General features: G+C 65.8%; 30 protein-coding genes and 1 pseudogene. 12 read left to right on the forward strand and 19 right to left on the reverse strand.

Annotation, left to right across the window (positions count from 1 at the left end):
- The 3 genes and pseudogenes from BM125_RS21025 to BM125_RS17500 all read right to left on the reverse strand — a co-directional run.
- A pseudogene (locus tag BM125_RS21025) lies at positions 1–109 on the reverse strand (IS110 family transposase); the annotation flags it as partial.
- An 855-nt stretch (positions 110–964) separates the two neighbouring features.
- The gene (locus BM125_RS17495; protein WP_139225097.1) at positions 965–2,698 is read right to left on the reverse strand and encodes a right-handed parallel beta-helix repeat-containing protein; all 1,734 of its coding nucleotides are present in this window, start codon (positions 2,696–2,698) and stop codon (positions 965–967) included.
- A gap of 406 nt (positions 2,699–3,104) precedes the next feature.
- Positions 3,105–4,226, reverse strand: a complete 1,122-nt coding sequence (locus BM125_RS17500) for an alpha/beta fold hydrolase (RefSeq protein WP_092410384.1) — start codon at positions 4,224–4,226, stop codon at positions 3,105–3,107.
- 518 nt (positions 4,227–4,744) lie between these two features.
- Here BM125_RS17500 and BM125_RS17505 point away from each other — a divergent pair.
- Together BM125_RS17505 and BM125_RS17510 are read left to right on the forward strand one after the other, a co-directional pair.
- Positions 4,745–5,485: a cytochrome b/b6 domain-containing protein gene (locus BM125_RS17505; protein ID WP_175498174.1), complete on the forward strand. Its 741-nt coding sequence runs from the start codon at positions 4,745–4,747 to the stop codon at positions 5,483–5,485.
- A 22-nt stretch (positions 5,486–5,507) separates the two neighbouring features.
- The gene (locus BM125_RS17510; protein ID WP_217647910.1) at positions 5,508–6,113 is read left to right on the forward strand and encodes a helix-turn-helix transcriptional regulator; all 606 of its coding nucleotides are present in this window, start codon (positions 5,508–5,510) and stop codon (positions 6,111–6,113) included.
- Between the two features lie 147 nt (positions 6,114–6,260).
- Here the strand turns inward: BM125_RS17510 and BM125_RS19990 are convergent, their stop codons facing one another.
- Complete coding sequence (locus tag BM125_RS19990; protein WP_139225098.1) at positions 6,261–6,506, reverse strand: hypothetical protein; 246 nt, start codon at positions 6,504–6,506, stop codon at positions 6,261–6,263.
- Positions 6,507–6,622: 116 nt separating this feature from the next.
- Here BM125_RS19990 and BM125_RS17520 point away from each other — a divergent pair, with 116 nt between their 5' ends.
- Together BM125_RS17520 and BM125_RS17525 are read left to right on the forward strand one after the other, a co-directional pair.
- Complete coding sequence (locus BM125_RS17520; protein WP_092410393.1) at positions 6,623–7,207, forward strand: TetR/AcrR family transcriptional regulator; 585 nt, start codon at positions 6,623–6,625, stop codon at positions 7,205–7,207.
- Between the two features lie 104 nt (positions 7,208–7,311).
- Positions 7,312–7,698 (forward strand): cupin domain-containing protein, encoded by a 387-nt coding sequence (locus BM125_RS17525; protein ID WP_092410395.1) that lies wholly within the window; start codon positions 7,312–7,314, stop codon positions 7,696–7,698.
- Between the two features lie 187 nt (positions 7,699–7,885).
- On the opposite strand, the gene BM125_RS17530 is transcribed toward BM125_RS17525, so the two are convergent.
- Positions 7,886–8,719 carry a CPBP family intramembrane glutamic endopeptidase gene (locus BM125_RS17530; protein WP_175498175.1) on the reverse strand — a complete coding sequence of 278 codons (834 nt, stop codon included), beginning with the start codon at positions 8,717–8,719 and terminating at the stop codon, positions 7,886–7,888.
- A gap of 829 nt (positions 8,720–9,548) precedes the next feature.
- Between BM125_RS17530 and BM125_RS17535 the strand changes: the two genes are divergently transcribed.
- The 4 genes from BM125_RS17535 (at position 9,549) to BM125_RS17550 (ending at position 15,159) form a co-directional block, all read left to right on the forward strand.
- Positions 9,549–10,499, forward strand: a complete 951-nt coding sequence (locus tag BM125_RS17535) for a diacylglycerol/lipid kinase family protein (RefSeq protein WP_092410399.1) — start codon at positions 9,549–9,551, stop codon at positions 10,497–10,499.
- Positions 10,500–10,513: 14 nt separating this feature from the next.
- Positions 10,514–11,341 carry a metallophosphoesterase family protein gene (locus BM125_RS17540; protein ID WP_217647912.1) on the forward strand — a complete coding sequence of 276 codons (828 nt, stop codon included), beginning with the start codon at positions 10,514–10,516 and terminating at the stop codon, positions 11,339–11,341.
- Positions 11,342–11,675: 334 nt separating this feature from the next.
- Positions 11,676–12,803, forward strand: coding sequence for a sulfite exporter TauE/SafE family protein (locus tag BM125_RS17545; RefSeq protein ID WP_092410403.1), 1,128 nt, complete (start codon positions 11,676–11,678; stop codon positions 12,801–12,803).
- Positions 12,804–13,089: 286 nt separating this feature from the next.
- The gene (locus BM125_RS17550) at positions 13,090–15,159 is read left to right on the forward strand and encodes an alkaline phosphatase D family protein (protein WP_175498176.1); all 2,070 of its coding nucleotides are present in this window, start codon (positions 13,090–13,092) and stop codon (positions 15,157–15,159) included.
- Between the two features lie 51 nt (positions 15,160–15,210).
- Here the strand turns inward: BM125_RS17550 and BM125_RS17555 are convergent, their stop codons facing one another.
- From BM125_RS17555 to BM125_RS17570, 5 genes are all read right to left on the reverse strand, one after another.
- Positions 15,211–15,381: a DUF1328 domain-containing protein gene (locus BM125_RS17555; protein ID WP_092410405.1), complete on the reverse strand. Its 171-nt coding sequence runs from the start codon at positions 15,379–15,381 to the stop codon at positions 15,211–15,213.
- Positions 15,382–15,634: 253 nt separating this feature from the next.
- Positions 15,635–16,486: a sulfotransferase family protein gene (locus BM125_RS17560; RefSeq protein WP_139225099.1), complete on the reverse strand. Its 852-nt coding sequence runs from the start codon at positions 16,484–16,486 to the stop codon at positions 15,635–15,637.
- Between the two features lie 211 nt (positions 16,487–16,697).
- Positions 16,698–17,129, reverse strand: a complete 432-nt coding sequence (locus BM125_RS17565; protein WP_092410409.1) for a hypothetical protein — start codon at positions 17,127–17,129, stop codon at positions 16,698–16,700.
- Positions 17,119–17,256 (reverse strand): hypothetical protein, encoded by a 138-nt coding sequence (locus BM125_RS20355; RefSeq protein WP_175498177.1) that lies wholly within the window; start codon positions 17,254–17,256, stop codon positions 17,119–17,121. The genes BM125_RS17565 and BM125_RS20355 overlap by 11 nt, the downstream gene beginning before the upstream one ends.
- Positions 17,257–17,505: 249 nt before the next feature.
- Positions 17,506–18,177, reverse strand: coding sequence for a pyridoxamine 5'-phosphate oxidase family protein (locus BM125_RS17570; RefSeq protein WP_092410411.1), 672 nt, complete (start codon positions 18,175–18,177; stop codon positions 17,506–17,508).
- A gap of 97 nt (positions 18,178–18,274) precedes the next feature.
- Between BM125_RS17570 and pdxR the strand changes: the two genes are divergently transcribed.
- On the forward strand, positions 18,275–19,720 hold the full coding sequence (gene pdxR / locus BM125_RS17575) for a MocR-like pyridoxine biosynthesis transcription factor PdxR (RefSeq protein WP_092410413.1): 1,446 nt from the start codon (positions 18,275–18,277) through the stop codon (positions 19,718–19,720).
- A 95-nt stretch (positions 19,721–19,815) separates the two neighbouring features.
- Positions 19,816–20,373, forward strand: a complete 558-nt coding sequence (sufT, locus tag BM125_RS17580) for a putative Fe-S cluster assembly protein SufT (protein WP_092410415.1) — start codon at positions 19,816–19,818, stop codon at positions 20,371–20,373.
- Between the two features lie 250 nt (positions 20,374–20,623).
- Here the strand turns inward: sufT and gyrA are convergent, their stop codons facing one another.
- The 7 genes from gyrA to recC form a co-directional block, all read right to left on the reverse strand.
- Complete coding sequence (gene gyrA / locus BM125_RS17585) at positions 20,624–23,257, reverse strand: DNA gyrase subunit A (RefSeq protein ID WP_092410416.1); 2,634 nt, start codon at positions 23,255–23,257, stop codon at positions 20,624–20,626.
- 241 nt (positions 23,258–23,498) lie between these two features.
- Entirely contained in the window at positions 23,499–23,891 is a 393-nt protein-coding gene (locus BM125_RS17590) for a GtrA family protein (protein ID WP_092410418.1), read from the reverse strand.
- A 61-nt stretch (positions 23,892–23,952) separates the two neighbouring features.
- Positions 23,953–24,969, reverse strand: coding sequence for an S-methyl-5-thioribose-1-phosphate isomerase (mtnA, locus tag BM125_RS17595; protein ID WP_092410420.1), 1,017 nt, complete (start codon positions 24,967–24,969; stop codon positions 23,953–23,955).
- A gap of 129 nt (positions 24,970–25,098) precedes the next feature.
- Positions 25,099–27,177, reverse strand: coding sequence for a carboxypeptidase-like regulatory domain-containing protein (locus BM125_RS17600; RefSeq protein WP_139225100.1), 2,079 nt, complete (start codon positions 27,175–27,177; stop codon positions 25,099–25,101).
- 441 nt (positions 27,178–27,618) lie between these two features.
- Positions 27,619–29,415 carry an exodeoxyribonuclease V subunit alpha gene (recD, locus tag BM125_RS17605; RefSeq protein WP_092410424.1) on the reverse strand — a complete coding sequence of 599 codons (1,797 nt, stop codon included), beginning with the start codon at positions 29,413–29,415 and terminating at the stop codon, positions 27,619–27,621.
- Complete coding sequence (gene recB, locus BM125_RS17610; RefSeq protein ID WP_175498178.1) at positions 29,412–33,023, reverse strand: exodeoxyribonuclease V subunit beta; 3,612 nt, start codon at positions 33,021–33,023, stop codon at positions 29,412–29,414. The genes recD and recB overlap by 4 nt, the downstream gene beginning before the upstream one ends.
- The gene (recC, locus tag BM125_RS17615) at positions 33,020–36,364 is read right to left on the reverse strand and encodes an exodeoxyribonuclease V subunit gamma (RefSeq protein ID WP_092410428.1); all 3,345 of its coding nucleotides are present in this window, start codon (positions 36,362–36,364) and stop codon (positions 33,020–33,022) included. The genes recB and recC overlap by 4 nt, the downstream gene beginning before the upstream one ends.
- 114 nt (positions 36,365–36,478) lie before the next feature.
- On the opposite strand from recC, the gene BM125_RS17620 reads away from it, so the two are divergent.
- Complete coding sequence (locus tag BM125_RS17620) at positions 36,479–37,909, forward strand: hypothetical protein (protein ID WP_092410430.1); 1,431 nt, start codon at positions 36,479–36,481, stop codon at positions 37,907–37,909.
- Positions 37,910–37,963: 54 nt separating this feature from the next.
- Here BM125_RS17620 and BM125_RS17625 read toward each other — a convergent pair whose 3' ends face one another.
- Positions 37,964–38,698: a spermidine synthase gene (locus BM125_RS17625; protein WP_092410432.1), complete on the reverse strand. Its 735-nt coding sequence runs from the start codon at positions 38,696–38,698 to the stop codon at positions 37,964–37,966.
- A gap of 57 nt (positions 38,699–38,755) precedes the next feature.
- Complete coding sequence (locus BM125_RS17630; RefSeq protein WP_092410434.1) at positions 38,756–39,928, reverse strand: agmatine deiminase family protein; 1,173 nt, start codon at positions 39,926–39,928, stop codon at positions 38,756–38,758.
- A gap of 130 nt (positions 39,929–40,058) precedes the next feature.
- Here BM125_RS17630 and kbl point away from each other — a divergent pair, with 130 nt between their 5' ends.
- Positions 40,059–41,246: a glycine C-acetyltransferase gene (kbl, locus tag BM125_RS17635; RefSeq protein WP_092410436.1), complete on the forward strand. Its 1,188-nt coding sequence runs from the start codon at positions 40,059–40,061 to the stop codon at positions 41,244–41,246.
- The last annotated feature ends 615 nt before the right edge of the window (positions 41,247–41,861 follow it).

The following is a 41,861-nucleotide window of genomic DNA, read 5'->3' on the forward strand; positions in this document are numbered from 1 at the left end:
AGAACACCTTGACGTGCTGGGCCGGAATCAGCAGTACGCGGTGCCCCAACGCCTGCAAACGGCGGCCCCAATAATTCGAACTGCCACAAGCCTCCATGGCAATCGAGGTGATCGGGAGCTGGTGGATGAACTGGGTGAATTTGCCTGCCGAAAACCGGCGGTTCGATTTCACTTGGCCTTCGGCATCCAAGACGCAGACCTGATAGCAATTCTTTGCAAGATCGATGGCAACGAGACTAGGATTCATGACGGACGCCTCCTCATCTGTGACTGGTCGGTAGTACTTCCAGTCTGGCGCAACGTGACGCCGTAGGTGAAGGAGGCGTCCATCTCAACACCCACAAAGTTGCCCGACAAAAATTTGCCCGACAAGCGTGCCCGACATGCCCGACAACCGGGACACCCATAATTCCGTCCGGCTGCACTCCCCGGCCATGAAGCCTCGCTGACGGGGATATACGACAGCTCAGCCAGTGATCGACCGGCCAAGAATGTCGCTATTGCGAACCTTTCAAATGAGCATGATGGGGGCTGGGGGGGCTGGCTGACCTTCTTCGGAAATTGGTCTGCCCCGGGCGACCCGATCCTGCGTGAGAAATGCGCGCAAGTGGTCAGGTCGTTTAGAGGTCGCATCAGCCGCTGCGCGCTTCCGATGCCCTTGAGCCAGCCCTGCCCCATCGCCACGACTTTCACGATCAAGGCCAGGGCGGAGCCGCCCGCTCGCCGATAGCTTGTCTCGTTGACCTTTCAGCTCAGCTCTCTCACCGCTGAGCTGCTCTTCTGGACGTCCCGCTTCGCCTCTCGGTGGAATCCGTCCTGGAAAAGGCGATCGGCAGATTACCCACGATGGGCGCGAAGCCTGACAAATGGCACACCCGGAATTCGGCACCGCGACAACAACAGCGGATTGGGGTCCTGGATCTCGAATCTATGGCCAATCCACGACTTGAGCCGGCTTCTTCTGCTACTCGAAACTGTCGGCGAAAATCACGTCAACCAGTGTGGGAGCGGGTTGATAGAGGTGACCCAGCGCCGGACGGCGCGGATCGGTGGCCGGCAATCCAATCGTCGGTCCGGATCCGGTCAGTGCCGTTGTTGCGGTGACGACGCTGCCGGACTGTGCCGTATCCATGCCGTGCGTATCGCGCCATGCGGACCAGCCCATGTTCATCGGGCCTCCACCGCATTCGGTATCGCGCATGGCGCGCGAACTCGTCGTCTCGATCAGGTTGGTGCCGATGTCCAGTTGCGTGTCGAACGCGGCCGGCACGCTGCCGAGACAGGAATGCCACGCATACGGAGCCTCGCTTCCGCTGCTGACGATGTTGTGGCTGAAGCGGCTTCCAAAGCTGGTCGGGTTGAACACCCCCCAGCTGAAGGTGAGCCCGGCGCCGACGAGCGTGTTGTGGTGGACATCATGGTTGCGCATATAGCAGGTTTCCTGGAAGCACTGCACTCCGAGGCGCACGCCCGCATTGATCAGGAGGTTGTGATGGATATGGACATCGACCGAATTGTATTGCGCCGATACTGCGATACCGCTCGAGGTCGCGTTCGCCGTCGAAAAGGCAATGTAGTTTTCGCGATAGGTGTTCCCCTGCGAATTGTCCTTGTCATGGATGCCGCCCGAGGTCGCGCCCAAGCGGATCTGGTTGTTCTCGATCAGCGAATCGCCGGCATCGAACAAGGTAAATGCATAGGCGCCCGAGCTCAGCATCTGGAACGGGCCAAAATCGGAATCCTGCACGATCAGGGCATGGCGCGAGTTGTTTCCCGTATCACCTCGACCATGTACGAAGGCGGGATTCTCGCTCGGTGCCGATCCTTCACGGCCCTCGACGAAACGCAGATGGCGCAGAACCAGGCCCGGTGTGCTCGGATCGCTGAAGATGCCGTATTGCTGGACATGACGGATATCGAGACCTTCGAGGCGCGCCCCAGGCAACTGGTCGATGCGGACCGTGATCGAACCCGCGTAGTCCAGATCGATCTCCGGCACTTCGTCCGGATAGGCGAGGATCGTCTTCGCATGCGTATCGCCGATGATGAAGCCGCCGGTCAGGTAGCTTCCGCGGCGCAACATGATCGCCTGGACGGGGCTGGTCCGCGGCAAGGCGTAGCCGAGGGTGCGGTACGGCTGGGCGAGACTGCCCCGGCCTGCGCTATCGATCCCATCCTCTGCGACAAAGACAAATGGGGCGGTCGCCACGTCGATGGCGATGCTGTGCGTCAGCACCTGCTGGGGTGACGCGCTGTCGCGGATCTCGACCTCGATTGCGACCGAGGTCTCTGTTGCAGGAGTGAACCGCAGTGTGCCATGGCGGAAATCGATCGACACGCTCGAGGGAGGCATCGGTGTCCCCCCCATGGTCACCGCGATGATCCGGAACTCATACGGGAAGGTGCCACCGACGACGCCGAGCCTCGATTCATACGGCAGGCCGGGATAGGCCATGCCACGCACGGCGGACTCGCCACGCAGCACGCGCAGCGGACCACCCGGGAGCGTTTCCGGAACGACAACCGACGCACCGGGAATGCTGAGACAACGGATGAACACCGGGGAAGAATCGACCGGTACCGTGGCCGGTGCGAGTTCCGAAACCGCGCAGACCTGACCCGGTGGTTGGGCGACAACGTCGATGCCAAGAGCCGCCCCCGGCAGCGCCGGCGTGGCAAAGTCAAATTCGTCATTCAAGTTTGCGGTGAGCAGCTCACCGGCCCGATCCAGTTGCACTTCGGAACCCAGCGCAAGTCCCTCGACGCGCACTACGACCGGTATGGATCCCTGGCGGCCGGTGGCTCTAACGGTTTCGGCATGAATGGAGTTTGAAACAAGGAACAAGACAAGAAGCAGGACCCGCGATGCGAGCTCGCGTTGGCGTTGCAGCGACATGGAGGGCAACCTTGGCTGTGGCGTCACATTGTGCAGAATACCCGATCACCTCGGTCTCTGCCCTTCGTTCCCTGCGCTCTTCGTTACTGTGATCCTTGTCTTGCAGAAGGGGATGTCCCAATCCCACCGCCCCAACTCCATCACGGTTCGCGTCGCGCCCGGTTGCGTGATTGCGCAGGCGGAAAGATCACCGGGACCGACAGGGCAATCAGGGCGCAACGTCACCCGCGCGCTCGGCAATGGGGCGGACATCCTGGACCAGCGTGATCAAGGTCTTGCCTGGCTCTTCGATCATGACTTCGTGAGCGGACTGCTCGAACCAGACCAACTTCTTCTTCGGGGCCTTCACCGTCTTGAACCATTCTGCCGCCAGCTCGGCGGACACGTTGTGGTCGTGACGCCCGAGAAACAGGAACAAGGGAGTCTTGAGCCTGCGAACGGAGGTCATGTCCAGGGTCAAAACTCCGGCCAGCAGGTGCTCCATCGAGAATTCATTGGCCTTCCAGATTCCGGCTACGTCATGGTCGGAATACTCCGGCGACAGGGCCATCGCCGCCGCTTCGGCATCACCACCCTGGCGATTGTGAACCATGCCGCCGTAGTGGTTCAGCCATTTTCGCTGTTGGAAGAGACTGTCGAGCGCAACAGCCTCATCGCCCTGCGCATAGGGGGCGAGCGCTTCGAGTTCAGCCACCGCCTGCGCGTTTCCGTCCTGTTGCGCCTGCTTCAGGGTCCAGGCCCAACCGCGTCGCTCGCTCTCCGGTGCATTCGAGATCTGCCCGATGCCGATGTATGCATGCAGCCACTCCGGCCGGCGCCGTGCCAACTCCAATCCGAGATAGCTGCCCCAGGAATGACCGAGTACGTACACCTTCTTCTTGCCGAACGTCGTGCGCAACCAGGCCACCATCTCCTCGGCGTCGGCGATCATGCGCTCGCGCGTCATCGTCGGTGCGACCGTCGCCGGATCATTGGCAAGATAGGTCTTGCCAGCGCCGCGCTGGTCCCATTGGACAACGGTGAAATACTCCTCCCAGCCTCGCTGGAAATACCAGCTGGTCGGCATCGACACCCACCCTGGCCCGCCGTGCAGCATGAGCAGGATCGGATTGCGGCGGTCGCTGCCTCGAATCGATACCCACTGGTCGATACCGCCGATGCGGACCTTCTCGAGTCGCTCGACACCGTTGTCGGCGACCACCCGGCGCAATTCCGCGATGATGTGGGTCGCCTCCGCGCGATCGTGTGGGCCCGGCGGCTCCGCGGCCTGCATGGTTGTACTTGCGCCTGCAATGACGACAGAGAGAAACCCGAAAATCAGCATTTTCATCAGCGTCCCAATGTTGTATCAGCGGGGTGGTCGATTTTGTCACGCTGGGCCGCAATTCAAAAACCGCGAGCCGCAAGGGATTGGCATGACCCACAATCCGCCGCCCATCGCCACCGGGAATTTCAGGCGCTGCGCATCACGGCAGGACCTGCAGCCGAAATTTCGGGACACCCGCTCTCTCTGCTGTGTCGCGCCGCGTGAATCATCAACTCCCTGCAACTGGATGGGCGCGCTCGGCTCTCGTCGCTGAAGAAGGCCGGAGCACGCCGGCTACGGGCACCACGGTCCAACGAGGTAGCCTGAAGCAATCGGCCTGCCCGTGACGCAGGATCCGCTTGGCATTCCGGATGTCCCGATCAGTGCCGCCTTCACCTCGCCACTCTCGTAGCGACCGGCGTTGCGCCACGTGGACGGGCCATCCATGTCATTGATTCTCCTATGTGTAGGTCATTCGCCTTATGGCCCGGGCGCGGCGGCGCGAGGACAGTTCGAGCACCATCACTGCCGAGGATTCGCTCATGCGTCCATTGCTCGTCTACGATCTTCCGACCCGCCTCTTTCACTGGATGTTTGCAGGCTTTTTCATCACGGCGTTTGCCATCGCCAATCTGGTCGACGATGACTCGGCACGCTTTTCGCTGCATATGCTGGCTGGCCTGGGCATGGTGTGCGTGATCGCGCTGCGCCTCATCTGGTCCCTGGTCGGGACCCGTCACGCACGGCTCGGCGACCTCGCCTTGAACCCGATGCAGCTGGTGGCCTACTTCAAGGGCATGTTCTCCTCCGGCAGCCGGCGCTGGATCGGCCACAATCCAGCATCGAGTTGGGCGGCGGTGGCGATGGTGAGCCTGGGGCTCGGACTCGGCATCACGGGCTATCTGATGGCCACCGGCGCCGGGAGTGACTGGATCGAGGAGACCCATGAGGTCATGGCCAATGCCTTCCTGGTGATCGTCCTGCTGCACGTCGCCGGCGTGGTGGCGCACGTGCTGCGACATCGTGACCGCATGGAATCGAGCATGATCACCGGAAGAAAACAGGTGTCTATCGACAATCAGGAATCGGTACCTGCGCGTCCTGTCGCCGGTTTGGCGTTCGTCCTGGTCACCGCGATCTTCATGGGCTACCTGTCGCAGCACTATGATGCACAAGCGCGCACCCTGGATCTGTTCGGAACCACGCTGCAGTTGGGCGAAGGCGAGCATGACGCTCCCTCCGGCAACATTGACGATGACGAGGACCACGACGATCGTGACTGAAGGATCCGGCCCAGAGTCCGCCGTGAAGACGGACGCGGATGATCGAACGCGACGCGGTGGCGATCCGCTCCAGATCGGCGAGCGCGCCGTCATCGCAGGCGTGCTCGCCCTGATTGCGCTGCTGGCTGGCGTGGATCTGCTGATTGAAGAGCGCCAGGGCGTTGCGTTCTGGCACGTCCTGGTCGAGACCATGGTGGCGGTAGCCGCGTGCTTCGGTGCATTCCAGCTGCTGCACGGCGCCTGGCGGCTGCGCAAACGCCTCGATGCCCAGGACCGCGATTTCTCGGCCTTCAGGCAGGAAGCCGAGGCGTGGCGCATGGGGTCAAGGAAATATCTGGACGGCCTGTCCCGCTCGATCGGCCGACAAATGGAGCAGTGGCATCTGTCGGCAGCTGAAATGGAAGTCGCATTCCTTCTGCTCAAGGGCCTGAGCCTCAAGGAGATCGCTGCCGCGCGTCAAACATCCGAAAAAACCGCGCGCGTCCAGTCCAGTGCGATCTACACAAAGTCGGGACTGTCCGGCCGATCGGAGCTGTCGGCCTTCTTCCTCGAGGACCTGCTTCCGCCCGGCAACGCCTCGCCGACCGACTCCACGACCGGCTCGAACATCGGCCCACCTGGAAACTGACGCGATCTTACCGGCTCGTCGAGACGTGTGGATGAGGGCGGTGTCCAATGGGCGATTCGGAAAGACTCGGGGCATCCACGCTGCGACAACCGTTGCGACAACCGATGCAACAACCGGAACGCCCATGATTTCGCCCCGGTGCACCCGTTACAACCTATCGCGTCCCTGGCATGTGCCGGACGAGGATGGAATCACTACCGCGCGTGATTCGTTCTTGCTGCAATGCCCGCCGGTGCGTTTGGCCTGATCCCGCGCGGCGAGACCGCGGACGTTGAATTCGGCCTCCATGCGGCGGTGATTCACCTCATCGCGGAAGGATTGCTGCATCCGGGTGGACAGGCTCCTGCGTTCGCGCAGTTCGACCTCGCGGGAAGCGGCGAAATGGACCTTCAAGACTGCCCTTTCCTGGCTGCCCGTGACTGACCATGAATGTCCTGACCGCTGCCTGTTGGACAGCGGCGCCGATGGGCCGCTTGACAAAATAGACCGACCGGTCTATTAGCTTGTCAATGACGCACGTGACCAAACATCAACTGTTGGCGCAGGGCATCGAACTGTTGCTGCGTTGCGGCTACAACGACCTGGGTATCTCCGCGCTGCTCGAAGCGACCAACACCCCGAAAGGATCGTTCTACCACCACTTTCGCTCCAAGCAGGACTACGCCCTGCAGGTCATCGACCTCTATATGCAGGACGTCCATGCCGGTCTGGAGGAGTGCCTCGGCGAGAGTACCCGACCGCCACTCGAGCGGATCCGTGACTTCTTCGAGGCCAGCGAAGAAAAGTATCGGACCCAGGGCTATATGGGTTGCCTGCTCGGTGGCCTGGGGCAGGAACTGTCCGGCATAAACGAAGCTTTCCGTCACAAGGTGGAAGAGTGCCTGGAGCAGATCGCTGGCCGACTGGCCGTATGCCTCGACGAAGCGAAACAGAGCGGCGATCTGCCAAAAGACGCAAACCCCCGAAAGCTCGCCGAGCTGCTCGTCAACTGCTGGGAAGGCGCGGCTCTGCGTACCCGCCTGCGACGCGATCCAAGGCCTCTGCGGGAAATGCTCGATTTCTATTTCCTCGCAGCTGCGGGGTCACACGCATGAAATGCCCTGCTTACACCCGGCTCTGTCCTGGTCGGCACCACCATGGGCGAATTTCGTCCCGGTAGCCGGCTCTTTCCGAAGCACACACACGAGGAGAAGCCACGATGCGAATCCAGAAGAACGATGTCCCCGTTCGAATCAATGTCCCGGGCGCAATTGCTCGCCAGCAGACGAACTTCGGTGATGCCTCAGGCTACGGAAAAATCAGCGGCGAATACTTTTCGCTGGGCGCAGGCACCGATATCGCGCCCTTGCTCCAGGGCCTCGATGGCGACCTCTGCCAGGCACCGCATTGGGGCTACATGCTGCAAGGAAAGCTGATCGTGACCTACGCCGACGGCGAGGAGGAGCCTGTCAGCGGGGGAGATCTTTTCTACTGGCGCCCGGGTCATACAGTGAAAGTCGACGAAGATGCCGAAGTGGTCCTGTTCAGCCCGCAGCACGAACATAGCCGCGTAATCAATCATATGCTCGGAAAGATGGGCGGCTGAACGCTGCAAAGGGGCCGGCGTTGCCGGCTTTTTTGCACGACAACCCCGCTGACAACCGCCTACCGGCAATAGCGGGGATTCGCACAACGCAAGGCCGATGCCTTGCCGGGAGCGATGATGCATGGAATCGAGCGGACGTCGACTGCCTGCTGATCCTTGCGCACGCCCGTCCGCTTCACGCTGCCGGTCACGCGGCCGGCGCGATGAGCATGCCCCGACGTCGTGCCGTGCGCAGCAACAGGAAGACCGCAATCGTCGCCGACAGGATCACCAGCACCGAACTCTCGGGCCCGAATATCCCGCCCGTCAGCCAGTCGGCCCCGGCATAGCGGCTTTCGAGGGGCGCCATGGCTCGCCAATCTTCGATACCGGAAAGCGGCACGCCGCTGAGCAGGATCGTGAAATTCCATGCGGCGTGATTGGCGGCCACTACCCACAGGTTGCGTGTGAGGATGAACACGCCGGCCCAGAGCAGGCCGAGCACGATCACCGACACGAGCATGGTCGTTGCATCGAGCCTTCCGCCTCCGGTGACGTTTTCCAGATGCGGAACAGCGAATACCACCGCCTGCACCGGCAGCGCGAAAGCCGTTCCCCAGGCACGCTCCAGCACCCGGAACAGCAGGCACCGATAGACCAGTTCTTCGAGCATGGCTGCAATTCCGATCAGGGCCGCTGCGCCGAACAGCGCCGCCGAAGGACCGCGATAGTGGACCAGTTCGTAGGCGCCAATCGCGAACAGCAGCAGCATAGGAAGTGCGATGAGGGCAGCGCCACCAACGCCCCATGCGAGCAGGCTGAGCGGCTGCAACCGCAACTCGGTAGCGTCGCGCTTTTCGTGCCAGTGCACGTAGGCCCAATAGCCTGCGATCGCGGCCGTGAAGATGCCCGCGCGCCGGATCATGCTGAGCGTCTCGAGGCTCGGATGAGCCGTCGCATCGATCAGCGGAAGCAGGCCCTGCCGGAAGACCACGATCGCTCCGAGAACCATTGCTCCGCCGAGCAGCAGCGAACCGAGCATTCGTACGGTTGCGCGAACATGCCTCCATGCGCGGGTTGTCTGCTTTGGCGTGACGGCGTGGATTGGATCCGCACGTTCGGGCGGCGTGGTGTCGTTTCTCATGTGGACCCTGCTCAAGAGCGGACCTGCGAAGGCTCGCGAAGAATCGTACGCACCACCGACCCGGATGCGCGCTTTCGAGCACTCTGACGAAGACGAGCACGGATTCTCCGATACTCGCGCCTGCAAGCGACGCGCTCCCGCGAAGCCGACCATGCTCCGCATGCTGAGATACATCCCATGCGCCGCGGGTTGCGTGCCCGATGGTTTGATCGGCCCTGCTGGCCGATCATGCAGGGATTCCGGTCGTGCGCAACGACCCGGACACACATCCTGTCATTCGGGACGGTCCGGTTGTGTTGGGTCAGGCTGCGTGCGGTCGCCGCTGCCGCCGAGCCGACACGATGCACTTGAACCCGCCCTGCCCCATGCGCGGCTATCACCGGGAGAACGGCGCTGGAGCGGGACAACGATCCGGGCTTCTCCGCAACATCCACCCGGAAAGGCGAGGCGTTCGGGCAGTTCCGACGAACCCGTCCAGATCCGACCGCGCCGGAGTTCGCAGGAAGTGCCCATCGAGGCACCCGGCGGTCAACTGCTCCCGCTCGGACAGCGGGAGTTCGGGATCTACCGCCTCCCGATGCGCTTCCCGATGGGGCGGGGCCAAGAGGCTTGCTACCCAATGCGTGCCGCCTGCACTCAAGGAGCGTCTGAACCTCCTTGAGACCGATTTCAGCGAGGTTCATCGCGATGCGATGAAATAGCCGCATGCGAACCAGCGAAGCAGACCATGGGTGAGCCGCAAGAGGGGCTCGAATTCGTCATCGTGCTCAACGATGCGTCGGGCCGCGATTCCGATCAGGACCTGCCCGCACGCATCCGGGCCTGGCTCGGGGAGCGCGGACATCGTGTGCGCGTGCATGGGCTTGATCGGGATGGTGATGTCGTCTCGGCCTGCAAGGCTGCCGCCAAAGATGCCAGGCAGCGCAGTGCGATCCTGGTCGCCTGCGGCGGCGACGGCACGATCAATGCCGTTGCGCGGGAGGCCCTCGATGCTGGGGTGCCGCTGGGCCTGCTGCCGCGCGGGACATTCAACTACTTCGGCCGGGCCCATGGCATTCCATCGGACCTCGAGCCGGCGCTCGAGATCCTCGTGCGTGAGCCGGCGCGACCGGCCCAGGTCGGGCTCGTCAATGGCCGCCCGTTTCTCGTCAACGCCAGCATCGGCCTTTATCCGGAGCTGCTCGAAGACCGCGAAGGATGGAAGCGCCGCATCGGGCGGCACCGCGCGGTCGCGATTATTTCCGGGCTCCATACGCTCCTGCGCGATCATCGACTGTGGTCGATCGAGATCGACGACGGTTCCGGCCGGCGCCGCTTGCGCACGCCGACTCTCGTGGTCGGCAACAATCCTCTGCAGTTCGCGCGCCTCGGGATCGACGGCGCGGAGCGGATCGGGCGCGACGCGCTGGCTGCCGTGACCCTGCGCGCGATCGGCAAACTCGGCCTGCTTGGACTGACCCTGCGCGGCGCGCTCGGTCGTCTCGGCGAGGCCGATGATGTCTCGATCCGTCTGGTCCGATCGCTTTCGGTTTCGCTGGGCCGCCCTGGTCGACGCGTCAAGGTGGCACTCGACGGCGAAATCACGCGAATGCGCACGCCGCTCGAATTCTCGATCGCGAAGCGACCGTTGCTGGTGCGGGCGCCCCATCCGGCGACCAGCGGGGACGATCCCGGATGAGGTCGTTCATTCACATGTCCGACACGCACTTCGGCACCGAGGATCCGTCTGTCGTCGAGGCTCTGGTCTCTCTTGTCGCCGCACAACGGCCCGGTCTCGTCGTGCTCAGTGGCGACGTGACGCAGCGCGCGCGTCGCGGCCAGTTCGAAGCAGCGCAACGCTTCCTGGACCGGCTCGGGCTGCCGACACTCGTGGTCGCCGGCAACCATGACATACCGCTGTTCAACCTCGTCGCACGCTGGCGCAGCCCGTACGCAGGATTCCGTCGCGCTTTCGGCGACGGTCTCGAACCGGTCCATCGGGCGCCGGGCCTGCACGTGGTCGGCGTCGATTCGACGACGCCGTGGCGTCACAAGGACGGTGAACTCGATGCGGCGACGATCCGGCGCGCCTGCGAGCGGCTCGAGGCCTCCGAACCCGGTGTCGTGCGCGTGGTCGTCATGCACCACCCGCTGCTCGCCATCACCGACTCCGACCTTGCGAACCTCGCCCATGGCCATCGCGAGGCTCTCGGCGCATTCCGTGATTGCGGGGTCGATCTGCTCCTCGGCGGACATATCCACCTGCCCTACGTGCGCCAGGCCCCGGGCCCCGCGCTCGATCCCGAGCGACCGTTGTGGATCGTCCAAGCCGGCACGGCCGTCTCGAGGCGAACCCGCGACGGGCATCCAAACTCCGTCCACATCGTCCGCTATGATGCCGAGCGCTGCCGCGTGGTCGTCGTCGAGCAATGGGACCACGATGCCAGCGAGGGCCGGTTCACTCTGGTGCGCTGCGTGCCGATGACACGGGACAGGAATGCACGCGGTTCGCTTGGCGGAGCGACGGCGGCCGACGTTTAGACGCCCCGATCCCGCGGCTCCTGCGAAGCGCCACTCCTGCCAAGCGTCCCTTGTCCTCGATTCCTGGGCAGAGTCGAGGTCCACGGATTGGCATTGGGACCTCCCCGCTGGTGTCCGTTCATCCGTCGACAGGCCGTGGACGAACGCGCCTGTGACGAGCGGTGGAATCGGCGCCCGGATGGCCAGCACGTTGGGGGATCCTGGAACCCGTACCCACCTCGGATCGGTGGGGTGACCATGGTCAGGAAATGGGCAGTGCCCTGGTTGCGCCTGTCCCTTTCCGGGATGCAATAATCGAAATTCATCCATTCGCCCTTCGCTGCGGAATGCGCTCTTGAATCGACCTCGCTCGCGTCTCTGGATCTGGTTTGGCTGGCTGATTCTGTTCTATTCCGTTTGGGCCTGGCTCGTTTTCGTCGAGGGCGGTTGGCCGGTCGCCAAGGCCCATTGGCCGATGGCCATGGCGATGGCATTCGGCAGCTATGTCGCCGGTTCGACGCCCATGGGTGGCGGTACCGTGGGTTTCCCCGTCCTCGTGCTGTTTTTCGAACAGCCTGCCACGCTCGGGCGCGATTTCAGCTTTGCCGTGCAGGCCATCGGCATGACCAGTGCCAGTATCTTCATCATGGCGCGACGCCAGCCGCTGGCCTGGGTCATGTTGAAGGGAGCGGCCCTGGGTTCCCTGGTCGGAACGATTTTCGGCATCCTCTTCATCGCGCCGCTGGTGCCATCGCTGTGGATCAAGGTGCTCTTTGCCGTGGTGTGGGCCAGTTTTGGCGTGCTGCACCTGTACAGAATTGGCGAAATAGCTTCGCATTCCGGAATGACGAGCCCCGGTGAGCAATGGGACTTCCGGGTCGGTCTCGTCGTCGGCCTGCTGTCCGGGGCTACCGTAGCGGCCGTCACCGGGGTCGGCATCGACATGGTGCTCTATGCGGCGCTCGTCCTGTTGTGCCGCGCCGACCTGAAGATTGCGATCCCGACCTCGGTGGTCATCATGGCCTTCACCTCGTTGATCGGGATCGCCTTCAAGAACATGTTCACCGGCGTCGAGGCTGGCGTCTACGAGAACTGGCTGGCTGCGGCGCCGGTCGTGGCCCTCGGCGCCCCGCTCGGCGCCTTCGCGGTTGGGCTGATCGGGCGCAAACCGACACTCCTGTTCGTCGCCGTCCTCTGCGTGGGTCAATTCGTCTGGACCTGCTACGCGGAACGCATGGCCCTCGGCGGCATGGGCATGGCACTGGCCGTGGCCGCCGTGGTGCTGGCCTTGTTCGGGCTCGAGCGTCTTCGGGCCTGGGGGAAGGTTCTCGGCAGGGAATCGCCCGGACGCGCGCCACATTTCATTTCGGACCTCGATGCGCCCCACGCCATGCTGGCGGATACCGAAAAAGGCAGTGCCGTGAAAGCTCCGGCAGACGCAACCGCAACCGGAACGCCCACGAAGTGCGCCGCTGAGCCTTGATCGGGACACCGGAGCGAGCGCGAGCGCAACCGGCGCAGCCACGCAATATCCACACCGTGACCCGGGGTCGGTCGACGGCGGAGACGGGCTCCAGGAAGTCTGCGACTCGGAGCGCGGGGAATCGACGGAATCATGGATGTCCCACTTCCCGCAATTCCCGGGATGGCTCCCGCCATCAGACCAGGCACCCGGCTTCGCGGATGACGCGCCACTGACCAATGGGACATGGCGCCGCTCGCTCCGGGTGCTATGAAAGCTGCCGGGTCGCAAATGAGGTCCTGCCGCCGTGCCGAACATCACCCGCCGACAATTCCTGGCCGTTGCCGCCGCGATCGGAGCAGAGCTGGCCTGGAGCCGCCAGGCCCCGGCCGCTTCGAAAGTGACGTGGCATGAGCGGCGCGATCTGTATGCCGAAGGCGTGGCCTCCGCCGAGCCGGATTCCGACAGCGTGATCCTGTGGACGCGGCGGCCATTCGCGAATGCCGAGCGCGGGCGTCTCACCGTGGAAGTGGCCGAGGACGCCGCGTTCACGCGCGTGTTGAGCCAACGAGCGGTCACGGTGCTGGCGGAATCGGACTGGACCTGCCGCGTGCTCGCGGCGGGCCTCGCGCCGGCGACGGAATACTGGTATCGCTTCACCGACGATGAAGGCAACGGCAGTCGTATTGGCCGAACCCTCACGGCACCGCGTGAGCGCGACGGGCGCCCGGTCCGCTTCGCCTTCGTCTCGTGCCAGTCGGTCAACGAGGGTGCGCAGAACGCCTACCGCCGCATGATCCACGAAGACGAAAAGGCGCCACGTTCCGCGCAGCTTGGTTTCGTCCTGCATCTGGGCGACTTCATCTACGAGGTCGTGGAGTACCCCGACGAGATCAAGACCCGCTACGACCGCACCATCTACGACATTGGCCGCATTCCGGATTCGCGCAAGGTCCTGGATTTCCATGTACCGACCACGCTCGAGGGGTATCGCCACGTCTACCGCGCCTACCTGCGCGATCCGGACATCCAGGATGCGCGCGCACGTTTCCCGTTCGTCTGCATGTGGGACAACCACGAGTTCTCCTGGCTGGGCTGGCAAGGCCACATCCGCTATCCGGGAGAAGCCGAACCGGCGCAGGCGCTGAAGGTGGCGGCCAACCAGGCCTGGTTCGAGTACATTCCGGCGCGCATCAAGAAGGCCTCGGGACCGGGGCTCGATCGCTTCGACGCGCCGAAGGTCGTCAACGCGCCGATCGAGACCTACGACGAGAACGGCCTCGGCGTCGAGCCGAACAACCTCAAGGCCATCGAAAGCCTGATCGCCTATCGCGCCTATCGCTATGGCCGGCACGTCGAACTCGTCATCACCGATCGCTTCAGCTTCCGTATGCGCGATCCGACCGACCGACCGGAAGCCTCGACCCTGGGCAGTGCGGATTTCCTCGGCATGTTTCCCGAGGAAGCCATGCGCATCATCGACGGCGGCAGGGCCTACGCGGATGGCAAACCGCCGCAAAACCTGTCGGACGGAATCGTCAGCATCCCCAACTTCCGCAAGGATGAAGCGCCGGTCACGATTCTCGGCAAGACGCAGAAAGCCTGGTTCAAGAAGACGCTCGCCCACTCACGGGCGACCTGGAAGATCTGGGCGGCGACCGGCGGCACGCTGGACTGGCGCGCCGATCCGCAGAACCTTCCGGAGGGCCTCGGCAAACCCTGGCCGGTCAGCGGCTATGCCGGATTCGGCGGCGACGACTTCGGCACGGCCTACCACGAACGCGCCGAACTGTACGACTTCGTCCGCGATCAGCGCATCACCGGTTTCGCCGTCGTGTCGGGGGATCGTCACAGCTTCTGGGCCGGCTATGCCGCCAAGGCCCTGCCGCCAAGGGACTTCGAGCCGGTCGGCATCGCCTTTGTCACCGGGTCGATATCGGCGCCCGGCATGGTCGAAGCGCAGGAGCACAAACTGAGGAAGGATCATCCGCTGCGGCCGTTGTTCCTGGCCGAGGCACCCGGCCAGCAGCGCACGCAGGCGACGGTCAACCTGACCTTGCACCGCGGTGTGCGCAGTGCGCTCGAGTACGCAAAGTCCGGCGACCTCGCCGCCGCCAAGGCGCTGACCAATCCGGACCTGTCGCCGCATCTCGAATTCATCGACATGGGCGGCCATGGCTATTCCGTGGTCAGCGCATCCGCCGAAGCCATGCAGACCGAGTTCGTCTGCATACCACGCCCCATTCGCCGCTCGACATCGCCCGACGGGGGCGAACTGCGCTATCGGGTCGTACACACGGCAAACCTCTGGAAAAGCGGAGAAAAACCCCGGCTCGAACAGAAGGTGCTCGAAGGCGATGCGGAGTTGTCGACCTGAGGCATCGATGAGAGCCGGCAGGCCGGCATCGTCACGGCGGGACGACTGGTTCTAGAGCACAGCCACGCCGAACACGATGGCAAGCACGGCCAGCGCGAGCAGGGCGAGGAAGATCATGAAGATGATCTTGGCGATGCCGGCGGTGGCACCGGAGATTCCGGAGAATCCGAGCGCACCGGAGATCAGCGAGATGATTCCGAAAATGATGGCCAACTTGAGCATGTAGAGAACTCCCTTTGAATGGCGGCATGCGTGCGACGACGGCTGCCGGGGCGCGAATCTGGAACTTCTTCCAGCGTCGCGACGAGATGTGCAGGGATTCTTACATGGCAAAACGGTGTGGGAAGCCGTTTTGCTGGCAGTCATTCAGGTCTCGGCATGCAAACGACCACGGCATCCGCTCCGCGCAACGGACACACGGACATGCCGATGCCCAGCTCCGCGCTGCGCGGAATGAGTCGCGACTCCGTGCGAACTATGCCAGCAAGGAATCGAAATCGGCGCTGGGGTAGTACGCGAGCCTGCGCCTCACGGCGGCGACCTGTGCCTGGCTGAGGCGTTGCAAGCCTAGACCCGGTTCGCCGCTTCCACGGCTGATCGAACTCGATTCGCCAATGTGGTTCGCCCCCAGCAGGGCAGGATCGAGCCGCGGTTCGATGCCGCCGATCTGCCGGACGATTCGCGAGATCTCGCCGTGCTTGTCCCGGAGGAGATCCTCGTAGCGAACGAAGACGGGATCGATGACGTTCGCGCGGGCGTAGTTCTGCCACGACACGTGGAAGTTGAGGTACCAGGGCAGCGCAAAATCGATCACGAAGTCGATCAGGCGTTCGTCATCGAGACCGGCAACGTCCTCGGTCAGCCATGCAAAGGAATAGCCGCTCATGCCCATCCCGAGTTCGGGCAGTTCGCATTTCCTGCGCAGGTCCCTGGCCAGGCTTTCGATCGAGTCGAACAGGTTCCTGGTCAGCAGGATCGGTCGAATGCCGAACAGGTTCAGCAATTGCACGTTGTGCGGCGTGCCCTTGGTATGCAACTGGCTGACCGCCCCGCAGGCCGTGGCCGTCACCAGCGCCGGCAGGTAAAGATCGTGCTCGTTACTCGAGTAGGCATAGCACAGCGGCATCAACGGCAGGTCCAGCGTTCGGGCGAGCACGCTGGCGAGAAACGTCGAGCCGGATTTGGGTGTCGCGATGACCGCGTAGACCGGATAGCGATCCGGCACGATGCTCTCGACCTGCGCTGCCGTGACCGCCTTTCGTTCGGCGGCATTGCCCAGCGTGGTGGCCACATAGGGCTCGAGATGGATCGGTTTTACGGGTTGCACAGGTCACATGCTCCTTCGAGGTGTCGGGTCACGGGCGTCGTCTCGCGAGCAGGACGACCGCAGTCCCGCGCGCATTCGGGAACTCCGGGGACACCGACTCGTGCCCGATTCAAGTGTTCTCTCGTAGCCTGCGTGTCCCGACGCCCGCCGCGGATCCGTCATAGCCCCATTCCCGAGCCCGTAGCGGATGGCACCCGAGGAGGCGCACGCTTCAGGCCTTGCGCCATACCAGCCAGGCCGACAGGATCACGGCAAGGATCAGGGTGGCGATGTGGAACCCGGTGAGATTGGCCCAGGCTACCGCCGTGGCCATGTCGCGACCCATGGTCAGCAAGGTTTCGCGCATTGGAATGCCGAGGAATGAAGCCACACGTGCGGCCGCCAGCAGGTAGCCGGCATAGGCGCAGGCGACGATCGTGCTGAAGGCCGCGATCAGGGCCCCGCTCAGGCGATGGCCGAAGCCCTGTCGGCGCAGCACCCACGCGATGAACGCGGCGACGGCGAAGGCGACGCCGATCAGGTCGAAGCGCAGATAGAGTTGCAGCACGCACCAGACCGCGCCGGCGGCAAGTGCGCACATCAGGGCCGTGGCGATGCCGAGGAAAAGGTTCGCCGATGGTTTTCCGTGGACCTCAGCGGACATCGACGGCAACAGCGCGGTTACAGATCGGGAAGTGGCTCATCAGGAAGCGTGCCGGAACGAAGGGTTGCGCGATGATACCGGCCGACACCACTTCGCGTAACCGCCAGAAGTCGCGGGGGACGATCATTGCGCAAGTGTCGGTTTTGCAGGCTGCAAGTCGGTGGGTTGAGGTCCTTGCGAGACTGTCCTTCGACTTCGCTGCGCTACGTTCAGGACGAACGGGGTGCGGGCCTTCGACTTCGCTGGGCTGTGCCCAGGACAAACAGGTCGATGGGGGCTCGCTGTTCCTGCTCCCGCCAGACGGAGAAGCACCCGATTGGGAGCGTCAGCGCGGATCCGTTCTCTCGTCAGCGCGTGGGGGCCGCATGACATGCGCTCACGCCGCCCTCTCTTTCTCCGCTCCGGTTGCGAACAGACGCTGGACTGAACCGGGAACCGGTACACCCGGAGCGGCGTCGTCGGCGGCAACCGGTTCGGCGTAGTGCGGACTGATTGGCACCACGCCCGACCATACCGCCAGGTCTCTGTCCGCAGGATCGTCCTTCGGTCCACCGCTGCGAACCTTCGCGCTGGCGTCTTCGATGGTAAATCTCAGCAAGGCGGTGGCGGCCAGTTCATTCTTGTCGGCCGGTCGTGATTCGGCGGCACGTCCCGGAATCAGGGCATCGACGAATCGCGCGAAGATGGCGGCCTTTTCGGTCGGATCGACGACTGCAACGGCCTTGCCGAAAGCGACCACGGAGCGGTAGTTCATCGAGTGGTGGAAATGCGAACGCGCCAGGACCAGGCCATCGACGTGGGTCACGCACAGGCAGGTGGCAATGCCCTCGCCCACCGTCTTCATCAGGCGGCTGGCGATCGAGCCGTGCAGGTAGATCGATTCGCCTTCGCGCGCGTACAGCATCGGTATGACGAAGGGTTGTCCGGCCGGATCGGCAAACGATACGTGCGCCACCCAACCCGCATCGAGGATGGCGTGGATGGTCGGCGCATCATAGTGGCCGCGCTGGGCGACGCGCCGGACCTTGTGACGGACGTGCTTGGGCATGGCTGGAACCTTCGATGGTGCGACTTGACGAACGCATCATGTCAGGTGAAATTGGCCCCTTCGAGTACCAACCCCTGATGATTCAATAGGACCAATCATGTACGTGGAACTGGATGGGCAGGGTCCACGCTACGCGCAGCTGATCCGCTCGCTGAAGTCGGCCATCCTCGAAGTGCGCCTCGCGCCCGGCTCGCGCGTGCCGGCCAGCCGCAACCTGGCCAATGAGCTCGGCATTTCGCGCAACACCGTGCTGGCCGCCTACGAACAGCTGCAGGCCGAGGGCTTCCTGCATGCGCGGGTCGGCTCGGGCAGCTACGTGGCCGATATCGGCAACCGCCTGCCCGCGCCGCCCAGGGTCGGCGTCGTGCCGGTCGCACCGCTGTCGGACTATGCGCGCCGCGCCCTCAATGCCAGCGATGGCGCGTTCGTGCCGGGCCATGAGCACAAGGGCCTGCGCTACAACCTCCAGTATGGCGTGCCGCTGACCAATCCGGCCCTGGCCAGTGCCTGGCGCCGCGAGATCAACCGCGCCGTCGAGCGCGCCGAGTTCGACTACCCCGACGCGCAAGGCCTGCCGGCCCTGCGTGAACAGATCTGCGACTACCTGGCCCGCCGGCGCGGCGTGACCGCCTCGGCCGACGACGTGCTGGTCATCTCGGGGACGCAGCAAGCCTTTGCACTGGCATCGCGGGCGCTGCTCGACGACGGCGACTCGGTGGTGCTCGAGGATCCCCACTATCGCGGCGCGCGGCAGATCTTCGCTGCCTATGGGGCTCGCGTGCGTGGCGTGCGTGTCGATGACGAGGGTCTCGTTCCCTCTGCCCTGCCGAACCAGGCGCGGCTCGCCGTGGTGACGCCCTCGCATCAATTCCCGACCGGCGCCTTGCTGCCCCTGGCCCGACGCATGGAACTGCTCGAGTGGGCCGCACGGCAGCACTGCTGGATCATCGAGGACGACTACGACGGCGAATTCCGCTTCGGCGGACGACCCTTGGCCGCGCTGAAATCGCTCGATCGCGACGGGCGCGTCATCTACATCGGCAGCTATTCGAAAACGCTGTTTCCGGCACTCCGGCTGGGCTACATGGTCCTGCCGGCCTCGCTGCGCGAGGCATTTCGCGCGGCGAAATGGCTGGAAGATCGCGGCAGCAATACCCTGGAACAGGCCGCACTCGCGCATTTCATGGCCACTGGCGGTTTCGAGCGGCACTTGCGCCGAGCGGCACAGAGTCTGCGTGCGCGCCGGGCGGCGATGCTGGCTGGCCTGCGCAAGCACGCCGGCGAGGCGCTCGAAGTGGTCGACTCGAACGCCGGCATGCATCTGACCGCCTGGCTCAGGTCCGGCACCCACGCCGATTGCGAGCGGCTGGCCGCGCATGCGCGCGAACGCGGGCTGGGTCTCTACACGGTGGCGCCATATTCGCTGCGCACCGCGGCACGGCCCGGGCTGCTGCTGGGCTACGCCGGATTGCCACCGGCCGACATCGAAGCGGCCCTGCGCCTGCTGGGTCGCTGCCTGCGCGAGACCGGGTTGCTGGCTTGATCGCGAGGGCGGCGCCCCGATATCTCTGCGTAATCAACGCCAAGGCCTCATAATGGCCGGCCAACGCCGATGAAATTGCCGAAGACTGTCTCGACATGAGTGGCTATAGCTCAACCTCAGAACCGGTCCGCTTCGAGCGCGACTGCCCGGCGGTGATGGTGCCGCAGGGCGACAGCGTGACCCTGCCCGCCGGACAGGCGGGCTACATCACCCAGGCGCTCGGCGGCAGCTTCACGGTCTTCGTCGACGGCAACCTGTTCCGCATCGCCGGATGCGACGCCGACGCGATCGGCAAGACACCGCCGGCGCCGCTCGAGCTGCCGCCCGATGCCGCCGACGCCGATGTCGAGAAACTGGTCTGGTCGCAATTGCGCACCTGTTTCGATCCCGAGATTCCGATCGATATCGTCGAGCTTGGCCTGGTCTACGACTGCGATCTCGAAAAGACCGAGGATGGCCAGCGCAAGGTCAACGTGCGCATGACCCTGACCGCACCGGGCTGTGGCATGGGCGAGATCCTCGTCGAGGACGTGCGCAGCAAACTCGAGATGATTCCGACCGTCAGCGAGGCCGACGTCGACCTCGTGTTCGACCCGCCGTGGAATCACAGCATGATGTCGGACGCGGCGAAGCTTGAAACGGGGATGTTTTAGACGCGGTGTCGGAGTTGCCTGGCGGGATCCGTTCCCGCTGTCCGATGCCCTGCCGACGGCGATGACCGAGGCTTGCCTTGCTTTTCCCGCCGGCGGGAGAAGCACTCGGTTATGAGCATTAGCGCGGTTTCCCTCTCCCCTCGGGAGAGGGTGGCCCGCAGGGTCGGGTGAGGGTTCGGACTTGCCGCTGGTCTGGTTATCCCGTGCCGCGCATGCCCTGCCCCTCCCAGATGAGAGGGGCGGGCCGGGCTTATTCCGCGGCAGCAGGTGGCTCGCCGGGCGGCGTTTCGAGTTCGCCGGAGATGGGCGCGGTGCCTCCGAGGTCGGCGTCGCTGGCGTCGTCATCCGGTGACTCGTCGTCGATCGCGTCGAGGCGGACCAGGCCGACCAGGTTCTCATCCTCGGGTAGACGGATCAGGGTCACGCCCTGGGTATTGCGGCCGACCTTGGCAACCTCGGCGGCGCGTGTGCGGACCAGGGTGCCCTGGTTCGAGATCAGCATCAGTTCGTGTTCTTCGGTGATCTGCACGGCCCCGACCAGGGCGCCGTTGCGTTCCGAGCACTGGATGCCAATGACACCCTGGGTGCCGCGACCCTTGCGCGGATACTCGGCCAGTTCCGTGCGCTTGCCGTAGCCGCGTGCGGTGGCGGTGAGGATGTCGCCATCACCATCGCGCACGATCAGGCTGACCACCTTTTCGCCCTTGGCCAGGCGCATGCCGCGCACGCCGGTGGCGGTGCGGCCGGTCGAGCGCACGGTGTTCTCGTCGAAGCGCACGGTCTTGCCGTTCGAAGCGAACAGCAGGATGTCGCTTTCGCCGTTGGTCATCTGCACGTCGACCAGGGCATCGTCGTCGGCAAGGCCGATTGCGATCTTGCCCTTCTGCAACTGGTAGGCGTACTCGGTCAGCGGCGTCTTCTTGACCGTGCCGTTCTCGGTCGCGAAGAACACGAACATATCCTCGGAATATTCGTGCACCGGCAGGATCGCCTGGACCTTCTCGCCTTCCTGCAAGGGCAGCAGGTTGACGATCGGCTTGCCGCGCGCGTTCGGGCCGGCATCGGGCATCTGGTAGACCTTGAGCCAGTACACACGGCCGGTGCTGGTGAAGGTCAGCAGGGTGTCGTGGGTATTGGCGATCCACAGGTGCTCGACGAAATCCTCGTCCTTCAGCGCCGAGGCCGAGCGGCCCTTGCCACCACGCCTCTGCGCACGATAGATGCTTGCCGGCTGGCGCTTGGCATAGCCGGTATGCGACAGCGTGACGACGACGTCCTCGGGCTCGATCAGGTCGAGCATGTCGAGCTCGTCGAGGTTGGCCTGGATCACGGTGCGTCGCGCGTCGCCGAACTCTTCCTTCAGCGAAACCAGTTCCTCGCGGATGACCGCCAGCAGACGGGCCGGATCCTCGAGGATCTCGATCAGGGCGAGGATCGTCTTCAGCAACTCCTTGTATTCGTCGGTGAGCTTTTCCTGCTCGAGACCGGTCAGGCGGCTCAGGCGCATTTCGAGGATCTGCTGGGCCTGCGTCTCCGAAAGCTGGTAGCCGTCCTCGCCGAGGCCGACGCCCGCATCGAGCTTCTCGGGCTTCGACACATCGGCGCCAGAGGCCGACAACAGCGAGCGGACCAGGCCCGGCTCCCAGCGCCGCGCCAGCATGCGCTGCTTGGCTTCGTCGCTCGAGGCGGAGGTCTTGATCAGCTCGATCATCTCGTCGATGTTGGCCAGCGCGACGGTCAGGCCTTCGAGGATGTGGGCGCGATCGCGGGCCTTGCGCAGATCGAAGATCGTGCGCCGGGTGACCACTTCGCGGCGATGGCGGATGAACGCCTCGAGGATCTCGCGCAGGCCGAGCGTGCGCGGCTGGCCGTCGACCAGGGCGACCATGTTGATGCCGAAGGTCACCTGCAACTGGGTCTGCTGGTAGAGGTTGTTGAGCAGGACGTCGCCCATGGCGTCCTTGCGCACCTCGATGACCACGCGCATGCCGTCCTTGTCGGACTCGTCACGCAGCTCGGAGATGCCCTCGATCTTCTTTTCCTTGACCAGCTCGGCGATCTTCTCGATCAGGCGTGCCTTGTTCACCTGGAACGGCAATTCGCTGACGATGATGGTCTCGCGGCCATTGGCCTCGACTTCGACCTCGGCCTTGGCCCGCACGAGGATGCGGCCACGCCCGGTGCGGTAGGCCTCGACGATGCCGGCCGAGCCGTTGATGATGCCGGCAGTCGGGAAATCCGGCCCCGGCACGATCTGCATGAGGTCCTCGAACGAGAGATCGGGATCGTCGATCAGGGCGATGCAGGCGCCGAGTACCTCGGAAAGATTGTGTGGCGGCACGTTGGTCGCCATGCCGACGGCGATGCCGGCCGAGCCGTTGACGAGCAGGTTCGGAATGCGCGCCGGCAGTACGCTCGGCTCGAGTTCCTTCTCGTCGTAGTTGGGCTGGAAATCGACGGTTTCCTTGTCGATGTCGGCGAGGAGTTCGGAACTGAGCCGGTGCAGGCGGCACTCGGTGTAGCGCATCGCCGCGGCGTTGTCGCCATCGACCGAGCCGAAGTTGCCCTGGCCGTCGATGAGCATGTAGCGCATCGAGAAGTCCTGCGCCATGCGCACGAGGGCGTCGTAGATCGACGAATCGCCATGCGGATGGTACTTGCCCATGACGTCGCCGACCACGCGCGCGCACTTGACGAAGGGCCGGTTCCAGACCGTGCTCGACTCCTGCATCGCGTACAGAATGCGTCGATGCACGGGCTTGAGGCCATCGCGCACATCGGGCAAGGCACGCCCGACGATGACGCTCATCGCGTAGTCGAGATAGCTCTGCCGGACCTCGTCTTCGATATTGACGCGTATGACTTCTTTGGCGAACTCAGCCATTGAGTATTTCTTCCATACAAATCAGGAATTTACGATCGCTGCCATGATCGCTTCTTGACGCCGGATTGGCCGCGGCGAAAACACGAAATATTACCACGAAATGACCTGCCCTGGCTGGTTTTGCCGGGGGCCGGGCGACGCCGAATTCCACGTGCGGACAGGGCGCCGGCGCGAGCGACCGGCCCGGGGACAAGGAATGGCCGCGCGGAACCCGCCCGCTGCCGCCGCAGGAGCCCGTCAGTCAGTCCGCGCGATGCCGGTAGATCCAGAATCGCGATGCGGAGAAGTTGACCGCGAATCCGCCGAGCGAACCGATCGCGACGCCGAGGGCCGGCAGGCGATGGACCAGGGCGTAGTGGTAGACCAGCCACGAATAGATCGAAAAATTGACCGCGAATCCACCGCACATCGCGAGCACGTAGCGCGACCATTCTCCGAACCGCCCGTAGTGCCTGACTCCGCGAAAGGTGAACCGGCGGTTGAACAACCAGGTGGCCGTGGCGGCGGCGAGAAACGAGAGCAGGCGCGACGCATAGCGGTTGGCATCGAACGCCGACACGAGGAACTGGACGAGCCCGGCATCGACCAGGAAACCGATGAAGCCGCCAACGCAGAACAGGACGACCTGGCGCATGCCGGCTGCCGTCAGTGCTGTGAGCCGGATCGGTGCGAGGGCACGTCTGGCCGCCGTCGGCTCAAGCGAACAGCGCCCGCATCGAATTCCCGTCGGGATGCTCGATCACGCCGCGTTCGGTGACGATGGCGTCGATCAGGCCGGCCGGGGTGACGTCGAACACGGGATTCCAGGCGACGGCGCCTTCGACCACGGTGCGCTGGCCGGCATGCGAGAGCAATTCGTGCGGGTCGCGCATCTCGATCTCGATGTCGGCGCCCGACGCGGTGGCCATGTCGACGGTCGAGGCCGGCGCCACGACCATGAACTTGACGCCGTGATGGCGGGCGACGATGGCGAGTTGGTAGGTGCCGATCTTGTTGGCGACGTCCCCGTTCGCCGCAATGCGGTCGGCGCCGACCACGACCCACTGCACCTGTCCGGATTTCATCAGGTGGGCGGCCGCAGAATCCGAGACCAGGGTCGCCGCAATGGCATCGTGCCCGAGTTCCCACATGGTCAGCCGCGCCCCCTGCAGCCACGGTCGCGTCTCTCCCGCGAACACGCGGGTGATGGCGCCGCTGCTGACGCCGGCGCGGATCACGCCAAGCGCGGTGCCGTAGCCGGCGGTGGCCAGCGACCCGGTGTTGCAATGGGTGAGTACACCGACGTTCTCGCCAAGCAGGCCCGCGCCGAGTGCACCCATGTGCCGGTTGGCGGCCAGGTCCTCGTCCTGGATGCGCTGCGCTTCGGCTTCGAGTGCTTGCGGGTCGGCGTCGGTCGCCGCTGCTCGCTGCATGCGGTCAAGCGCCCACATCAGGTTGACCGCGGTCGGTCTCGCCGCGCGCAGGAGCGGCAAGGCAGAGTCGATGGCATTGCGTCCGCGCCGGGCGGCGAGGACCACGCCCCAGGCCGCGGCAATGCCGATCGCCGGCGCCCCGCGCACGACCAGGTCACGGATGGCCTGGGCGACTTCTTCGGGGGTCGTGCAATCGAGGTAGTCCTCGGCGAATGGCAGCTTGCGCTGGTCGAGCAGGCGCAGGCGATCGCCGCGCCAGAGCACGGAGCGGACAGTGTCGTGGGCGTTGGTATCGTTCATGCCGACAGGATAACCGAGTGTCGACCCGCGTCAGAACTGCGGCGTCTCGTGGCCGGGTCCAATCCCGGCAAGCAGGCCCTGGGCGAGCCTGCGGGGGGTTCGACGCTCGCCGAAACCCCCGCGGAGCGATCAATGCGGCACGCCGGAGACCTGGATCGTCTGCAGGGCGTCGAATGGACGCTCGAGTTCGAAGCCCTCGCCGACCACGAGCAGGCGGTCGGCATCCGGCCTGTCGCCGCCATCGACCAGGCCGATACCAGCCTGCATCGCCGAGGGCTCAAGCAGGACCTGCGACCAGGAGGCCGGCTGGCCAGGGCTTGAAACGCTGAGCAAGGCGACTCTCGATTGACCGGCGAAGACGAGCGCGAGCGCGAAGCGGTCGCCGCTCGCGGTCGCCCCCTTGGCGACGGTCATGACGGGTCCGAACGGCACGCTGTCGAGATCGATCACGAGGTCATTGCCGGCATCCAGCACGGCCAACGGCACTGCGTTTCCAGCGAGGTGGCCGGCGCCGGAGTCGCCAGCCTCGAAACCGAAGCGCGAGAGCACCACGGGGGTGCTCGAGATTGCCAGATTGTCTTGTGGGCTGATGTCGTCGGAACAGCTGGCCTCGGCCCGGAAGTCGATGGTGTCGCCGGCATCCTCGGCCACCGTCGCGGAAAAAACGAAGATTGCGCTGCTGCCGACCGGAAGCTCGAGGTCCGCCTCGATGCCGCCATCGCCGGCGGCCGGACAGACGGCCTCGTTGATCGCAAGGCAGGTCCAATGCGCCGACCCCGCCGCATAGCCCACGGGCACCGGTATCGATACCGAGACCGGACCGGCGGCAACCGAACCTGCGTTGCTGATCACGACGACATGCTCCTGGGTGTCACCATAGGTCACGGAGTCCACCTGGGTGGCCACCGCCAGCGCGATTTCCGCTGGCTCCATCGCGGTCGCATCGACGGTCACGGCACTCGCATAGGAGCCGGGCACCTGGATCGAAAGCGTGTTGCTGCCGGGCGTCGTGCCGAGCGTCCAGGTTGCCGCAGACGCAAGTCCTTCAGAATCGCTGATCACACTCGATTCACTGACGCTACCGCCGCCCAGGCCGACCAGAAATTCCACGTTCGCACCTGCCACGGGCGCACCACCGGCATCGATGACGCGAACCACGGGCGCAATCGGAACCGCCTCGCCAACCAGCGCGGTCTGGCCGTCGCCAGCGATGACGATCAGCGTTGCCGGCGCACTGACCACTTCTACTGCTCCGCTGGCACTCGCATACTCGGTGCCGCTGTCGACGCCGATCGCCCTGACCTGGATCTGGTAGCTGCCGACGACATCGAACTTCGGATGCATGCCGATGACAGCCGATGCCCCAGGCAGGAGTGCGGCGATCGTATCCGGTCCGGTAGTACCGCAGAGGTTGCTGCCGCAATTCGAAAGCGGCACGGCCACGAAGACACCGGCATCCGGCGCGGTTTCAACGTCGATCGTGACCGTGCCTTCCACGACTTGCTGTTGCGAAGCTATTTCAAACTGAAGCATGACGGACTCGGGGATCGCACCGCTGCCGGCATTGACCAGGGTCGATGCGAAGCCGCTGGCCTCGACGCCACGGTCGATGCTGGCCGGCCCATCAAGATCGAGGGATGCATCTGGCGCCACCACGGTCTGGTCGAGACTCTCGCTGGCGTAGAAATTGTGCGAATGGACTCCGACCACGCTCAGTCTGACCGTGAACTGGCCGATCCGGTTGAACGTGAAGCGCCAGGCGGTGGATTCGTCATAGTCGGCGCCGATCGGAAAACCCTCGACGTCGCCGAGTTCCGCGCACAGGTCGGTCCAGCAACTTGTGGTCGACAGGATCTGGTAGTCGCCCGAGCCTGGCGTCGTTTCGAACTCGACCGTCACGTCCCCGGGCACCAGGGCTTCGTCGCCAAAGATATCGACCTGGATGCGGACCGTGTCCTCGACCTCGATCGGGTTGGCATGGGTCACCCTCATCTGATACCCAGGGGTGGCCACGCCGCGATCCGGGCTCGCCGGACCCGTGAATGTCATGCGGACGTCCTTGCCGCTGCGGATCACCTCACCGCCACCCTTCGCCACGGCCGGAGCCGAAGCGATGAGAAGCAGGAACATCATCGACAACCCGGCCGCCAGGAGCCGCTTCGCCAGGGCATGGAAGGAACTGGTCAGGATATTCATTGTGATCCTCATGATCGTTTGTCCGCCAAGCGCGTGATTCCCCTTCACCGCGACGACTTCGCGGGGACGAACCAGGGTCTGCATCGTCGAGTACCGGAAAAGGAATCCCGGATCGATGCGCTCTGTACTGAGCAATGCGCGGGCCAGTGCGCGGCAGGCTTGTGATCGGATCGACACAACCGCGACTGCGGAATGATGAATTCGTGACGAATGCACGCTATGTGCATAATCCCATTCAGCTGACGCCTCGGCTCCTCGTGAACCGTGTCACGCTATTCGGGAAGCCGCGATTCGGGCGCTGGCAGGCATGACGGTTTGCGTTCGTCCGAAGTCGACAGGAAATATGTGAGCGCATCGACACTTCGCCCGAGCGCGAACGAACCGGCCAGGTATCGATGGGTAACGGGGCACTTGAACGGGATGCGCTATCCGTGGCGACGCGGCGGCGCATCTTCAGTCGAGCAGATCGAGACCGTTGATGCGACGGGTGCGTCGGGCAAGTGCGGCGCCGATGACCTCGCGGCTGGCGTGGATACGCAGTTGCGAACGCGCCCGACTGGCGGCGGTATAGAGCCATTCGCGGGTCAGCAGCGGATGCGGCTGCTCGGGCAGCACCAGTTCGACCGTGTCGAACTCCGAGCCCTGCGCCTTGTGCACGGTCATGGCGTAGGCGCTGTCGTGGGCCGGCAATTGCGCCGGCAGCAAGGCGTGCACGTCACCATCGCGGCGGGCAAACCAGGCGCGCAGCGGTGACTCGGGCCGTTCACGGAAAAAGACCCCGACGTCACCGTTGTAGAGGCCGAGCGCATGGTGGTTGCTGGTGACCAGGATCGGCCGGCCGTGCACGAACTCGCGTTCGCCCACCGCGCCGTGCAAGGCGTTGGCAACGGTGCGGTTCAATCCGGAAACGCCTTGCGGTCCTTCGCGCAGGGCGCACAGGATCCGGTAACGGCCGAGCGCCTCGAGGGCCGCGGCCGGCGTTTCGGCCTCGGCGAGCACGCGATAGCTGTCGTGCAACTGGCGCCGCACCGCGCTCGCATCGATACGCCACGGCGCTTCCGACCAGACGATGTCGGCGCTGTCGCCGAGGATGTCGAAAACCGCCCCGGCATCCCCGGTACGGATCGCGCGGACCAGCCGGGCGATGCCCGAGGCGCCGCCGAAGCGGCGCGGCCGCTCGAGGCGGACGATGCGTTCGGCGAGCGCGCCGCGGTCGTCGCCAGCGGCCACGCGCTCGCCACTGGCCTGTCCGATCCAGCGCGCCGTTTCATCGGCGAAGCGGTTGTCCGTGTTGCAGGCCGCCAGGGCCGCGAGCACGGCGCCGTTCTCGACCGCCGGCAACTGGTCCGGATCGCCGAGCAGGACCAGGCGGCATTCGGGCTTCAGCGCACGCAACAATTTGGCCATCAGCGGCAGGTCGACCATCGAGCACTCGTCGACGACCAGCACGTCGAGATCGAGCGGACGCGCGCTATCGCGCATCGGTTGCACCGATTGGGCGTGGAAGCCAAGCAGCCGGTGCAGTGTCATCGCCTCGGACGGCAGGTCGGCGCGCTGCGCGTCGCTCAACGGCAGGCTGCGCAGGCCGAGCTGCACCGATTCGCTGAGTCGCTGCGCGGCCTTGCCGGTCGGTGCAGCCAGGGCCATGCGCAGCGGCGCGTCGGCGAAGTGCCGGACCAACGCGAGTACGCGCAGGGCGGTGAAGGTCTTGCCGGTGCCGGGACCGCCGCAGATGACGGTCAGCGGCGCGCGCAAGGCTGTCGCCGCTGCGACCCGTTGCCAGTCGATCTCGCCGTGGTCGGCGGATGGCAACAGGGCGTCGAGCGCCGCGGCCACATCGACGGCAGGCGGCAGGCCGGCAACCGCGAGTGCGCGCGCACGCAGCGCCGCCTCGATCTCGCGCTCGTAGCGCCAGTATCGCCGCAGCCAGGCGCGGCGACCCTCGACGACGATCGGTGCCTGGCTGTCTGCCGGTCCGATGAAGGGCGCCTCGGGCCAATCGCCTGCGCGCAGCTGCGCGTGCCAGGCGAGAATACGACGCTCACGAGCCGTGCTCTCGCCGGGGCTCGACCAATCGTCGAGCAAATCCGGCGTGAAGCAGCTGTGCCCGCGTGCGGTCGCCCAGCTGGCCAGGGCGGCCAGATGCAGGGCCGCCTCGTCGCTGCCCGGCCAGATCGAGCGAAACGCTTCGATGAGGGCGGCATCGAGCGCACTGAATCCGTCCTCGCGAATGTCGTCGAAGGCATTCATGACCGGTCTCCGTCGCACCAGGCATCGAGCGCGTCGACCAGCGCTGCGGGCGGGCGGTCGTGGTGGATGCCGGCGGCATCACCCTCGCGCATGCCGCGCACGAACAGGTACAGGGCGCCGCCGACGTGATGCTCGTAGTCGTAGGCAGCGCCGAGGCGCGTGCGCAGGAAGCGCTGCAGGGCGACCAGATAGATCAGGTATTGCAGGTCGTAGTCGCTGGCGCGGATCGCCGCCGGCAATCGTTCGGGCGCATAGTCTCCGCGCGAGGAGCCGAGCAGGTTGGTCTTGTAGTCGACCACGTAGTAGCGGCCCTGCCAGCGCAGGACCAGGTCGATGAAGCCGGTCATCAGACCGCGTATGCCGGAACGACGCGAGACCAGCTCGCCGCGTTCGCGCGCATGCGCGGGATGCCCAGCCAGCAGTTCCTCGAACACTTCGAGTCGTGCCCCGCCGAGCGGAAACAGGAACTCGAGTTCGGCCAGGAACTCGCCACGCTCAAGGGCCATCAGGCGCAGTCCCGATCCGGCAACCAACTCGCTGCGCACGCTGGCGCGGGCGATCGCCGCAATGGTCTCGACATCCTCGCCGACATAGCCGTGGTCGCCGCAGATACGGGCGAGATCGGCTGGCACGCCGGGCTCGGCCAGCACCTCGAAAGCCACCTCCTCGAAGACCTGATGCACGCAGTTGCCGAAATCCGCGCCGCGCGGCCATTGCGGCACCGGATCGAGCACGGGCGACGGCGACGGCGCCACGGCCGCCGCGCTGGTCTCGTCATGGTCGGCGACCGGCGCATGCTGGCCGCCGCCAAACAGGCGGCTGTAGCTCGACGTTTCAAGGCCGCGCTCGATGCGGCCATGGAACTCGGCGACGACCCGTTTCCCGGTTTCGACGGCCTCGGCCAGCGGCTCGACCGGCGGCGCGTCGGGAGCCAGCGTCTCGAGGCGGATGCAGTGGCCGGAGCGGGCCACCAGGGCTTCGAGCGCCGCATCGATGCGGTCGAGCTGCTCGCCGAGTCGATCGAGCATGACCGGGCCTTGCATGTCCGGTGTGCGAAACCACAACCACGCGTACGGACCGACAAGGCTCGTGCTGAAGCGGCCGGTGTTGGCCCAGGCCCAGGCCAGCCAGACCCGATGCCGCGCCCGGGTGATGGCGACATAGGCAAGACGCAGGCTTTCGGCAAACTGCTCATCGCGCTGGGCCAGCGCATGCGCGTGCCATTGCGGGCCGCCGATATCGATGCGCAGCTCGTCGCCGGCATGCCAGGCCACGGCTTCGTCGGCCTGCGTCAGCGAATCGAGCCGCTTCCAGAACGTGGCCATGGCAAACGGCGCAAAGACCACGTCGTACTGCAGGCCCTTGCTCCGATGCACGGTCAGCACCTGCACCGCACTTGCGTCATCGGCAGGTCGCAGCTGTTCGGCATGGCCGGCGCCGCGCTGCTCGTCCGCCTCGGCGCGACGCTGGCCGAGCCAGTGCAGCAGTTCGCCCGGGGTCGCACGCCGCGCCGATTCCTGCTGCAGCAGTTCGGCCAGATGCAGCAGGTTGGTGACCCGACGGCGACCGTCCCAGCGCGGCAGCAGGCGCACGGCAGCGGCCTGCACGCAATGCGCGATCGCCGCATAGGGTCCGGCGTCGAGCCAACGCTGGCGCAGCAAGGCGATCCGGGCGAGCTGGCTTTCCCACTGGCCGAGATCCTGTTGCGCTTCAAGCAAGGCCTGCAGGTCGTAGCCGAGCAGTTCGGTGGCCAGTGCCGCGCGCACGCGCGCCGCGTCGGCCGGTGCATCGAGGGCGGCCAGCAGGCGCTCGACCTCGAGCGCCTCCGCGCTGGCGTAGATGCTCGCCGCGCTGAGATAGTCGCAGGCGATATTCCACTGCGCCAGTTGCCGCGCCGCCTGTTCGGCCTGACGATTGCTCTGCACGAGCACGGCCATGCTTGGCGGCTGGCATTCGCGCTTGCGTGCCTCGCTGAGGATGCCGCGAATCTCGGCGCACACGGCGGCCAGCACGCGCTCGCTGAATGCCGGGGTCGTCCACGGCTTGCGCTTGTCCTTCTCGATGCGGTCGGGCAAACGCCATACGGTCAGGGGCGCAGCCGTGGCCAACCAGTGCGCCGAGGTCTCCCTGGCGCTCGGATAGCGGGCCGGCTCGAAGCCGATGAAGTCGACCAGGAACGGATCCTCGACACCGTCGAAGATCGCGTTAGCGGCGGCGATCAGCGGCGCGTCGGAGCGCCAGTTGTCGCGCAGCGTGTGACGGTTGGCGCCGGCATCGCGGGCCGCCGCGTGATACGTGTGGATATCGCCACCGCGAAAGCGGTAGATGGCCTGCTTCGGATCGCCGATCAGCATCAGCACGGCATCCTCGCGGGCCGCATGGATGCGCTTCAGGATCGCGTACTGCAGGGTATCGGTGTCCTGGAACTCGTCGACCAGCAGGGCCGGAATGTCGGTGGCGATCGCCTGCGCCAGGCGTGCGCCGTCGGCGCCTTCGAGGTGCGCGTGCAGGAGACCGATCAGATCGTCGAAGCCGAGCCGGCGCAGACGCTCGCGGCGTGCAGCCAGTCCCTCGCGAACGAAGGCGATGGCCGCACCGGTGAAGCGCGCCAGCAGTGCATTGCGCAGCGTTTGCGCAGCCGCCTGCACGGCCTCGACACAGGCCGACACCGCGGCAAGCTCGGCCGGTGGCCTCCAGCCGGCCTTTCTTGCCTTCTCCGACACGGCGTCGGCAATCGCGCTGGCGGCAAGCGCATCCAGAGCGCCGATGTCGACCTCGACCGCGGCATCGGCGCAGGCACGCACACAGCGTTGCATCGAGGCAACCCCGAGCGGCGTCGCCTGCGCCGACTTCAGCGTCTTTTGCGCAATGGCTTCCTGCAGCTGCTGCAGCGCGATGGCCACCTGCCCCTGGGCGAACAGGCGGCGCCAGTCGTCGAGATGGCGTTCAAGGGCGCGGCGCGACTGCTCGACCCAGGCTGGCGCATCGAGCGGGTCGATCCGAGTGGCCGGCAAGGCCAGCACCTGCGAACGTAGCAGGTCGGTGGCGAAGGCTTCCGGCGTGTCCCAGCGATCGAGCACGGCGTCGACCGCCGCGTCGGCTTCGGCGACCACGTGGCGACGCCAGAAGTCGCGCACGAGCTCATGGGCGGCCTCGTTGCCGGCGTCGTTGTCGAGTTCGAAGAACGGCAGGCCCATCGCGAAGGCATGCTCGGCCAGCAGTTGCCGGCACAGCCCATGCAGGGTCGATACGCGCGCCTCGTCGAAGCCAACCAGTGCCGCCGACAATGCGTCAATCGCAGCCCGCAGCGAAGTCATGTCGCCACGATGCATTTCGAGGATTCGATCGAGTTCGTCGGGATGCTCTGGTGCAGTCCCCTCCAGCCGCGAAATCGCCTCGGCAATGCGCCCACGCAAGCGTCCGCGCAGTTCGCGCGTCGCCGCATCGGTAAAGGTCACCACAGCAATCTCGCGCACGCTCAGGTTGCGTTCGAGCAGCAGGCGCAGATAGATCAGGGCGATGTTGAAGGTCTTGCCGGTGCCGGCGCTGGCTTCGATCAGGTGCTGCCCATCGAGCGCAAGTGTCGTGGCGTCGAGTTCGCGGCTCACGAGCGGACTTCCTCGACAACGCCGTAAAGCGGCACGAACAGCTCCCGCGCGAAGGCCTCGAAGACCTCGCCGAGGATCGACTCGTCGCGATGGCGGGCGAACAGCCGATGGTGCGGATCGGCGCTTTCCGGAAAGTCGCCCTCGGACCAGATGGCGTGGGCCGCCCGTCGCGCCTGGTCCTCGTCTCCCCGACGCTGGAAGGTGGCGGCAAACGCTTCGGCGCTGCGCCGGAAGGCTGGCAAGGCCTGGCGCAAGCCGCGATCGCGCCAGGCCAGCAGGTCACGAACCCATGTCCCCGGCTGGCCGAGCGAACCGAGCCGGAACGCCTCCAGCTGTCCCTTGGCGAAGCCGATCGCGAACGCCGGCAGGTTTGTCTCCGTGCTCCCGAGCAGGGCGCGCTCGAGCGCGAGGCGGGCCAGGTCGATGCCGCGGATCCGGCCCGGTCGGGCGAGCAGCAGGGCCGGATGGCCGTCCGCGGTGCTCACCCGATGGCGGACCATGCCGGTCAGGCGCACACGCAGATCGTCGAACCCGATGCTGCGGGCTTCAGCCACGTCCGCGTCGAACGGGCCGCCCAGCAGATGCTGCGCCTTCAGCTCGAGTGCCGCGACCTGCTCGACCAGTTCTTCCCAGGACTGCGCGCCGACCGTGCCAAGCGGAAACCGCCCTTCGCGCTGGACGCGATGCAGATTCGGTCGTGATGGCGTTGGTCCGAGCAGGCGGTCGGCCAGTTGGTAGCGGCCGAGCCGGTCGAGCGTGAATGCCTCGATATCCTCGTCGCGCTCGGCCTCGACCATGTCCAACGGCAGTTGCTGGCGAAAGTAGGCGCGCACAGGATGGGCGAGCCAGGCGAGCAGCACATCGATGTCGAGGTCCGTCCATTCGTTCGCCGGCGCAATCTCGATGGCCTGCAGGTCCTGCAGCGTGGCCGGCAGCCCACCCGCCGGCACGAACGGCGCAGGTTCGATCCAGCCCCCGCCCTGCAGCCGCGCCGCGCTCCACCAGCGCTGGTCGTAGCTCGGCGAGGGCGAACCGGCGCGAAAACATTCGGCCGCGAACGGATGCATCGGATGCCGACGAAGGATGGCGGCGCGTGCCTCGGGCCATGCCTGCGCGCCATAGGCGGCCGCGAGAAAACCGGTCAGTTCCTCGACCAGGGGCGAAGGTGGGTTCGCCGCACCGGTCCTTGCGTCACGATCGACGTGGCTGAGAATGAACACATCGCGCGCGGCGATCAGGCTTTCGAGGAACAGGAATCGATCGTCCTCGCGGATGCTGCGGTCGCCGGCGCGCGGATATCGGCGCATCAGGTTGAAACCGGCCGGCGCCTGCCGGCGTGGAAACTCGCCGGCATCGAGGCCGAGCACGCAGACCACCCGGTGCGGGACGTTGCGCATCGGCACCATGCCGCAGAAGGTGATACCGAAGCGGCCACCGCGCGAGGCGCGTGGCGCGGCGATCTGCGCATCGAGTGCGCTGCGCACGACGGCGAAATCCAGCGTCTCGTCGCCGAGCCAACGTGAGGCCTCGTTGCCGAGCGCGGCGATCGCCTCGCGCAGGTCGCCGATCGCCGCGGTCTCCAGTGGATCGCCGCCTTCGCCGTCGAACAGCGCTTCGAGCCGCTCGATCAGCCAGCGTTTCCAATTCCCGGCGCTGCGCGGCGTGGCAAGGCCGGTGCGCGTGCGCGCGAGCGCATCGACGAAACGGGCGAACTCGCCGAGCCATTGGGCCGGGCTGCCTTCGACATTGCTCGCCGGCACCACATCGGCCAGCATCACCGCGTCGTCGCCGAGCGCATGGCCGAGCAGCAGCCGGTTGAAGCCGAAGCGCCAGGTGGTTTCTTCGATCGCCGCGGCGCCGAGCGCGGCGCGGAAATCGGCATCGAGGCCCCAGCGGATGCCACTGTCGGCGATCCAGGTGCGCAGCCAGTCCTGGGCTTCGCCATCGAGCTCGAAACGGCGCGCGATCGCCGGTTCGGCGAGGAAGCCGAGGATCTCGCTGACCGCGAAGCGGCTTTCGCCGAGGGCGAGGATGCGGGCGAAGGCATCGATCAGCGGGTGGGTCGCGCGCAGGGCGACATCGCTGATGCGGTACGGAATCGCCAGCGGATCGTCGCGGTCGCCGAACACGGCCGCGACGAAGGGCACGTACTCCTCGATGCGCGGCGACATGACCACGATGTCGTGCGGCTTGAGATCATCGAGCGTCTCGAACAGGCGCAGCAGCGCATCGCGCAGGACTTCGACTTCGCGGCGCCGGCTCGGGCAGCCGTGCACCTGCAGTGATGGCACCGTGTCGACCGGCGGCGGCGGGGCATGGTCCGGATCGAGCAGGAGGATGCCGGTCTGCAGCCAGCCGAGCAGCCCGGTCGATGGCGGCGCCGCAAAGGCGTCATCGTCGTGGACCACCAGCTCGGGCGCGTGGATGGCCTTGAGGTATTCGCGGCCAATGCCGCCCCACGATGCGAGCAAGGGATGGCCAGACTCGAGGTGCGCCTCGTCCTCGCGCCGGCCATGGTGGTTCCACAAGCGGCGCTGGCGGACCTGCTCGCGCGCCGAGACGATCTCGCCCCAGTAGTCGAGGCAGGGGTTGGGCTGATAGAAGCGCAGCGGCACGCGTTGGGCCAGGCCCAGGAAGAACTCGAGCAGGAGCGGCGGCAGATGGGCCGCGCCGAAGATGCTGAGGCCGCGTTCGAGGCGGGCCGGGACCGGCGCGCCATCGAGCAGGCTGCGCAGGACCTCCTGCATGAGGCTGGCGCGATCGGCCTCGTCGACCCCCGCGGCCAGTGCGCGCCAGAGATCGGCCTGCCAGCGCTCGTCGGTATCATCGAGAACGAGGCGCGCGCGTTGCCAGGCGCGAATCCAGTTCGGCCGGGCCATCGTGTATTCATCGAAGGTCTGGGCCAGGGTGGCGGCGAGCTGGTGGCGCTGGCGCGGCTCGCCGGCGGCACCGAGGTAATGGCGGACGGGACCGAATTCGGCCCGCTGAGCACAGGCCGGCAGTGCCGCGTAGATGCGCCAGCTCAGCGCCTCGCGCGAAAACGCCGATTCGCGCGGCAAACGCTCGGAGACTTCGCGCAGCACCTCCCAGGCAAACGTCGAGGGCAGCGGAAACTCGACGTTGGCGGCGATGCCGCAGCGCGCGGCGATGCGTTCCTGCAACCAGCGGCCAAGGGCCGGATGCGCGACGACAACGACGTGCGGGCGCAGTGGATCATCGTTGCCCGCGCTGGCGAGATCGTCGATCAGGCGATCGGCGAGCAGCTCGAGCCGGTTTCCATGGATGAATTGCGCTGCCTGCATGCCCTGCCTGCCCGACTCCCGGATAAACGAGTTTGCCATGCGCCGCGAACTCGCGCCCGAGGGCCGGCTACACTGGCGTCCCGGATTTGAGCGCCGACGATTCGCAAAACCTGCGAATCGCCCGCCGTATCGCCATATCGAACCAAGCTGACGATGCCCGCCTCCCGTTTCCAAGCCGTCGCGTTGACGCTGGCCGCACTGGCAGCGGAATCGGCCACGGCCACGACACCGACCTACGAAGCGGAACCGGTGCTCGGCGCGACCACGCTCGTGCGACCCGCGTTGATGTCAGGCCCGGGCTTCGAAGTCGATCCGCATGTCGAGATCCGCGGCTACATGGCGCACTTCACCCTCGACACGCCGGTCGGTCCGCTGCAGGCTGAAAGCGTCGAGATCCTCGCCGATCGCATCGCCGAACTGCCGGCCCTCGAGGCGCTCGACAAGGTCAGCCAGTCCGACGCATTTCTCGGCGCGGCCGGCGACTCGGCGCAGCAGACGGCGCGCGGCATCGGCCAGGTCTTGCGCCATCCGATCGCCACGCTGAAAGGTATTCCGGCTGGCGTCGCCCGCTACTTCGGCAAGCGCATCGGCAAGTTCGGCCGCCAAGCGCAATCGTTGTCCGATCGTACCGCGCGCGAATTCGGCAGCAGCGGCAATCCGTATCCGCGCGCCGACGGGCCGATGACCGAAGCGCGCGCCATCGATCGCCGCGAAGCGGCGGCGCGCGATCCGGCCAGCGGCAAGGCCTGGTACGAGCGCGCCGGCGCCGAGGCCGGGCGCGAACTCAAACGCCAGGTCAAGTATGGCCAGGTCCGCCGCGAACTGGCCGAACGGCTCGGTATCGATCCCTACACGAGCAATCCCTATCTCGCCGAGCGCCTCGACCAACTGGCCTGGGCCGGATCCGGCGGCCGCTTCGTCGCCAGCACCGCGATCGGCTCGATCGGCGGCGTCGGCGGACTCGCCGTGGCCTACGGCGGCCGGCTCAATGAAATCGTCTGGAAACTCGACCCGGAACAGATTCGCGAGCGCAATGCGCGACTGCTGAAACGGCATTGCCACGACGAACTGCTGATGCGCGAGTTCCTGCGCCGCGGCGTCTTCACGCCAACCCTGCAGACCGCCCTGGTCGACGCGCTCGACGCGCTGCAACCGCGCAGCGGTGGCGATGCCCTGCTCGAACTCGCCATGTCGGTGCACTCCGAACTCGAGGCCCGCTACCTGGTCAATTCGCTGGCCCTGGTCGTCGATCGGCTCGGCCCGCGTGCGCACGGCGGCACGCTGGTCATCGTCGGCGCCGGCCTCGCCTACGACAGCAACGACGGCGAACGCCTGCTGCCGCTACCGGTCGACTATCTGGCCTGGACCGACGAAGTGGCCGGGTTCATCGACCGCGGCGACTTCCGCGACCCGCGCAAGACCGTGGCCATCACCGGCACGGCCACGCCGCGCAGCCTGCGCGAACTGACCGAGCGTGGCTGGAGCATCGAAACGGGATTGCGCGGGAACGAGGAGAACCTCGCCCTGGCCGGGCCGGATCGCAGCTGCCGGCCCGTTCCGGACGAGACCACAAGCCACTGCTGAGCGGCGGCTGTCCAGCGTCGGCAACGCTCCCGACCTGCGACAACAGCCGCGCCTTCAGCGCCGCCTGCGCACCGACGTCGGCGCCGGCACCGGGCCCGCCCGCTTCGGTGCCGGCCTGGTCCGATTCGCAGCCAGCCAGATCCGGTGCCGCGCACCCTTGTTGCCATGCGCGCGCACCGTCACCTCATCGACCTCGAAGCCGACCTGGCGCAGGCGCTCGACGAATTTCCGGTCCGGATGTGCCGACCAGACAGCGAGCACGCCGTGGCCACGCAGCGCAGCCTTCGCTGCCGCGAGTCCCGGCACCGAATACAGCCAGTCGTTGCCGGCCTGGGTCAGTCCGTCCGGACCGTTGTCGACATCGAGCAGGATCGCATCGAATGCGCCGCGTGCGGCGCGGATCAGCGCGCCCACATCGGCTTCGACGAGGTCCACGCGTGGATCATCGAGCGGCCTGCCGGCATGGGCGCCGAGCGGACCGTGATTCCAGCGCACGACCTCGGGCACGAGTTCGGCGACCTGCAGCCGGGCCGTCGCTCCCAGTATTTTCAGCGCCTCGGCCAGGGTGAAGCCCATGCCGAGCCCGCCGATCAGGATGCGCGGACTGGCCACGGCGGCGATCCGCTCGCAGGCGATCCGCGCCAGCGCGTCTTCCGAACCATGCATGCGCGTCGACATGAGATCGCCGCCGCCGGCGATCTTGATCGAAAAATGTTCGCCATCCTCGAACAGGCGCAGCTCGCCGCCGCCCGGCACCTGCGCGGTTTCGAGCAGGCCGAAGCGCTTCATCGGGCCACGACCATGAACGCTGTGCGCAGGGTGGCGGGCGCGAGCCCGCAGCGGCACTCACTCCGCCGCATCGAATTCATCGCGATAAAGCAGGTCGGGCATGTGCATGACGATGCAGTGGATCGCTCCCGCATTGTTGATGATCGAGCTGCAATCGACATCGACGATCGCGTAACCGGGAAGTGCAGCCTGGTAAGCCGCCAGGGCCTGGGCATTGCGCGTGGTTTCGCCGTCGAAGTGGCAGATCAGGACGACGTTGTTGACGGTGACCGAGTTGGTGTAGGTGTAGTGCGTGCCGCCGCTGCGCCATCCCGGCGTCCGGTACACCGTGTAGCCACGCCCCTGCATCAGGCTCGCCGTTGCATCCGTGACCGCCTTCGGCACGCCGCCGCCCTCGCCCGCAGCGTACTCGCCGATCAGGACCTTGGTGTCGCTGAGCGGAAACATCCACATGTCGATGTGCTGGGTCGAGTCGTAGCTGCTCGGGAACGGATCGGTCAGGGTCACATCGAGCCCTTCGTAGGCCGCGAAGTAATTCCTGATCTGGATTTCGCTCAAGCCGGGGTTCTCGTTGACGATGAGCCGCGTCATGTAGGCATCGCGCGTGCTGAACAGATGGAAGTTGCCGCCGCCATGGACGAGCGGAAGCGCATAGACCGGCTCACCGAGCTGTGCGCCGAATACCGATGGAAACAGGTTGTCGTTCGGTCGCGGCCGGTTGTAGGTGTGGTCGACGATCGCGCGCCGGCCGGAGTCGTTGATGAAGCGCGGGCCGTAGTCGCGCATCCACACCGAGTCGGTGGTCGCGACGATGAAATGCACGTGGTCGAGGTCGGCGCCGCCGCCCTGCAGCACGCTGCTTGCCGAAGCCTGCTGGCTGGCCCCGCTGACCACGACCCAGACATCGGACGGCGGCGTAGCCGTGGTCAGCGGCACGACCATCTCGGTCTGCAAGTCGTTGTAGCTGCCCCAGCGGATCAGGATGCCGGCGTTGGCTTCGTATTCGGCCTGGGCGCGGACCGGACCGGCCGGCGCGACCCGCGGCTGGTCGGGGACCAGCAGCCTGGGAAGACCCACTTCCCCGGGCGCGAGATTGCGCGGCAGCCGCACCGGGTCGTCATCGCGGATCGTTGCCAGGTAGGCCGGATCGGCGCGTTTCATGGCTGCGCCGAGATCGGCCATTGCGAACAGGCCGAACAGAACGACCCCGATGATTGCGCGTCTGAGCATCGCTTGTACTCCCCTGGACCGATGAGCAGTCTAGCGGCCCTGCCGCCTTTCTGCCGCACCCTGCCCGGGTCCCGGTAGGCTTCGCGGCCGCTTTCGAGGACACTACGCTTCTTTCGCCGAAGAAAACGCCATGGATTCCGCAACCCGCGAACGCCTCGCCAGCGAACTCGAATCGATCCGCGAACAGGGCCTGTTCAAGACCGAACGCATCATCGCCACCCCGCAGTCGGCCGCGATCCGCACCACCGACGGGCGCGAAGTGCTGAACTTCTGCGCCAACAACTACCTCGGCCTGGCCGACAACGCCGAAGTGATCAAGGCGGCCAAGCTGGCCCTCGACACCCACGGCTTCGGCCTCGCCAGCGTGCGCTTCATCTGCGGCACCCAGGACCTGCACAAGCAGCTCGAGGCGCAGATTTCCGAGTTCTTCGGCACCGAGGACACGATCCTTTACACGAGTTGCTTCGATGCCAACGGCGGCCTGTTCGAGACGATCCTCGGCGAGCAGGACGCGGTGATTTCGGATGCGCTCAACCATGCCTCGATCATCGACGGCATCCGCCTGTGCAAGGCCGAACGCCGGCGCTACGCCAACAGCGACATGGCCGAACTCGAAAAGCACCTGGTCGAGACGAAAGACAAGCGCACGCGCCTGATCGCCACCGACGGCGTGTTCTCGATGGACGGCTACATCGCCAAGCTCGACGAGATCGTCGCCCTGAAGAAGAAATACGGCGCCCTGCTCATGGTCGACGATTCGCACGCGACCGGCTTCGTCGGCCCGAACGGGCGCGGCTCGGCCGAACTGCACGGCGTCATGGACGAGGTCGATATCTATACCTCGACCCTCGGCAAGGCCCTCGGCGGCGGCTCCGGCGGCTTCACCACCGGCCGTCGCGAGATCATCGACCTCCTGCGCCAGCGCTCGCGCCCGTACCTGTTTTCGAACACCCTGCCGCCGCCACTGGTCGCCGCCAGCATCAAGGTCTTCGAGATCCTTTCGCGCTCGAACGCGCTGCGCGACAGGGTCGAAGCGAACGCGAAGCACTTCCGCCAGCGCATGAGCGAAGCCGGCTTCGACCTGCGCCCCGGCAACCACCCGATCGTCCCGGTCATGCTCTACGACGCCAAGCTCGCCCAGCAGTTCGCCAGCGCCCTGCTCGAGGAAGGCATCTACGTGATCGGCTTCTTCTACCCGGTCGTCCCGCAAGGCCAGGCCCGCATCCGCACGCAGATGAGCGCGGCGCATTCGATCGTGCAGATCGATCGGGCGGTCGATGCCTTCATCAAGGTCGGCAAGCAACTCGGCGTGATCTGATCGCGCTCGGCCACGCACGCGGTGGCAGGCGCGCCCTGCGCCGGGGATTTCGGGGGTCGCCATGTGGCGTGCGTGCCCGGATGCCCGCGAATGTCGCGGGCTACGTGAATCTCGTGGCGCACAATTCCGCTCGCCGTGGTCCCTGCCGTTCGACGGGTTCAGGACAGGCCGGACTTCGTTCGGGCGGGGACCCAGTGACTGTGCTTGTCGCTCTGTTCGGCATCGCTTCGCGGCGCATTCGTGGAGTTAAGAGCAAAGCTTTCACTCGCCTTCGGCGAGCGAGTCACTTTCTCTTGCGTGGCCAAGAGAAAGTAACCAAAGAGAAGGCCACCCCAATGCAGCGGTCTCCGGGCATCCTGCCCTGCGACTTCGCGCAGCGGCTCCGGGGTTGGCTGACAGTCCATCCGTGGACTGGCAGCCAACTGGCTCGCCTCCCTGCGAGCCACCCTGCGGGCCTTTTCTCCGCCGCTGCGCCACTGCATAGGGGCCCCATTCACTGCGCATCCTGCGCAGCCAAGACGGAGCAGATCCCCGCAAGCATGCAACTGGTCCGTCGCCGCGGCTCTTGCTCTTCCTTCTCCCGCCAGGCGGGAGAAGGTGCCGCAGGCGGATGAG

Source organism: Dokdonella immobilis (assembly GCF_900115085.1).
GTDB lineage: Bacteria > Pseudomonadota > Gammaproteobacteria > Xanthomonadales > Rhodanobacteraceae > Dokdonella > Dokdonella immobilis.

Coding starts and splice junctions, on each gene's coding strand:
- BM125_RS17500 (WP_092410384.1), bottom strand. CDS start 4,226: ATGAAAATGCTGATTTTCGGGTTTCTCTCTGTCGTCATTGCAGGCGCA.
- BM125_RS17505 (WP_175498174.1), top strand. CDS start 4,745: ATGCGTCCATTGCTCGTCTACGATCTTCCGACCCGCCTCTTTCACTGG.
- BM125_RS17520 (WP_092410393.1), top strand. CDS start 6,623: ATGACGCACGTGACCAAACATCAACTGTTGGCGCAGGGCATCGAACTG.
- BM125_RS17525 (WP_092410395.1), top strand. CDS start 7,312: ATGCGAATCCAGAAGAACGATGTCCCCGTTCGAATCAATGTCCCGGGC.
- BM125_RS17530 (WP_175498175.1), bottom strand. CDS start 8,719: ATGCTCGGTTCGCTGCTGCTCGGCGGAGCAATGGTTCTCGGAGCGATC.
- BM125_RS17535 (WP_092410399.1), top strand. CDS start 9,549: ATGGGTGAGCCGCAAGAGGGGCTCGAATTCGTCATCGTGCTCAACGAT.
- BM125_RS17540 (WP_217647912.1), top strand. CDS start 10,514: ATGTCCGACACGCACTTCGGCACCGAGGATCCGTCTGTCGTCGAGGCT.
- BM125_RS17555 (WP_092410405.1), bottom strand. CDS start 15,381: ATGCTCAAGTTGGCCATCATTTTCGGAATCATCTCGCTGATCTCCGGT.
- BM125_RS17565 (WP_092410409.1), bottom strand. CDS start 17,129: ATGTCCGCTGAGGTCCACGGAAAACCATCGGCGAACCTTTTCCTCGGC.
- BM125_RS20355 (WP_175498177.1), bottom strand. CDS start 17,256: ATGATCGTCCCCCGCGACTTCTGGCGGTTACGCGAAGTGGTGTCGGCC.
- BM125_RS17570 (WP_092410411.1), bottom strand. CDS start 18,177: ATGCCCAAGCACGTCCGTCACAAGGTCCGGCGCGTCGCCCAGCGCGGC.
- pdxR (WP_092410413.1), top strand. CDS start 18,275: ATGTACGTGGAACTGGATGGGCAGGGTCCACGCTACGCGCAGCTGATC.
- sufT (WP_092410415.1), top strand. CDS start 19,816: ATGAGTGGCTATAGCTCAACCTCAGAACCGGTCCGCTTCGAGCGCGAC.
- gyrA (WP_092410416.1), bottom strand. CDS start 23,257: ATGGCTGAGTTCGCCAAAGAAGTCATACGCGTCAATATCGAAGACGAG.
- BM125_RS17590 (WP_092410418.1), bottom strand. CDS start 23,891: ATGCGCCAGGTCGTCCTGTTCTGCGTTGGCGGCTTCATCGGTTTCCTG.
- mtnA (WP_092410420.1), bottom strand. CDS start 24,969: ATGAACGATACCAACGCCCACGACACTGTCCGCTCCGTGCTCTGGCGC.
- BM125_RS17600 (WP_139225100.1), bottom strand. CDS start 27,177: ATGAGGATCACAATGAATATCCTGACCAGTTCCTTCCATGCCCTGGCG.
- recD (WP_092410424.1), bottom strand. CDS start 29,415: ATGAATGCCTTCGACGACATTCGCGAGGACGGATTCAGTGCGCTCGAT.
- recC (WP_092410428.1), bottom strand. CDS start 36,364: ATGGCAAACTCGTTTATCCGGGAGTCGGGCAGGCAGGGCATGCAGGCA.
- BM125_RS17620 (WP_092410430.1), top strand. CDS start 36,479: ATGCCCGCCTCCCGTTTCCAAGCCGTCGCGTTGACGCTGGCCGCACTG.
- BM125_RS17625 (WP_092410432.1), bottom strand. CDS start 38,698: ATGAAGCGCTTCGGCCTGCTCGAAACCGCGCAGGTGCCGGGCGGCGGC.
- BM125_RS17630 (WP_092410434.1), bottom strand. CDS start 39,928: ATGCTCAGACGCGCAATCATCGGGGTCGTTCTGTTCGGCCTGTTCGCA.
- kbl (WP_092410436.1), top strand. CDS start 40,059: ATGGATTCCGCAACCCGCGAACGCCTCGCCAGCGAACTCGAATCGATC.